Origin of the sequence: Aestuariivirga sp. (genome assembly GCF_046294715.1) — a bacterium.
GTDB lineage: Bacteria > Pseudomonadota > Alphaproteobacteria > Rhizobiales > Aestuariivirgaceae > Aestuariivirga.
The window spans coordinates 109,751-160,843 of the sequence record NZ_JBKBKI010000007.1 but is presented as its reverse complement, the minus strand read 5'-3'; the positions used below and the strand labels follow the sequence as shown (position 1 = coordinate 160,843).

At 63.8% G+C, this 51,093-nt stretch carries 54 protein-coding genes (1 of these 54 running past the window's edge); 17 read left to right on the top strand and 37 right to left on the bottom strand.

Annotation, left to right across the window (positions count from 1 at the left end; genetic code table 11):
* From ACK4HL_RS07575 to ldtR, 7 genes are all read right to left on the bottom strand, one after another.
* Positions 1-373 (bottom strand): 6,7-dimethyl-8-ribityllumazine synthase (locus tag ACK4HL_RS07575; RefSeq protein ID WP_409758074.1); only part of this gene is annotated, 373 nt, incomplete at its 3' end.
* Positions 370-963, bottom strand: a complete 594-nt coding sequence (locus ACK4HL_RS07570) for a riboflavin synthase (RefSeq protein ID WP_409758086.1) — start codon at positions 961-963, stop codon at positions 370-372. The genes ACK4HL_RS07575 and ACK4HL_RS07570, both read right to left, overlap by 4 nt.
* Before the next feature lie 97 nt (positions 964-1,060).
* Positions 1,061-2,059: a bifunctional diaminohydroxyphosphoribosylaminopyrimidine deaminase/5-amino-6-(5-phosphoribosylamino)uracil reductase RibD gene (ribD, locus tag ACK4HL_RS07565; RefSeq protein WP_409758071.1), complete on the bottom strand. Its 999-nt coding sequence runs from the start codon at positions 2,057-2,059 to the stop codon at positions 1,061-1,063.
* Positions 2,049-2,528: a transcriptional regulator NrdR gene (gene nrdR, locus ACK4HL_RS07560; protein WP_409758083.1), complete on the bottom strand. Its 480-nt coding sequence runs from the start codon at positions 2,526-2,528 to the stop codon at positions 2,049-2,051. Before nrdR ends, ribD begins: the two co-directional genes overlap by 11 nt.
* Positions 2,529-2,655: 127 nt before the next feature.
* Positions 2,656-4,068, bottom strand: coding sequence for a serine hydroxymethyltransferase (gene glyA, locus ACK4HL_RS07555; protein ID WP_409758068.1), 1,413 nt, complete (start codon positions 4,066-4,068; stop codon positions 2,656-2,658).
* A gap of 195 nt (positions 4,069-4,263) precedes the next feature.
* A complete protein-coding gene (locus ACK4HL_RS07550) occupies positions 4,264-6,183 on the bottom strand; it encodes a L,D-transpeptidase family protein (protein WP_409758065.1) in 1,920 nt (639 codons plus the stop codon).
* A gap of 239 nt (positions 6,184-6,422) precedes the next feature.
* On the bottom strand, positions 6,423-6,941 hold the full coding sequence (gene ldtR / locus ACK4HL_RS07545) for a transcriptional regulator LdtR (RefSeq protein ID WP_409758062.1): 519 nt from the start codon (positions 6,939-6,941) through the stop codon (positions 6,423-6,425).
* Between the two features lie 269 nt (positions 6,942-7,210).
* Here ldtR and ACK4HL_RS07540 point away from each other — a divergent pair, with 269 nt between their 5' ends.
* From ACK4HL_RS07540 to hemB, 3 genes are all read left to right on the top strand, one after another.
* The gene (locus tag ACK4HL_RS07540; RefSeq protein ID WP_409758059.1) at positions 7,211-8,080 is read left to right on the top strand and encodes an extensin family protein; all 870 of its coding nucleotides are present in this window, start codon (positions 7,211-7,213) and stop codon (positions 8,078-8,080) included.
* Positions 8,081-8,264: 184 nt separating this feature from the next.
* Positions 8,265-9,428, top strand: a complete 1,164-nt coding sequence (locus tag ACK4HL_RS07535) for a hypothetical protein (protein ID WP_409758056.1) — start codon at positions 8,265-8,267, stop codon at positions 9,426-9,428.
* Positions 9,429-9,549: 121 nt separating this feature from the next.
* On the top strand, positions 9,550-10,557 hold the full coding sequence (gene hemB, locus ACK4HL_RS07530) for a porphobilinogen synthase (protein WP_409758053.1): 1,008 nt from the start codon (positions 9,550-9,552) through the stop codon (positions 10,555-10,557).
* 25 nt (positions 10,558-10,582) lie between these two features.
* On the opposite strand, the gene ACK4HL_RS07525 is transcribed toward hemB, so the two are convergent.
* Positions 10,583-11,464: an NAD(P)-dependent oxidoreductase gene (locus tag ACK4HL_RS07525; protein ID WP_409758051.1), complete on the bottom strand. Its 882-nt coding sequence runs from the start codon at positions 11,462-11,464 to the stop codon at positions 10,583-10,585.
* An 85-nt stretch (positions 11,465-11,549) separates the two neighbouring features.
* Here ACK4HL_RS07525 and ACK4HL_RS07520 point away from each other — a divergent pair, with 85 nt between their 5' ends.
* The 3 genes from ACK4HL_RS07520 (at position 11,550) to ACK4HL_RS07510 (ending at position 14,274) form a co-directional block, all read left to right on the top strand.
* Positions 11,550-12,290, top strand: a complete 741-nt coding sequence (locus tag ACK4HL_RS07520) for an arginyltransferase (RefSeq protein WP_409758048.1) — start codon at positions 11,550-11,552, stop codon at positions 12,288-12,290.
* 131 nt (positions 12,291-12,421) lie between these two features.
* Positions 12,422-13,351 carry a DMT family transporter gene (locus tag ACK4HL_RS07515; RefSeq protein WP_409758045.1) on the top strand — a complete coding sequence of 310 codons (930 nt, stop codon included), beginning with the start codon at positions 12,422-12,424 and terminating at the stop codon, positions 13,349-13,351.
* A gap of 170 nt (positions 13,352-13,521) precedes the next feature.
* Positions 13,522-14,274: a hypothetical protein gene (locus ACK4HL_RS07510; RefSeq protein ID WP_409758042.1), complete on the top strand. Its 753-nt coding sequence runs from the start codon at positions 13,522-13,524 to the stop codon at positions 14,272-14,274.
* On the opposite strand, the gene ACK4HL_RS07505 is transcribed toward ACK4HL_RS07510, so the two are convergent.
* The 26 genes from ACK4HL_RS07505 to ACK4HL_RS07380 form a co-directional block, all read right to left on the bottom strand.
* A complete protein-coding gene (locus ACK4HL_RS07505) occupies positions 14,237-14,995 on the bottom strand; it encodes a hypothetical protein (protein WP_409758039.1) in 759 nt (252 codons plus the stop codon). The two genes, ACK4HL_RS07510 and ACK4HL_RS07505, sit on opposite strands and share 38 nt — an antisense overlap.
* A gap of 106 nt (positions 14,996-15,101) precedes the next feature.
* Positions 15,102-16,232 (bottom strand): ABC transporter permease, encoded by a 1,131-nt coding sequence (locus tag ACK4HL_RS07500; protein ID WP_409758036.1) that lies wholly within the window; start codon positions 16,230-16,232, stop codon positions 15,102-15,104.
* The gene (locus ACK4HL_RS07495; protein WP_409758033.1) at positions 16,229-17,158 is read right to left on the bottom strand and encodes an ABC transporter ATP-binding protein; all 930 of its coding nucleotides are present in this window, start codon (positions 17,156-17,158) and stop codon (positions 16,229-16,231) included. The genes ACK4HL_RS07500 and ACK4HL_RS07495 overlap by 4 nt, the downstream gene beginning before the upstream one ends.
* Positions 17,155-18,129, bottom strand: coding sequence for an HlyD family secretion protein (locus ACK4HL_RS07490; RefSeq protein WP_409758030.1), 975 nt, complete (start codon positions 18,127-18,129; stop codon positions 17,155-17,157). The genes ACK4HL_RS07495 and ACK4HL_RS07490 overlap by 4 nt, the downstream gene beginning before the upstream one ends.
* Positions 18,126-18,755, bottom strand: coding sequence for a TetR family transcriptional regulator (locus ACK4HL_RS07485; protein ID WP_409758027.1), 630 nt, complete (start codon positions 18,753-18,755; stop codon positions 18,126-18,128). Before ACK4HL_RS07485 ends, ACK4HL_RS07490 begins: the two co-directional genes overlap by 4 nt.
* A 43-nt stretch (positions 18,756-18,798) precedes the next feature.
* Positions 18,799-19,365 carry a histidine phosphatase family protein gene (locus tag ACK4HL_RS07480; protein ID WP_409758024.1) on the bottom strand — a complete coding sequence of 189 codons (567 nt, stop codon included), beginning with the start codon at positions 19,363-19,365 and terminating at the stop codon, positions 18,799-18,801.
* A gap of 48 nt (positions 19,366-19,413) precedes the next feature.
* Positions 19,414-21,657 (bottom strand): DNA topoisomerase IV subunit A, encoded by a 2,244-nt coding sequence (parC, locus tag ACK4HL_RS07475; protein WP_409758021.1) that lies wholly within the window; start codon positions 21,655-21,657, stop codon positions 19,414-19,416.
* A 120-nt stretch (positions 21,658-21,777) separates the two neighbouring features.
* Positions 21,778-22,044, bottom strand: coding sequence for a hypothetical protein (locus ACK4HL_RS07470; protein WP_409758018.1), 267 nt, complete (start codon positions 22,042-22,044; stop codon positions 21,778-21,780).
* 63 nt (positions 22,045-22,107) lie between these two features.
* On the bottom strand, positions 22,108-22,917 hold the full coding sequence (locus tag ACK4HL_RS07465) for a class I SAM-dependent methyltransferase (protein ID WP_409758015.1): 810 nt from the start codon (positions 22,915-22,917) through the stop codon (positions 22,108-22,110).
* Between the two features lie 78 nt (positions 22,918-22,995).
* Positions 22,996-24,663 carry a ribonuclease J gene (locus tag ACK4HL_RS07460; RefSeq protein WP_409758012.1) on the bottom strand — a complete coding sequence of 556 codons (1,668 nt, stop codon included), beginning with the start codon at positions 24,661-24,663 and terminating at the stop codon, positions 22,996-22,998.
* The gene (locus tag ACK4HL_RS07455; RefSeq protein WP_409758009.1) at positions 24,660-25,409 is read right to left on the bottom strand and encodes a biotin--[acetyl-CoA-carboxylase] ligase; all 750 of its coding nucleotides are present in this window, start codon (positions 25,407-25,409) and stop codon (positions 24,660-24,662) included. The genes ACK4HL_RS07460 and ACK4HL_RS07455 overlap by 4 nt, the downstream gene beginning before the upstream one ends.
* Complete coding sequence (gene nuoN, locus ACK4HL_RS07450; protein ID WP_409758006.1) at positions 25,406-26,851, bottom strand: NADH-quinone oxidoreductase subunit NuoN; 1,446 nt, start codon at positions 26,849-26,851, stop codon at positions 25,406-25,408. Before nuoN ends, ACK4HL_RS07455 begins: the two co-directional genes overlap by 4 nt.
* Positions 26,852-26,865: 14 nt before the next feature.
* Positions 26,866-28,380, bottom strand: a complete 1,515-nt coding sequence (locus ACK4HL_RS07445; RefSeq protein WP_409758003.1) for an NADH-quinone oxidoreductase subunit M — start codon at positions 28,378-28,380, stop codon at positions 26,866-26,868.
* Positions 28,380-30,419 carry an NADH-quinone oxidoreductase subunit L gene (gene nuoL / locus ACK4HL_RS07440; protein ID WP_409758000.1) on the bottom strand — a complete coding sequence of 680 codons (2,040 nt, stop codon included), beginning with the start codon at positions 30,417-30,419 and terminating at the stop codon, positions 28,380-28,382. Before nuoL ends, ACK4HL_RS07445 begins: the two co-directional genes overlap by 1 nt.
* Positions 30,420-30,427: 8 nt before the next feature.
* The gene (gene nuoK / locus ACK4HL_RS07435) at positions 30,428-30,736 is read right to left on the bottom strand and encodes an NADH-quinone oxidoreductase subunit NuoK (RefSeq protein ID WP_409757997.1); all 309 of its coding nucleotides are present in this window, start codon (positions 30,734-30,736) and stop codon (positions 30,428-30,430) included.
* 3 nt (positions 30,737-30,739) lie between these two features.
* On the bottom strand, positions 30,740-31,345 hold the full coding sequence (locus tag ACK4HL_RS07430) for an NADH-quinone oxidoreductase subunit J (RefSeq protein ID WP_409757994.1): 606 nt from the start codon (positions 31,343-31,345) through the stop codon (positions 30,740-30,742).
* 10 nt (positions 31,346-31,355) lie between these two features.
* Positions 31,356-31,844 (bottom strand): NADH-quinone oxidoreductase subunit NuoI, encoded by a 489-nt coding sequence (gene nuoI, locus ACK4HL_RS07425; RefSeq protein ID WP_409757991.1) that lies wholly within the window; start codon positions 31,842-31,844, stop codon positions 31,356-31,358.
* Between the two features lie 5 nt (positions 31,845-31,849).
* Positions 31,850-32,089: a hypothetical protein gene (locus tag ACK4HL_RS07420; protein WP_409757988.1), complete on the bottom strand. Its 240-nt coding sequence runs from the start codon at positions 32,087-32,089 to the stop codon at positions 31,850-31,852.
* On the bottom strand, positions 32,086-33,147 hold the full coding sequence (gene nuoH / locus ACK4HL_RS07415; protein WP_409757985.1) for an NADH-quinone oxidoreductase subunit NuoH: 1,062 nt from the start codon (positions 33,145-33,147) through the stop codon (positions 32,086-32,088). Before nuoH ends, ACK4HL_RS07420 begins: the two co-directional genes overlap by 4 nt.
* A 4-nt stretch (positions 33,148-33,151) precedes the next feature.
* Positions 33,152-35,233 (bottom strand): NADH-quinone oxidoreductase subunit NuoG, encoded by a 2,082-nt coding sequence (nuoG, locus tag ACK4HL_RS07410; RefSeq protein ID WP_409757982.1) that lies wholly within the window; start codon positions 35,231-35,233, stop codon positions 33,152-33,154.
* A 66-nt stretch (positions 35,234-35,299) separates the two neighbouring features.
* Positions 35,300-36,607 (bottom strand): NADH-quinone oxidoreductase subunit NuoF, encoded by a 1,308-nt coding sequence (gene nuoF / locus ACK4HL_RS07405; RefSeq protein WP_409757979.1) that lies wholly within the window; start codon positions 36,605-36,607, stop codon positions 35,300-35,302.
* Positions 36,608-36,616: 9 nt separating this feature from the next.
* On the bottom strand, positions 36,617-37,822 hold the full coding sequence (gene nuoE / locus ACK4HL_RS07400; RefSeq protein WP_409757976.1) for an NADH-quinone oxidoreductase subunit NuoE: 1,206 nt from the start codon (positions 37,820-37,822) through the stop codon (positions 36,617-36,619).
* Entirely contained in the window at positions 37,819-39,012 is a 1,194-nt protein-coding gene (locus tag ACK4HL_RS07395; protein WP_409757973.1) for an NADH-quinone oxidoreductase subunit D, read from the bottom strand. Before ACK4HL_RS07395 ends, nuoE begins: the two co-directional genes overlap by 4 nt.
* Positions 39,009-39,611, bottom strand: coding sequence for an NADH-quinone oxidoreductase subunit C (locus ACK4HL_RS07390; RefSeq protein ID WP_409757970.1), 603 nt, complete (start codon positions 39,609-39,611; stop codon positions 39,009-39,011). The genes ACK4HL_RS07395 and ACK4HL_RS07390 overlap by 4 nt, the downstream gene beginning before the upstream one ends.
* Before the next feature lies 1 nt (position 39,612).
* The gene (locus ACK4HL_RS07385) at positions 39,613-40,137 is read right to left on the bottom strand and encodes a NuoB/complex I 20 kDa subunit family protein (protein ID WP_409757967.1); all 525 of its coding nucleotides are present in this window, start codon (positions 40,135-40,137) and stop codon (positions 39,613-39,615) included.
* Positions 40,128-40,493 (bottom strand): NADH-quinone oxidoreductase subunit A, encoded by a 366-nt coding sequence (locus ACK4HL_RS07380; protein WP_409757964.1) that lies wholly within the window; start codon positions 40,491-40,493, stop codon positions 40,128-40,130. The genes ACK4HL_RS07385 and ACK4HL_RS07380 overlap by 10 nt, the downstream gene beginning before the upstream one ends.
* Before the next feature lie 552 nt (positions 40,494-41,045).
* Between ACK4HL_RS07380 and ACK4HL_RS07375 the strand changes: the two genes are divergently transcribed.
* Positions 41,046-41,651: a hypothetical protein gene (locus ACK4HL_RS07375; protein ID WP_409757961.1), complete on the top strand. Its 606-nt coding sequence runs from the start codon at positions 41,046-41,048 to the stop codon at positions 41,649-41,651.
* Positions 41,648-42,772 (top strand): AAA family ATPase, encoded by a 1,125-nt coding sequence (locus ACK4HL_RS07370; RefSeq protein WP_409757958.1) that lies wholly within the window; start codon positions 41,648-41,650, stop codon positions 42,770-42,772. The genes ACK4HL_RS07375 and ACK4HL_RS07370 overlap by 4 nt, the downstream gene beginning before the upstream one ends.
* A gap of 331 nt (positions 42,773-43,103) precedes the next feature.
* Here ACK4HL_RS07370 and ACK4HL_RS07365 read toward each other — a convergent pair whose 3' ends face one another.
* The 3 genes from ACK4HL_RS07365 to ACK4HL_RS07355 all read right to left on the bottom strand — a co-directional run bounded on the left by ACK4HL_RS07365 (position 43,104) and on the right by ACK4HL_RS07355 (position 44,162).
* Positions 43,104-43,568, bottom strand: a complete 465-nt coding sequence (locus ACK4HL_RS07365) for a hypothetical protein (RefSeq protein ID WP_409757956.1) — start codon at positions 43,566-43,568, stop codon at positions 43,104-43,106.
* Between the two features lie 2 nt (positions 43,569-43,570).
* Positions 43,571-43,873: a hypothetical protein gene (locus tag ACK4HL_RS07360; protein WP_409757954.1), complete on the bottom strand. Its 303-nt coding sequence runs from the start codon at positions 43,871-43,873 to the stop codon at positions 43,571-43,573.
* A gap of 64 nt (positions 43,874-43,937) precedes the next feature.
* Positions 43,938-44,162, bottom strand: a complete 225-nt coding sequence (locus ACK4HL_RS07355) for a helix-turn-helix domain-containing protein (RefSeq protein WP_409757951.1) — start codon at positions 44,160-44,162, stop codon at positions 43,938-43,940.
* Between the two features lie 68 nt (positions 44,163-44,230).
* Here ACK4HL_RS07355 and ACK4HL_RS07350 point away from each other — a divergent pair, with 68 nt between their 5' ends.
* The 9 genes from ACK4HL_RS07350 to ACK4HL_RS07310 all read left to right on the top strand — a co-directional run.
* Positions 44,231-44,689, top strand: a complete 459-nt coding sequence (locus tag ACK4HL_RS07350) for a hypothetical protein (RefSeq protein ID WP_409757948.1) — start codon at positions 44,231-44,233, stop codon at positions 44,687-44,689.
* Positions 44,682-45,035: a hypothetical protein gene (locus ACK4HL_RS07345; protein ID WP_409757945.1), complete on the top strand. Its 354-nt coding sequence runs from the start codon at positions 44,682-44,684 to the stop codon at positions 45,033-45,035. The genes ACK4HL_RS07350 and ACK4HL_RS07345 overlap by 8 nt, the downstream gene beginning before the upstream one ends.
* A gap of 670 nt (positions 45,036-45,705) precedes the next feature.
* On the top strand, positions 45,706-46,188 hold the full coding sequence (locus ACK4HL_RS07340; protein ID WP_409757943.1) for a hypothetical protein: 483 nt from the start codon (positions 45,706-45,708) through the stop codon (positions 46,186-46,188).
* 81 nt (positions 46,189-46,269) lie between these two features.
* Positions 46,270-46,818 carry a hypothetical protein gene (locus ACK4HL_RS07335; RefSeq protein ID WP_409757940.1) on the top strand — a complete coding sequence of 183 codons (549 nt, stop codon included), beginning with the start codon at positions 46,270-46,272 and terminating at the stop codon, positions 46,816-46,818.
* Positions 46,815-47,210: a hypothetical protein gene (locus ACK4HL_RS07330; protein WP_409757937.1), complete on the top strand. Its 396-nt coding sequence runs from the start codon at positions 46,815-46,817 to the stop codon at positions 47,208-47,210. Before ACK4HL_RS07335 ends, ACK4HL_RS07330 begins: the two co-directional genes overlap by 4 nt.
* 1 nt (position 47,211) lies before the next feature.
* Positions 47,212-49,068 carry a prohead protease/major capsid protein fusion protein gene (locus tag ACK4HL_RS07325; RefSeq protein WP_409757934.1) on the top strand — a complete coding sequence of 619 codons (1,857 nt, stop codon included), beginning with the start codon at positions 47,212-47,214 and terminating at the stop codon, positions 49,066-49,068.
* A gap of 121 nt (positions 49,069-49,189) precedes the next feature.
* Entirely contained in the window at positions 49,190-49,597 is a 408-nt protein-coding gene (locus ACK4HL_RS07320; RefSeq protein ID WP_409757932.1) for a hypothetical protein, read from the top strand.
* Between the two features lie 14 nt (positions 49,598-49,611).
* Complete coding sequence (locus ACK4HL_RS07315) at positions 49,612-49,950, top strand: DUF2190 family protein (RefSeq protein WP_409757929.1); 339 nt, start codon at positions 49,612-49,614, stop codon at positions 49,948-49,950.
* Positions 49,951-50,354: 404 nt separating this feature from the next.
* A protein-coding gene (locus ACK4HL_RS07310) for a hypothetical protein (protein WP_409757926.1) crosses the window boundary here: on the top strand, positions 50,355-51,093 show its 5' portion. Its footprint extends 383 nt past the window's final position; only the first 739 of its 1,122 coding nucleotides appear in the window; it begins with the start codon at positions 50,355-50,357; the stop codon falls past the right edge of the window.

The following is a 51,093-nucleotide window of genomic DNA, read 5'->3' as shown; positions in this document are numbered from 1 at the left end:
GGGCCCAGGCCTGGGCCTCGTTCTCGCAGGTGAGAATGCCGTTGCCGATGCACAGCCCCTCGGTGGTGAGGCCCATGATGCCGCGGGCGCTCTCATTGGCCACGATGTCGTAGTGGGTGGTCTCGCCGCGCAGCACGCAGCCCAGGGCCACGTAGCCGTGATAGAGGCCCGTCTCGTGGGCGATGGCGATGGCGCCGGGGATCTCGAGGGCGCCGGGAACGGCCAGGCGCTCCCACGTGGCCCCGGCCCTCTCGATTGCCGCGATGGCGCCGCGGCAGAGTTCGTCGCAAAGGTCGGCATAGAACCGCGCCTCGAGGATGAGGATGTGGGCGCGGACCTGCTCGACGGGCTCTGTGGTCTTGTCGGTCTTCATGTCGGTTTGTTCTCGGTGAGGCGGGCGACATAGCGCGCCAGCATGTCGATTTCAATGTTGACCCGCTGGCCCTCGCGCATGGCGCCCCAGGTGGTGACGGCCTGGGTGTGCGGGATGATGTTGACGCCGAAGACCTCGCCCTCGACCTCGTTGACGGTGAGCGAGGTGCCGTCGACCGCCACAGAGCCCTTGGGGGCGATGTAGCGGGCCAGACCCGCGGGCACGCGGATGCGGAAGCGCTTCGAATCCCCCTCCGGCGTGATCGAGACGATCTCGCCAACACCGTCGACATGGCCAGAGACGATGTGGCCGCCGAGCTCGTCGCCGATCTTCAGCGCGCGCTCGAGGTTTATGCGGGTGCCGTCCTTCCAGTCTTCAAGCGTGGTCTTCGAGAGCGTCTCGGCGGAAGCTTCGATGGCGAACCAGTCCCCTCCCTTCTCGACCACGGTCAGGCAGCAGCCGTTGCAGGCGATCGATGCGCCGATGTCCACCGTGGAAAGATCATAGGCGGTGGCGATCTCGAAACGCGTGTCGCCCGCCTTGCGGATGGCGCGTACGGCGCCGACGTCGGTGATGATGCCGGTGAACATGGGGTGGTCTTCAGTCTCTCCAACGGCCGCGAGGGCCCTCATCTGGCGCGTTCCGCGCCACCTTCTCCCCCCTTCGGCGGGAGAAGGGGTGGATCGCTCAATGCCGGGGTTCATAGACCGTCAGGAGGTCGCTCCCAAGCTTTTCCTCGCTCGCCGTGGCGAATGGCTGCAATGCCTGTTCGAGGGGCAGGCCGGCGAGCGCATCCACGCCTTCGGGGCCGAGCATGGCGTTCGAGCGGATGAGGTGGAATTCGTCCACCACGCCCGCCTCGAGAACGCTCCGCGCGACGCGGGCGCCGCCTTCGACGAGGAGGCGGTTGATGCCGCGGCGGGCCAGCTCCGCCAATGCCTCCGGCACCTCGCCGCGCAGCACCTCGGCCCCCCGGCGGGCGAGGTGCGAGGCGGGCGGTAGGCTGGCCTTCCGGCTCAGCACGAAGGGTGTGGGAGAGCGGTGCCCGAGCCCGGGCAGGCGGCAGGTGAGTTCCGGGTCATCCGCCAGAACGGTGCCGAGGCCGACGAGGATGGCATCGCACTGCGCACGCAGGAGATGAACGCGGGCCCTGGCCTGAGCCCCGGAAATGGCGGTGCGCTTTCCGACGCCGGCTGCGATCTTGCCATCGGCGGAAAGCGCAAGCTTCAGAATCACTTGCGGGCGTTTCCTGGTCATCCGAGTCAAGAATCCCGCCATGTCGCGCCGGGCCTCTTCCGCCAGGAGACCGGACTCGAAGGCGATGCCGGCGCGCTCCAGGATGGCGTGGCCGCCGCCCGAGACGCGCGGGTCCGGGTCCTCGATCGCGGTCACCACGCGGGCGATGCCGGCCTTCACCAGCGCCTCGGCGCAGGGGCCTGTCCTGCCGTGGTGGGCGCAGGGCTCGAGCGTCACGTAGGCGGTGGCGCCGCGCGCCGCTTCGCCGGCCATGGCGAGCGCTTCCGTTTCGGCGTGCGGGCGGCCGCCGGGTTGCGTCCAGCCGATGCCCGCCACCCTGCCCTCCCTGACGACGACGCAGCCGACATTGGGGTTCTCGGCGGTCGTTCCGAGGGCGCGCCGGCCGAGGCGCAGCGCGTAGTCCATCCAGCGGGCGTCGTCAGTTGTCACCGGTCTCGCCGTTGTCGTCCTCGCCCGAGAGCTCGCCCAGGAGCTCCTCGAAGTCCTTGGCTTCGCGGAAATTCTTGTAGACCGAGGCGAAGCGCACATAGGCGACGTCGTCCAGCATCTTCAAGGCCTCCATGACGAGCTTGCCGACGGTCTCTGACTTGATCTCGCTCTCGCCCAGGCTCTCGAGCCGGCGGACGATGCCGGAAACCATGCGTTCCACCCGCTCCGGGTCCACCGGGCGCTTCCTCAGCGCCACCTGGATCGAGCGCATCAGCTTGTCGCGGTCGAAGGGCACGCGGCGGCCGGACTTCTTGACCACCATCAGCTCGCGCAGCTGCACGCGCTCGAAGGTGGTGAAGCGGCCGGAGCAATCCGGGCAGTAGCGGCGGCGGCGGATGGCGGTGCCGTCCTCGGTGGGACGGCTGTCCTTCACCTGGGTTTCCTCGTTGGAACAGAAGGGGCAGCGCAAGGGATTGGGTCTCTTGGGATGGTTGTGCACCATCTCTTGAGGAAGATGCGGCGCGAGGTCAAGGGGGGCCTCACCCGCCCTCCGGGCACCCTCTCCCATGGCTCACGCCACGGGAGAGGGGGAAGGATCAGTAGATCGGGAAGCGGGCGGTGAGCTTCTTGACCTTGGACGCCACCGCCTTCTCGACCCTGGCGTTGCCCTGCTCACCGTTCGCAGCGAGGCCGTCCAGCACCTCGTTGATGAGGGCGCCGACTTCGCGGAACTCCGCCGCGCCGAAGCCGCGGGTGGTGCCTGCCGGGGTGCCGAGGCGGATGCCGGAGGTGATGGTGAAGGGTGCGGGGTCGAAGGGGATGCCGTTCTTGTTGCAGGTGATGAAGGCGCGGCCCAGCGCCTGTTCCGCCGCCTTGCCCGTCACGCCCTTGCGGCGGAGGTCGACCAGCATCAGGTGCGTGTCGGTGCCGCCGGAGACGAGGTCCGAGCCGCCGTCGATCATCGCCTGGGCGAGCACGCGGGCATTGTCCACCACGGCCTTCGCGTATTTCCTGAAGGCGGGCTTCAGCGCCTCGCCGAAGGCCACGGCCTTGGCGGCGATCACGTGCTCGAGCGGGCCGCCCTGAAGGCCCGGGAAGACGGCCGAGTTGATCTTCTTGCCGAGGTCCTCGTCGCGGCTGAGGATCAGGCCGCCGCGGGGGCCGCGCAGCGTCTTGTGGGTCGTCGTCGTCACCACGTCGGCATATTCGAGGGGGTTGGGGTGGACGCCGCCCGCCACGAGCCCGGCGATGTGGGCCATGTCGACCATCAGCTTCGCGCCGACGGAATCGGCGACCTCGCGGAAGCGCTTGAAATCGAGGATGCGCGGATAGGCCGAGCCGCCGGCGATGATGAGCTTCGGCTTCACCGCCTGGGCCTGGGCGGCGAGCTTGTCATAGTCGATGAGGTGGTCGTCCTCGCGCACCTTGTAGGGCGCGACCTGGAACCACTTGCCCGACTGGTTGACGGGCGAGCCGTGCGTGAGGTGGCCGCCGCAGGCGAGGTCGAGGCCCATGTAGGTGTCGCCCGGCTGCATGAGGGCGAAGAACACCGCCTGGTTCGCCTGGGCGCCCGAGTGCGGCTGCACGTTCGCATAGGCGCAATCGAAGAGCTGCCTGGCGCGGTCGATGGCGAGCTGCTCGGAGATGTCCACATACTGACAGCCGCCATAGTAGCGGCGGCCCGGATAGCCTTCCGCATACTTGTTGGTCATGATCGAGCCCTGGGCCTCCATCACCGCCCTCGAGACGATGTTCTCGGAGGCGATGAGCTCGATCTCGTGCTGCTGGCGGCCGAGCTCCTGGGCGATGGCCCTGGCCACCTTCGGGTCCGTCTTGGCGAGCGCGTCGCTGAAGAAGCCGGGGAAGAGCGGCCGGTTGGCGGGCTTCGCCGCCCGCGTCTTCCCGGCGGCCGGCTTCGCGGCCTTCTTCGCCGGGCGGGACTTGGCCTTGGCCTTGGCGGCGGCCTTTCTCGCCGGCTTCGCCGCCTTCTTCACGGATTTCTTCGCCATGTTCGAATCCTCTCGAGCGCGTTCAACTACGGTGCGGGGCAATTTGCAGATTGCGCCTTCGCGGTCCAGATACATCTTTGGCAACCCGCGAGAGGAGGACGCAAGCGGCAGGGCGCATTCCGTTTGCGCCGTCCGCAACGCATTCGGGCGGGGGATCGCCCCCGCCCGGCAGCGCGCGCATCAGGGCACGAGTGATCAGTTGGCGGCGCTGGCCGTCTTCCCGGCCTTCTCCTCGGCCTTGGCCACGGGCTTGGCGGCAGGCTTCTTCGCCGCCTCCGCCGGCTTGCAGCCCTTGGGCAGCTTGCCGTCCGCTCCGGGCTTGCATTGGGCCGCCGTCTTCTTGGCGGTGGCGGCCTTGGGGTCCGCCTTCTTGGCGGCGGCCTGGGCCTTTTCCTTCTTCACCACCTTCTTGGCCTGTTTCACGGGCTTCTTCTTCGCATCCACCTTCGCATCGCCCTCCTGGCGGGCGGCGGTTTCGGAAGCGCTCATCCTGTCGGGGCTGCGGCCGCGCCAGGTGTTGCGGGTGGTGGCCGGGGACTTGGCGGTCGCCGTCTTCTTCTTGGCCTTCTTGTCCTTACCGGAATCGAGGTCGATCAGGCTGTCGCTCCGGGCGGAGCGGCTGCGGGCGGTGACATCCTGCTTGTCCGGGTTGCGGTTGCGGAACAGCGAGGCGAAGCCGAGCCCGTCATCCGTGTCGATCTCCTCCTGGAGGCGCGGAATGGGCTTCAGCACGAAGCGCTGGCCATCCATCGTCTCGCCCACCGGGAGCGGCTGGCCCACGACGAAGCCCGATCCGTCCAGCTCATAGACGTCGGGGCGGAATGCGGCGACGCCGTCCTTCGCCGGCCAGGCCGTGAGATAGGCAACGCGCAGCTGCGGCGGCGTGGCGATGGTGGTGTCGAGCCGCTCGAGAGTCTCGCCGAGTTCGGCGATCCTGGCGCTGCCGATGCCGTCCTGGCCCTGGAGGATCCAGTCGATCAGGATGGCGACCTTGTCGACTCGCACGCAGCCCGATGAGTAGAACCGGCTCGCGGTGTGGAGGAGATGCGGCTCGGGCGTGTCGTGGAGGTAGATGCCGAAGGGGCTGTTGAACTCGATCTTGGCGGTGGCCATGGCGTTGGAGCCGCCCGGCTCCTGGCGGAAGTGATAGTCGTCCACCCGCACGCGGCGCCAGTTGATGCTGTCGGGATCGACCTCGGGGCCGCCCACGCCGTCGAACACCTTCATGTTCATCTCGCGCATGATCTTGGACGGGCCCTTGGAGAGCATGCGGGGCAGGATGTCCTTCTCGACGATCGAGGCCGGCGCGTTCCAGTAGGGATTGAAGCGCACGACGGTGAGAGGCGTCATCACCACCGGGGTGGGGCGCGAGGGGCGGCCGACGACGGCGTTGTGGATCGAATAGACCTTGCCGTCGCTCACCGTCTCGATCTGCTGGGCGGGAATGTTGACGACGATGTAGCGGCTGCCGAGATCCTTGGAATACTCCGCAAGGCGCGGGATGTTCGCCCTGATGGTGGCGAGACGTTTCTCGGCGGGCACGTTGAGCGTCACGAGGGTGGGCCCGTCGATCACGCCCGTCACGGCGAGGCCGTGGTTGCGCTGGAATCGCTTCAGCGCGTCTTCCGTGGCGCTGGTGAAGAGCTCGGCGAACTCGCCCTCGGTGGCCTCCTTGCGGAGATAGCCTTCGACGAAGAGGCGCTGGTTCAGGGCGGCAACCGCCCTGCCCTTCGAGCCCTTCTTCGACTTGCCGCCCGGCACCTTGGGCCAGCCGCCGGCGGAGACGATCGCGGAATATTTCTGCGCCATGGCTTCCATGGCGGCGGCGCTGTCGGCGGTGACGAAGGGCGCCATGCTGCCGTCATTGACGACGGCGGTCTCGGTCGTGGCCTTCTGGCCGGAACCCTGGGAATGCGCGGTGCTGTTGGCGTTGGACTTCTTCGTCGGCTCGCCGGAGGCGCCCTTCTTCTTTTTGAAGAGCTGCGAGAAATTCGGTTTCTGCGCCTCGGCGAATGCCTCTGCCGGCATAGCGAGCCCGGCCGCGACAGACAGGACGACGGCGAGCGACACGCCCCGGAGACACCGCCGCGATTGCAGCAACGCGCTGACCTTCATCAATGACTTCACTCCCTCGACCGTCCAGCCCTGCCCCGGCACAGCGGACCTCAATACCAGCCCTCTGCCGACTCGTCAAAACCGGGCCACAATGCCGCCATGGAAAGCCGGGGAAATGCGGCAAGAATGCGATGGGCAGGGCCCCGCCGGCCCGGGCCGAGACATTCAGGGCCGTGCTGCTGCATTTCGGCAACAGCACGGCCCGTCATTGCCGCTTGCAGCGAAATGGCAACGCCACCTCAGAGGCGATAGAGGATCTGGTCGGTCCAGTAGCGCTCGAGCCGGGTGAGTGCCTTGTTGATGCGCTCGAGCTCATCGGGGCCGAGGCCCACCACCTGCTCGACCGCCAGCATCTGGCGGTTATAGAGCGCGTCCACGCGGTTGCGGATCGACTGGCCCTTGGGCGTCAGCCTTACCCGCACCGAGCGCCGGTCGGTGGCCGAGCGCTCATGGTGCACGTAGCCGAGTTCGACCAGCTTCTTCAGATTGTAGGAGACGTTGGAGCCCTGGTAGTGGCCGCGCGTCTTGAGCTCGCCCGCCGTGAGCTCGGAATCGGCGATGTTGAAGAGCAACAGCGCCTGGACCGGGTTCACCTCGGGCTCTCCGTGGCGCTCGAAATCATCCTTGATGACGTCGAGCAGGCGCCGGTGAAGGCGCTCGATCAGGTTCAGCGCCTCGAGGTATCGGGGCTTGACCGGATTGCGGCCGGTTTCTCCGGCTGCGGAAGGGCGAACCGCCCCCATCATATCACTCTGCATCTTGTCCACCTTACCCTTGAACCGGGGCTGGCTTCTCAATGACCATGTCCCCTCTTCGCGTATGAAAGTACTGGCCAAGGACTTAAGGCGCGCTCAACAGCTTGAGTAAACATATCCTTAGAATTTCAGATATTTGGCGCAATTCCCTCTAGCGTTTACAGAGTCTTCCCAAAGCCGCTTAAGAGGCGATTGAGGCAGAGGGTGAATCGATTGCCAAGATCCGGAGGGCTGCCTTGCGACCGCCGCCTTCACATGGGAAGACTGATTCCGTGAAAGCCATTCCGCTCCTCTCGTGCCTCATCCTTGTGGCGCTGGCCCAGCCGGCCCCGGCGGAAGGGCCGGTGCCGAAGCCGAAGCTGCGGCCCGGACCCGATGCCGCGCGCGAGGCAGAGGCGCCTCCGGGCGAAATGCCGCCCATCCCCAGGCTTCGCCCGCGCCAAGGGGCAGAGGCGACCGGGCCGGGCAAGGCTCCGGAGGAGGAGACCCCTGCCGAGACGAAAAAACCTTCGGAAACGGAAGAGCCTCCGGAGGAAGAAAGGGCGGGCTGGCCCGCTGCCGCCGTCGCCGAGGCGCGGCAGGCCTGCGGCAAGCTGCTCGAGGGAAGAGAGATCGATTACCAGGCGCTCGGCCCGCTGGGCGGGGAAGGCTCCTGCGGGGCGCCGGCCCCCGTCTCGGTCAGCCGCGTCGCCGGGGTGGCTATCTCCCCGCCGGCGACCCTCACCTGCGACATGGCGGCGGCGCTCCATGACTGGATCGCCCAAACGGTGCAGCCCGCCGCCCGCCGACGCCTCGGGACCGAGGTGACGGAAGTCAGTGCCGGCACCTCCTATGCCTGCCGGCGCCGCAACAACTCATCCTCCGGCAAGCTCTCCGAACATGGCCGGGCCAACGCGCTGGACATGGCGGGCTTCTCCTTCGCCAAGCGGACGGACGTCGCCGTGGGGGGCAGCGGCAGCTGGGGCGAAGGCCTGCTCGGCGCCATCGGCATCTCGAAGAACGGCTCCTTCCTCGAAGACATCCGGAAAGGCGCCTGCGCCCATTTCACCACCGTGCTCGGGCCCGGCTCGGACCCGTACCACGGCGACCACTTCCACGTGGACGTCCTGCGTCGGAAGGGGGACTACCGGATCTGCCAATAAGGGCGCCGCCCAGCCGTCCATGCCGATAATGAACATTATTTCTCTTTTTGGTTGATATTGGTTGAGCCTTGGGTTTAGGACGCTTCTCTGCCTTAGAGGCCGTGTGCGGCACCAACGGCACTCATCCCGTTTGCCGTGGTCATGTTCCGGCCTGCCCGGGCAGTGTTAACCATGAGGAACCCAAATGATCGAGCCCCTATTCTCCATAAATGTTGGCGACGCCCCAGGGAGTAGGCGCAGGCGCAGGGTTTCGGTCCGCGAGGAGGAAACCAATGCGCTCTGGAGCATCGGTGCCGAAGCGGACATCGCCGCATCAGCCCTGGTCGAATTTCCGTCGCAGAAAGCTTCCGTCAACAGTACGAATTTCATCTACGGTACGGACAAGAACGACACGCTCAATGGAACGGACGGAAACGACGTCATCTTTGGTTACAAGGGAGATGACACGATCAGTTGCTTGGGAGGCAACGACACCGCCTATGGCGGGGACGGAAATGACATAATCAAGGGGAATAAAGGAAACGACCATCTCTATGGCGCTGATGGAAACGACCGCCTCTGGGCAGGCACCGGCGATGACCGCATGGAGGGCGGCTCAGGGGACGACAGGTTCATCGTCGAAGGCAGTTGTGGAAATGACATTTATCTGGGCGGTTCGGGCTCGGACGGGATCGACTTCTCGAGGGTGAACGGGACATCCGTCTGGATCTCGATTGATTTGCTGACGATGCAATGCAGTTTTCGAGAGGGCACATTCGCCTACTGGCTGGTCATCGAGGATCTGGAGAATGTCTGGGGGACGAGCGGATCTGACACCATTCTCGGGAATGACCAAGCAAATGAAATCTACGGAAGAGGTGGCGCCGACATTCTGGACGGAAGAGGCGGCGATGACCTCATCTACGGAGGGGCCGGGTTAGACTTAATCGCCGGCGGTGAGGGCGACGATACGGTGTATGGCGGTGAAGACGGCGACCGCGTGTGGGGAGGCTCCGGAAGCGACAAGCTCTATGGCGAGAAAGGTGACGATGAGCTCCGCGGCGAACTGGGCGTCGACCATCTCTTGGGACAGGTGGGGAATGACCAGCTCTGGGGCGGCAGGGGAGAAGATTACTATTACTGGACGTACGGCAATGGCCACGACACCATCTGGGAAGAGGAGGATGGATCAAACACTTTCATCGTGTTCTACGGCGGAGTGGCATCGGTCTCGAAAGAACTCACTGCCGACGGACACACGCGGTACTCGATCGCGGGAGACCAAGGCGGATCTTTGCTGGTGATGAACAGCATTCCGGTGATCATTGCGTATCAGGTCACAAGAAACCATTGGGCCGCCCTGGCCTAACCCAAGCAAAAGGGACAGCGCTCGCCGATGGGCCCATGATCAGCCGGCTCGAACGCAGGCTCAGCTTGGCCAACTGACCACGCCGTTGCGCGGAGAGGCAACATCTTGTTAAGAGCGGGGCATGACACAGAGACACGAGAGTGGGCCGGCGTTTCCCGCCACCCGCATGCGCCGAAACCGGCGCACGGCGTGGTCGCGCGCGCTGGTGCGCGAGAACACGCTCACGCCCCATGACCTGATCTGGCCGGTGTTCGTGATCGAGGGCACCGGGCGGACCGAGGCGGTTTCCTCCATGCCGAGTGTTACGCGCTATTCGGTGGACCTCGTCACGGACAAGGTGAAGGAGGCGGCGGACCTCGGAATTCCCGCCGTGGCGCTGTTTCCGAACACGCCGCGCTCGCTCCGCACGGCGGATGCCCGCGAGGCCTTCAATCCGGAGAATCTCGTCTGCCAGGCGGTGCGCGCCATCCGCAAGGCGGTGCCGGAGATCGGCATCATGTGCGACGTGGCGCTCGACCCCTATACGAGCCATGGGCATGACGGGCTGATGGAGGGCGACGAGATCCTCAACGATGCGACGCTCGAGGCGCTGGTGAAGCAGAGCCTCGTGCAGGCGGAGGCCGGCTGCGACATCATCGCGCCCTCCGACATGATGGACGGTCGCATTGGCAGGATCCGCGGCGCGCTGGAGGACAAGGGCCTCACGCACGTTCAGATCATGGCCTACAGCGCCAAGTATGCGAGCGGCTTCTACGGGCCCTTCCGCGACGCCGTGGGCTCCTCCGGCACGCTCAAGGGCGACAAGCGCAGCTACCAGATGGACCCCGCCAACAGCGACGAGGCGATGCGCGAGGTGGCGCTCGACCTTGCCGAGGGTGCGGACATGGTGATGGTGAAGCCCGGCATGCCCTATCTCGACATCGTGCGCCGGGTGAAGGCGGAGTTTGGCGTGCCCACCTTCGCCTATCAGGTCTCCGGCGAATACGCGATGCTGATGGCCGCCTGCAACAACGGCTGGCTCGACCCCGAGCGCGTGATCCCGGAAGCGCTGATGGCCTTCAAGCGCGCGGGCGCGGACGGCATCCTCACCTATTTCGCGGTGGACGTGGCGCGCAAGCTCAAGGGCTGAACGTTGCGATGAGACGGCCGTCCTCTCAATTTCTCTTGTCGAGGTTCTGGAACCTGGCGATGAGGCTCGAGGTGTCCCAGCGGCCGCCGCCGAGCTTCTGGACCTCGGCGTAGAACTGGTCGACGAGGGCCGTCACCGGCAGCGGCGCGCCGTTCCTGCGGGATTCCTCGAGGCAGATGCCGAGGTCCTTCCTCATCCAGTCTGCCGCGAAGCCGAAGTCGAACTTGCCCTGGATCATCGTCTTGTGGCGGTTCTCCATCTGCCATGAGCCGGCGGCACCCTTGGAGATGACCTCCACCACCGCCTCCATGTCGAGCCCGGCGCGCATGCCGAAATTGACCGCTTCGGCGAGGCCCTGCACAAGACCGGCAATGGCGATCTGGTTCACCATCTTGGCGAGCTGGCCGGAGCCCGCTGGCCCGAGGAGCTTCCGCATGCGGGAGAAATGGACGATGAGCGGCTCGGCCCTGGCATAATCCTCCGGGTCGCCCCCGCACATGACGGTGAGGACGCCGTTTTCCGCGCCCGCCTGCCCGCCGGAGACCGGTGCGTCGACGAATCCCAGGCCCTTCTGCTTCGCCAGCGCGTGGAGCTCACGCGCCACGACGGCCGAGGCCGTGGTGTGATCGACGAAGACGGCGCCCGGCTTCATCGTGCGGAAGGCACCTTCGCGGCCCGTCGTGACCTGGCGCAGATCGTCATCGTTGCCCACACAGGCGAAGACGAAATCCGCACCCTCGGCGGCTTGCGCCGGGGTTGGGGCGGCGGACCCCTTGAAAGCCTCGGACCACCGTTCGGCCTTGGCGGATGTGCGGTTGTAGACAGTGACGGCGAGCCCGCCCCGCGTGACGAGATGACCCGCCATCGGATAACCCATGACGCCGAGACCGATCCACGCAACCCGCATTCTTCACCCCTTCGATTGATGCTTCCCTCGTAGGCCATGGACGGGCTAGAATCAATTCCGCCACCAAGCATGAGGCAGGTCTACATTGAGTATCGAGCGGCGGAACTTCCCGCAGTTCTTCATCACCGCCCCCTCCCCCTGCCCCTACCTTCCGGGGCGGGTCGAGCGGAAGGTGTTCACCCATCTGGTGGGGCAGGACGCGCGCAGCCTCAACACGCAGCTGAGCCAGGGCGGCTTCCGGCGCAGCCAGAACATCGCCTACCGGCCGGCCTGCGACGGCTGCGCGGCCTGCGTCTCGGTGCGGGTGCCGGTCAACACCTTCACGCCCAACCGCAGCTTCCGGCGCACCCTCAAGGCCAATGGCGACGTTACGGGCAGCGTGGTGAAAAGCCAGGCCACCTCCGAGCATTATTCGCTGTTCCGCGCCTATATCGATTCCCGCCACGGCGATGGCGGCATGGCCGACATGACGGTGCTCGATTTCTCGGCCATGGTCGATGACAATTTCGTCGACAGCCGCCTCGTCGAATACCGCATTACCGGCGGGGACGAGGACGGGCGGCTCGTCGGCGCGGTGCTGATCGACGTTCTGGGCGACGGCATCTCCATGATCTACAGCTTCTATGACCCGGATCAGGCACAGCGCGGCCTCGGAACCTTCATGATCCTGGACAACATCGCGCGGGTGAAGCGCCTCGGGCTTCCGTACCTCTATCTCGGATATTGGGTTCGCGGTTCGCGCAAGATGGATTACAAGGCCCGTTTCCTGCCCCAGGAGCGGCTGACAGCGGATGGCTGGAGCCTCTACCGGGGAGAGGAGAGTTAGGAACGTGTTTACCCTTCGAAGTTGAATTCACGCTACGGCAACCTGTACGCGCAGAAACGGCTGCAACCCGGTTGACGCTGCGATAGAATCCCGCTTTTTTGTGTCAATCGCAACGCGAAGCCGTGGAACGCATGTCCCGATCTCCCGAGCCCTCGATCCAGCAGATCAGGGTGGCCTTTCTGATTACCGCCCTTGGCGGTCTTCTCTTCACATTCGACCTGCCGCTGCTCCGCCTCTCGATGGCGGAACAGTGGACCATGGTGTTCACGCGCGGGATATTCCTGTTCTATGCCATCACTCTCGGCTGGGCGTTTTCACGCGCGGCGCGGGGCGACCGCACGCCCTACCTCGCCGGGATGGCGGGACTCGCGGTGGCCTTCACCAGCACGATCGGCAACATGTCCTACATCGGGGCCGTGGTTCACACGGACGCGGCGAACGTGGTGTTCATCATCGCGCTCACGCCGGTGATCGCGGCGGCCATGTCCCGGATGATCCTGCGCGAAACCGTCCATGCCTATACCTGGATCGCGACGATCGCCGCCTTCATCGGCGCTGGCATCATCGCCTCCGAAGGGCTGCGTACCGGAAACTGGGTGGGCGACGGGCTGGCGCTGGTTTCGGCCTTCTGCTCGGCCACCATCTTCACGATCATCCGCGCGACGGGCAAGAAGGTGGCCACCAGCCTCGCCCTCGGGAGCCTCTCCTCTGCGCTGTTCGCCCTGCTCTTCTTCCAGGTCTCGCCGATGGCACTCATGGCGCCCGGCGCCTTCGGTGTGCAGGCCTGGCTGTGGCTGGCGCTCAACGGGCTCGTCACGATTCCGCTTGCCACGGTGCTGCTGGCGCGGGGACCACGGGTGCTGCCCTCCGCCGACGTCAGCATGTTCTTCATGCTGGAGACGGTTCTGACGCCGATCTGGATCTGGGTGCTGTTCGCCGAGGTGCCGAGTGCACGCGTGCTGCTGGGCGGTGCGATCGTGGTGCTCACGCTGTTGTGCCACAGCTGGTGGCGCCTCGCGCGGACGGTGCGCGCCGCCCACGCATTGCAGCCGGGGGCATGACGTCTCCTACCGTTAATTTCGGGTTGACGTAACGTCGACGTTAATTCAAAACTAAGACAATCATGATGAACTTATGATTGTCGTGCCCCGCAGAAGCATGGGTGGCCCGGGGCACGATGGCGCGGATGCTTTGCGCCGGCTTGGTTCATGGGGTGGTCGGTATGTTTGCGTTGAACGTCGGTTTACAGGGAGTTCAGCCGCTCGGCTCGGAAACCGGCCTGGCGGACCCGCTGCGAACCGTCAACGCGGTGTCGGCCCTGCTCGACAGCGGAGCGCAGCAGGGGCTCACCTTCAACATCTCCTCGGATTTTCCCGAACTCGCCCGGCAGCGCCAGATGCTGCGCAAGAGCGACGTCTCTCCCATGTTCGATCCCTCCGCCTCGCGCAGCCTCGCCGAGCGCGGCTTCTGGATGTCGGTCGCCGACAGGGACGGCAAGACCGTGGGGCTGCAGGCCTTCCGTCTCGACGACGCGGACCCGAACCTGGCCGAGTGGGTGCTGGGGTGGATGATGGGCCTCTACGCACGGCGGCGCGAAATGATCGTGCCGCGCGGGGTGATGCCGCCGGAGCATTCGCTTTCGCACTTGCTCCGCGGACGGATCGTCTATCATGGCGAATTGTGGATCGACAAGCACGCCAAGGGCTGCTTTCCGCTGTTTCCCAAGATCGGCATGATGCTGGCCATGGTGAAGTGGCAGCCCGAGGCGATCTGGGCGCTGACCGGCCAATCCATGGCGACCCGCGGCCACATGGTGCGCATGGGCTATGGCCATCTCGAGCAGAGCTTCCTGACCTGGGAATGGGAGCCCGACGGTGCCGAGCAGGCCGAATGGATCGGCATCGCGCTGCGCCGGCATCTCGAATTCTCGATTGCGGAGATGGCCTCTACAGAGGCGAGATATCAACCTTCGCCAATTCCGTGACGACGCGGACGGCCTTCTTGTTGCGGCCCACCTTGAGGGGCAGCACCACCCGCTGATAAGGCACCCACACGACATCGCCATTGGCCGAGGCCATGGCGGCGTAGATGTGATCGTAGTGGGGCTCGCCGGTGCGGCTCACCTCCGGATAGACCCGGCTCACCGCCTGGTCATAGGAGTGGCCGGTGAGGCAAGGGTATGACACCGGGTTCATGCCCCACAGCTTGGCGATGGTCGACTGCGGCCCCACCCGCGTGACGCGGAACTTCTGAGATGAGGGGTCGTACATGCAATCGATTGAGTAATCCTCATCGATGGCGTTGTCGTGAAGCGCCTTCTGGAGGAGCATCGGCACGTCCTCCCGGTTCTCCGGCGCATCCTGGATGTAGACCGTCTGCGAGAGGTGGACATCGCTCTTGTAGATCAGGTGGTGGATGCGGTCGGCCGCCTCCCAGGAATGCTCATAGCGCTCGTTGAACCAGCCGGCCGAATAATACTGCAGCTGGAAGGGTCCGCGGGCGCCGTGGATCCACTCCGTCACGAAGAACAGAGAGGCCCAGTTGGCGGAGAACATGCTCCAGCGCACCGTCGTCCCGGTGTCGCTCTCGACGATCTTCACATAACCCTGGCGCTGAAGCAGGGCGCGCTCGTCGGCCGCCGCGCCCGGTTTTTCGAGCTCCGGCTGAAACCTGCCATCATTGACCCAGTGCACTTCGCTGGCCATTCCGTGCCGTATCCGTTTCCCGCCGCCCCAACCAAAGATTGAACCAAGGATAATTGGCCGACTGATAACAATCACTTAACGGCCTGCACCCTCCTGCAGAGGCCGGTCAGTCGAGGGTGACGCGGTAGCGGCTCACCGCCAGCGCGGTGACGGCGACGAGGGTGAAGGCCAGGACCGCGAGCTCGTTCGCAAGGTCTGCGGTGGAGGCTCCCTTCAGCATCAGGCCGCGGACGATCCGCAGAAAATGGGTGGCCGGGATGACTTCGCCAAGGGCTTGCGCCCAGCCCGGCATGCCCCTGAATGGAAAGGCGAATCCGGACAGCAGGATCGACGGCAGGAGGAAGAAGATCGACATCTGCATGGCTTGCAGCTGGTTCCGGGCCAGGGTGGAGAAGGCAAAGCCGATGGCCAGGTTGATGGTGATGAACAGGACGGTGGCGGCGGCGAAGACCGCGAAGCTGCCGACGAAGGGGACGCCGAACAGGAGCCGCGCCACCACCACCACGACAGGGACCTGCACCGCGCCGATGACGATGTAGGGCGCGATCTTGCCGGCCATTACCTCGAAAGGCCTGACCGGCATGGCGAGCAGGTTCTCCATGGTGCCGCGCTCGCGCTCGCGGGTGACCGACAGCGCCGTCATCATCACCATGGTCATGGTGAGGATGATGCCGAGCAGGCCTGGCACGATGTTGTAGCGGGTGATGCCTTCGGGATTGTAGCGGCGGTGAAGGACCACTTCCATCGGCTGGGGCGGGGGGCGGAGGCCGGCGAGCGGGCCATCGAGCGCCCGGGCCAGGGCCTGGTTCACGGCCTGTGTCACAGCGTTGATGGCGGGGCCTGTCGTCGCCGGGTCGGTGGCGTCGGCCTCGATGCCGAGTTGGGCCTTCTCGCCGCGTACAAGCTTGCGCATCATCCCGCCCGGTATGGTGATGACGAACTGCACCTCACCCCGCTGGAGGAGCGCATCGGCCTCGGCCTCGGTCGCGGCTTCCGCGGTGATGGCGAAGTAGCCGGTGTTGGCGATGGCGGAGAGAAGGCTGCGAGACATTTCATTATGCTCGGACACGAGCACGGCGGTGGGCAGGCCCTTCGGATCGGCGTTGATGGCAAAGCCGAACAGGATGAGCTGCACGATCGGCACGATGAACATCATGGCGAAGGTGAGCCGGTCACGGCGGAGCTGCAGCGCCTCCTTGAGGATCATCGCCCACAGCCTGGCGGCAGCGCCCGTCACGCCGGTTCCAGGGCATTGTCATGCGCCTGCCCCATGAGGTGGATGAAGACGTCTTCGAGGGTGGGCTCCGCCTCCTGCCATCGGAGCCCGCCGTTTCGCCACGGCGCCACCGCCTGCCACAGCGCGGCCAGGTCCGGCCCGCAGGCATGGAGCGTGGTGCCGAATGCGGCAGCGGCCGTGATACCCGGAACGTCGCGGAGTTGGGGCGCCAGCCGGTCCGCCCCCGGTCCGGTGGCCAGGAGGGCCGAGAGGCCGGAGCCCGCGATGATCTCTTCCGCCGTGCCGCGCGCCATGAGGCGGCCATAGGCGATGTAAGCGATCTCGTGGCAGCGTTCGGCTTCGTCCATGTAATGGGTGGAGACGAGCACGGTGATGCCCTGGGCCGCCAGCGCATGGATCTCGTCCCAGAAGGCGCGGCGGGCCTTCGGGTCGACACCGGCCGTCGGCTCGTCGAGGAGCAGGAGCTTCGGCTGGTGCAGCACGCAGGCCGCCAGCGCGAGGCGCTGCTTCCAGCCACCCGAGAGCGCGCCGGTGAGCTGGTGCTGGCGGGTGGCCAGCCCCAGACGCGCCAGCGCCTCGTCGACAATGCGGCGAAGGTTGCGCAGCCGGTAGAGCCGGCCCACGAATTCGAGGTTCTCGCGGATCGTCAGGTCCTCGTAGAGGCCGAAGCGCTGCGTCATGTAGCCAGCCTGGGCCTTCACCGCGGCGCTCTCGCGGATGATGTCGTGGCCGAGGCATGTGCCCTCGCCGCCATCCGGCGTCAGCAGGCCGCAGATCATGCGCAGCGTCGTGGTCTTGCCGGAGCCGTTCGGCCCCAGAAAGCCGCAGACGCGGCCCGGCATGATGGTGAGATCGACATGATCGACGACCGTGCGGTTGCCATAGACCTTGACCAGGCCCCGGACATCGATGGCGGGCGCGGTCACCGGAGGGGCTCCACCTCGATCGGGAGGCCGGGCCGCAGCCGAGCGTCGGGAGCATCCGGGCGCGCCTCGGCGCGAAACACGAGCTTGCTCCGGGCGCTCTCGGAATAGATCACCGGCGGCGTGTATTCGGGCTCGCTCGCAACGCTGGTGATGGTGGCGCTCTTCACGCCGTCGCAGCCATCGCAACGAAAGCGCAGCGTGGCGCCCGGCACGGCCTTCGCAAGAGTGGCCTCCGGCACGAAGAAGCGAAGCGTCACATCTCCCGGTGCAAGCAGCGAGAGCACCGGCTGGCCGGCCCCCACCCATTCCCCGGGCTCGAAGAACACGTCGTCCACCGTGGCATCGATGGGGGACACCGGCGAGAGATCCGCCAGGCGCGCCTTCGCCTCGACGAGCTGCGCTTGGGCTTCGGCAAGGCGGGAGGCGGCGGCCTCGATTTCCGGCGCCCGGGCGGGAAGCGCCGCCACCTTCTCGGCGGCCTCGAGTTCGGCGATGCGCTGTTCGTAGAGGTTCACCTGCTGCTGTGCCTGATCGAGGCGGGATTGCGCGGCGGTGCCGCTGCGGGCAAGGGCGGCGGCGCGCTGCAGCTCCTTCCGAGCCAGACCGAGGTTGGCCTCCGCCTGAGCGACCTGGGCGCGGATCACGGCGATCTCCTCTTCCCGCTTGCCGGTGAGGAGATTGTCCCTTGCGGCTCCGGCTGCCGCCACCGCCGCAGCGGCGCGCTCCACTTCGGCGTTGGCCTGAGCCGCATCGAGCGAAAAGAGCACCGCGCCCTTGCCCACCTTGGCGCCTTTGGCGGCTGAGACGCTGACGAGGCGGCCCGCCTGCGGAACGCCGATGAGCCGCGTTTCCCCCTCCACGTAGCCCAGGTAGCCGAGCCGACCTTGCGGTGCGGGCAGCCACCGATCCCGGAGAAGGAAGGCGGTGCCGGCGAGCGCTACCACCAGCGCGGGGATCAGGACCCGCCTCACGGGGCGAGACCCCGGAGAAAGGTTTCGGCGTGCTGCGCGGCGAGTGCCTCGATGTCGAGCGGCTCGGCGCCGAGGGGCTCCATGACCGTTTTCCAGATGGCGGAGAGGAGCATGGGAGCGATCATGGCCTTCACCGCAAGACCCGCATCCACCTCGCGAAACTCTCCCGATGCGACGCCGCGGCAGATGAGGCCCTCGAAGAGCGGAAGCCCCTGTGAAATGACGCCCTCGAGATAGATTCGGCCCACATCCGGGTAGGCCCGGCTCTCGGAGATCACCACCTTGATCAGTTCGGGGAAGCGCGTATCCCGCAGTTGCCGCGCCAGGAATACGAGGAGGGTGGAGATGAGCGGACCGACCGCTCCCTGGTGCTGCTCAACCAGACCCCGGGCGACCGCCACGTTGGCGCCCGCCATCTCGTTCACCAGCGCCTTCAGAAGCGCTGTCTTGTCAGGAAAATAGAGGTACACCCCTGCCTTGCTCAGCCCGGCGCGCCGCGCCACGTCCTCCATGCGGGTGGCGGCAAAGCCTCTCTCGGCGAAGAGATCGAGGGCGGCGGAGAGGATTTCCCCCGGGCGGGCGTCCGGGCGTCGGCTGCCCGTTTTTATTACTGACCGGTTAGTCATAACACGGAACTAACCCGAGGGTCAGACGGAGTCAAGCCTTCGTCTAGTTCTGCACGGGGGGCGAAGGAATCCGGCCGAGAAGGCTGAGGGCGTTGTCATGTGGCCGCAGGACGATCCCCTCGCCGGGGCGCGGCACGAGTTCGGTGAGCGCGGTGATGTTCACCTGGTGCGTCACCACCACCAGGGTACCAGGCCCTTTCCAGCGCAGGAGAAGCTCCCGGGCACGAGCGGTGGCCTCCGTTGCGGCATGCCGCCGCCCGAAGAAGGAATTGAACGCGGCCTCTTCCCGCACCTGCCCCGGAAAGGCAAGCTCCGCCGTTTCCAGCGCCCGGCACCACTGCGAGGAGAGCACGCTGCCCACCTCCACCCCACGGCGGCGGAAGGCCTCACCGATGGCGCGGGCTTCCTCCCTGCCTCGCTCATCCAGGTTTCTCTGCGTCGCGCAATCGCCGAGGACGAAGCCTGGCGGGTCGCCGGTGCCGGGCGCATTGGCATGGCGGAAAAGGACAATGGCGCCCTCCTCCATCAACGGTGCCCAGGCATCTGCCGCGCGCGCGGGCGGGGCGGACAGAAGAAGCGGCAGCAGCAAGAACGAACGGCGCGCGATCATGCAGTTGATACGCCGGACGCGGGCGCCGGTTCAGCGGTGAGCGCGCGATCAGCCGAACCTGTTGCGCTTGGGGAAGCCGGTGGGAGGCGCACGGCCGGCCTGGGCGCGTTCGCCGATCCACTCCTTGAGGTCCGTCACCACGAAGTTGCGGCCGGAGGAATCCGTCCAGGTGAGGCCGTCCTTCAGCCTGAAGGCTCGGGCGTCGCTCAGGCCCCCATCCTTGAAACGCTGGAGCCTGACGCCCTTTCCGCGCGCCATTTCCGGCACCTGGTCGCGCTTGAAGACGAGCATCTTGCGGTTCTCGCCGATGGTGGCGATGTGGGTCGCCTCCTCCGCCACCGGCACGCAGACGGCAGCCTCGACCGGCGCCTTGACGTTCAGCACCTGCTTGCCCTTGCGCGTGTTGGCGAGGCATTCCTCTTCCGCGACGATGAAACCGTCGCCCTCGGTGGAGGCGAGGAGCCGCCGTGTTCCCGGAACATGCACGAAGAGCGATACGATCGAGTCCGCCGCGTCGAGGTCGCACATCAGGCGCACCGGCTCGCCATGGCCGCGGCCGCCCGGCAGCTTCGCCACATCAAGCGTGAAGAACTTGCCGGAGGAGGAGAACAGCATGACCCTGTCCGTCGACATGGCGTGGAAGACGAACTGGCCCCTGTCGCCATCCTTGTAGGAGAGCCCCGAGAACTCCTCGAGATGCCCCTTCATGGTGCGGATCCAGCCCTTCTCCGAACAGACCACGGTGACGGGCTCCTTCTCGATCATCGACTGCTCGAGATCGACGTCGATCTCCGGGGCTTCCGAGAAATCGGTGCGGCGGCGGCCCAAGGGCGTCTTCTTCGCGTATTTCTCCTTAACGGACTTGATCTCCTCAGAGATCTTCGTCCACTGCTCCTCGTCCGACCTGAGCAGCGCCTTCAGCCCCTTCTGCTCCTTGACGAGCTTCTGGTGCTCGCCGCGGATCTCCATCTCCTCGAGCTTCCGCAGCGCGCGAAGACGCATATTGAGGATGGCCTCTGCCTGGTTGTCGGTGAGCGAGAAGCGCGCCATCAGGGCGGGCTTCGGCTCATCCTCCTCGCGGATGATGCGGATCACCTCGTCGAGGTTCAGGTAGGCGACGAGATAGCCCTCGAGAATCTCGAGGCGGCGCGCGATCTCGGCCAGGCGGAAGTTGGAGCGACGGACCAGCACCTCCTTGCGGTGGTCGAGCCACTCGCGCAGCACTTGCCTGAGGCTCATCACCTTCGGCACCTTGCCGTGACTCAGCACGTTCATGTTGAGCGGGATGCGGGCCTCGAGCTCGGTGTTGCGGAAGAGCTGCTCCATCATCAGCGTCGGGTCCACCGTGCGGCTCTTCGGCTCCAGCACGATGCGGACGTCCTCTGCGGATTCATCGCGCACGTCCGCCAGCAGGGGCAGCTTCTTGGCGGTCAGGAGTTCGGCGATCTTCTCGATGAGGCGGCTCTTCTGCACGAGATAGGGAATCTCGGTGACGACGATCTGCCATTGGCCGCGCGCCAGCTCCTCCTGCATCCAGCGGGCGCGCACGCGGAAGGCGCCGCGGCCCGTCTTGTAGGCCTCGGTGATCGAGGCGCGATCGTCGATGACGATGCCGCCCGTCGGGAAATCCGGCCCCTGCACGAGCTGGGCGATCTTCTCGTCGGTGGCGTTGGGCGTCTTGATGAGATGCAGCGCCGCGTCGCAGAGCTCGGAGGCGTTGTGCGGCGGGATGGACGTCGCCATGCCGACGGCGATGCCGGAGGAACCATTTGCCAGAAGGTTGGGGAAGGCGCCGGGAAGCACCACGGGCTCCTGCAGCGAGCCATCGTAGTTCGGGCGGAAATCCACCGTGTCCTCGTCGAGGCCCTCGAGGAGGAGCTTGGCCACCTCGGTCATGCGCGCCTCGGTGTAACGGTAGGCGGCGGCCGAGTCGCCGTCGATGTTGCCGAAATTGCCCTGGCCGTCCACCAGCGGATAACGCGAGGAGAAATCCTGCGCGAGGCGAACGAGCGCATCGTAGATCGACTGGTCGCCATGAGGATGGTAGCCGCCCATCACGTCGCCAACGATCTTGGCGGATTTCTTGAAGGCGGCGTTGGGATCGAGCCTGAGAAGCTGCATCACGTGGAGCAGCCGACGGTGCACGGGCTTCAGGCCGTCGCGCACGTCCGGCAGCGCGCGATGCATGATGGTGGAGAGCGCGTAAGCGAGGTAGCGCTCCTCGAGCGCTTCCTTGAGGTCGATCTTCTCGATGTCTTTCGGGCCTTGCGGCGGGGGAACGTGCTTGCTCATGATTCGGGCCTTATAGCACCGTCAGGTGCCGGGAATGGATGGCCCGTTCTTAGCCCACAGGAAGGGGCAAGGCGAACAGAAAGCGAACGGCCTCTGCTGGCATGCGCGTGGGCGGCTGGCTCAGACCTCCGGCATGCCCAGCATGCTGCGGGCGAGATTGTAGAGCCTGCGAGGGTCGGCGTGGAGGCAGAGATTAAAGGCAACGATCGCCTCCGGATCATGGGAGGAGGCCTTCTCGAACCCGATGCGCAACTGCTCGGAGTAACCATGCCAGTCCGCCCTGGTGAGGGCATCCACCATGATCTGCTTGCCCTCGGGATCGGGTTGACCGTGAACGAGAACCCACCTCAGATTTTGCGTCGTTGCATCCCAAGCCGGATCTGACATTTGCGCCTCCCGAATACTTCGGGTTGCATCTACCTCCAATTATGACCGAATGTAAAGTACCCCTCACGCATGCGCTTCGAAAACAATGGCACGCATGTTGGAATCGACGGGCCCTTCGCCGAACTCCCGCGCCAGCGCGCGGGCGGCAAGCGCCGTGATCTCGGCGAGGCGGCCGGGCGCCCGCCTCTCGATCTCGGCGCGCATGGGCGTTCCCTGGCAGAGGGCGATGGCGGCGAATTCCGCCGAGGGGGCGCGGCTCGTCTTGGTCACGGCGTCCGCGGAAACGCCGCTGAAGCCGGCCTCCCTCAACGTGGAGGAAATGGCGGGAACATCATGATAGCCGAAGGGCGCGCGGCGGAAGAACGCGGGCGGGTCCGTTGGGAAGGCCCTCGCGAGCGCCTCGTTCACAACGTTGGTGAGGGGATTGCTCGCGAGATCGCCCCAGACGCTCAGGAGAAAGCGCCCGCCCCCGCGCAGCACGCGGCGTGCCTCACGGTAGGCCGTCAGCTTGTCAGGAAAGAACATGGCGCCGAACTGGCAAACGACAGCGTCGAAGCTCTGTGGCGGAAAGGGAAGCTGCATCGCATCGCAGGCGCGGAAGTGGACCTTGCCGCTGGGAAGCTTCGCCATGGCCACGTCCAGCATGGCCTGGTTGAGGTCGGTCGCGGTGATGGTGCTGTCGCGGGGGAGCTGCTTCACCAATTCCGCCGCAACGGCTCCCGTGCCGGCGGCAATCTCCAGCACGTCGACAGGCCTCGCCGCTGCCACCCGCCGCGCCATGTCCGCCGCGTAGCCGAGAAATGTGATCGGCACCATGTGGCTTTCGTAGATGGCGGGAATCGAGCCGGCGAAGACCTTGTCGGCAACGGTCATGACGCACCCCTCACGCGTGGAGCGCAGAGGCTAGGCCCCTCGGCGCATGGCTTCCACCAACCGGCGGTACTGGCCGGGCTAGACCTGCACCACCGTAACTTTCACGATGGGCTTCTTGCCCCAGATCATGTCGGCCGCCCGGCGCACCGAGGTGCGGATGGTTTCGGCCAGCGCGTTCTTGTCCTTCCGCCGCGGCTTGGGGGTGGAGCCGAAGGCCAGCTCGGCGGCTTCCAGCAATTCGCCCTCCAGGCCGATAGGCAAGCCGTCGGCCTGGAGGTTGATCTCGGCCGCAAGCTCGCTCTTGCCATTCATCACGATGCTGACGAAGACGATGCCGACGAAGGACAGCTTGCGGCGCTGCCTGGCGGGCCCGTCCTCTCCCGGCACGATGAGGCGACCGTCCACGTGGAGCCTGCCGAAGGGCGCTTCGTCGATGTTTTCCAACGGACCGGGAGCGAGGCGGAGGATGTGGCCGTCACGCGGGATCAGCACGTCGCGGATGCCCTGCGCCTTCGCGAAATCGCGATGCGTGCGCAGGTGCCGGGGCTCGCCGTGCATGGGGATAAGCGCCCTCGGCTTCAGCCACTCGTAGACCATCGCGAGCTCGCCCTGGCGGGGGTGGCCAGAGGAATGGACGAGATCGTCCTCACCGGTGATGGTGTCGATGTCCAGCCGCGCCAGATTGTTCAGCACACGGCCCACTTCCTTCTCGTTCCCGGGAATCGTCTTCGACGAAAAGATCACGAGATCGCCGGGTTCGAGAGAAATGTGCGGGTGCATGTCCTCGGCGATGCGGGCGATGGCGGCGCGCGGCTCGCCCTGGCTCCCGGTGCAGAGCAGCATCACCTTGTCCGGCGGAAGATAGCCGAACTCCTCCTCGTCGAGCAGGCGGCCCGAATCGTTCAGCATGCCGCAGGCGCGGGCGGCCTCGATGGTGTTGCGCATGGCGCGGCCGGCGATGACCACCTCCCTGCCGGTGGCGCGTGCGGCGCGGATCGCCGTGGCGATGCGGTCGAGATGCGAGGCGAAGGTGGTGATGGCGACGCGGCCCCCGGCACGCTTGACCAACTCCATGATGCGCTCGGCAACCTCGGCTTCCGAGGGCGAGAAGCCCTCGCGCAGCACGTTGGTGGAATCGCAGACGAGCACGTCGACGCCCTTCCCGCCGATCTCGCGCAGGCGCCTTTCGTCCATCCCCTGGCCCAGCACCGGCTTCCGATCGATCTTCCAGTCACCCGAATGCAGCACCCTGCCCTCCGGGGTCTCGATGAGCAGTGCGGTCGGCTCAGGGATGGAATGGGTGACGGAGACATACTCGCAGGCGAAAGGCCCCAGGGTGAAGCGCGAGCCGACGGGCATCACCTTCACCGGCACCTGCTCGTCCAGCCCCGCCTCCTTGAGCTTCAAGGCCAGGATCTGGGCCGCAAAGGGCGTGCAGTAGACAGGGCATTCGAGCTGCGGCCAGAGCCAGGCCACTGCGCCGAGGTGATCCTCGTGCGCATGGGTGAGCACGATGGCGTGAAGTCGCGGCTTTTCGGCGGAGAGGAAGCCAACGTCCGGCAGGATCACGTCGATGCCGGGATCGGAGTCCTCGCCGAACTTCACGCCCAGATCGACCATGAGCCAGTGCCGGTCATCCGCAGGGCCGGAGCCGTAGCAATAGCAATTCATGCCGATCTCGCCCGTGCCGCCCAGCGGCAGAAACACGAGTTCATGCGGGAGTGCGGCTCTGCGCCTGGCGTTCATCGCGTCCGTCTCAGCCTTTCGAGTTCGGCGAAGCTCACTTCGCCCGCGTGGATCGGGATCAAGTTACCATCGGCGGTTTCGAGCAGCAGCGCGCCGTCGGCCGCCAGTCCCCTGAAAGTTCCGGTGAGTTGCTTTGTTCCTGCCGTTGCGGCGACTCCCTCCCCGAGCCCCAGGGCGCGCTCGGCCCACGCCGCGCGAATGGCGGCAAATCCATGCCCCTCGTCCCACTGCTTCAGGCGGTGCGCCAGGCCGCGATCAAGCTCGCGCAGCACGTCTTCCACCGCGAGATCACTGCCCAACGCCGCCACCGGATAGGGCGTGCCTTGCGGCGCATGCGCGACATTGACGCCGCAGCCAATGGCGATGCGGGTCGGATTGCTTCCCACCACCTCCGGCAGGACGCCACAGAACTTCGCCCCGCCGAGCAGCACGTCATTGGGCCACTTGATGCGGGGGCCGAGGCCGGGGCGCAGCGCTTCGACCATGTCATGCACCGCGAGCGCGGCGACGAAACTCACCTGCGCCGCCGCTTGCGGCTCTTGGGCAATCGAGAAGAGAAAGGTTGCATATAGATTTCCGGGCTCGCTCACCCAGCTTCTCCCCAGCCTGCCGCGGCCCAGCGTCTGCTCGCCTGCCCAGAGCCAGAGAGGCCCGCACTCGCCTGCGTCGGCGAGCCTGCGGGCCTCGAGATTGGTGGAGTCGATCCGGTCGAAATGGCGGACCGGATGTCCGGTACCGAGGATCAATAGAGCGACTTGGCGGCTGCCGCCGCGACATCGATGACGGGGCTCGCGATCCACGGGACGACGAAGAGAAGCGTGAAGGCGCCGGAAGCGTAGGCCACGAGCTTCACCTCGCCATCCATCTCGTCGAAGGCTTCCTTCGGCTCGTCGAAATACATGATCTTCACGATGCGGAGATAGTAGTAGGCGCCCACCACCGAAGTGACGACGCCGATCACCGCCAGCGCATAGAGCCCCGCCTTCACCGCCGCGAGGAAGACGAAATACTTCGCGAAGAAGCCGGCGAGCGGCGGAATGCCGGCGAGCGAGAACATCAGCATGGCGAAGACGAAGGCCAGCCCCTTGTTGGTGCGGGCAATGCCGGAGAGATCGCTGATCTCCTCCACCATGTGGCCGCGGCGGCGCATGGCGAGGACGCAGGCAAAGCTGCCGAGTGTCATGATCATGTAGATGATCATGTAGACGACGACCCCCTGCACGCCCTCGGCGGTTCCCGCCGCGAGGCCTACCAGCGCATAACCCATGTTGCCGATCGATGAATAGGCGAGCAGGCGCTTGATGTTGTTCTGTCCGATGGCCGCGAAGGCGCCGAGCGCCATGGAGGCAATAGAGATGAACACGATGATCTGCTGCCAGTCCGGCAGGATGGCGCCGAAGGGCTCGACCATGGTGCGGGTGATGAGCGCCACGGCAGCCACCTTGGGCGCCGCCGCGAAGAAGGCCGTGACGGGGGTCGGTGCCCCTTCATAGACGTCGGGCGTCCACATGTGGAATGGCACGGCCGAGATCTTGAAGGCGAGACCCGCGATGATGAAGACGAGGCCGAAGATCATGCCGATGCCCGCGCCATGGGCCGAGAGGTGCTGCGCGATGAGCGGGAATGAGGTGGTGCCGGTGAAACCATAGACCAGCGAGGCGCCGTAGAGCAGCATGCCGGAGGACAGCGCGCCGAGCACGAAATACTTGAGGCCTGCTTCCGAGGCACGCGCCGAGTCCCGGTTGATGGCGGCCAGCACATAGAGCGAGAGCGACTGCAGTTCGAGGCCCATGTAGAGTGCAATCAGGCTGTTGGCCGAGATCATCAGCATCATGCCCGAGGTGGCGAGCAGGATGAGCACGGGATATTCGAAGCGCTGCGATCCGTCGCGCTTCATGAAGCTGTCGGAGAGCACGAGCGCCACGGCCGATCCGAACAGCGCCAGCACCTTCATCACGCGCGCGAAGGTGTCGGACACGAAGGCGCCGGCGAAGGCTTCCGCCCTGCCCTCGCCACCCCAGATCACCAGCGCGCCGGCGATTGCCAGTGCCACGACCGAGATCAGTGTCACCGTACCCGAGGCATCCTCCTTTCGGAAGACGCCGAGCATCAGCAGCGCCATCGCGAAGAGTGCGAGCACCACCTCGGGAAGTGCGGCCACGGCATCGGCCTGTTCGAGAAGCCACATGAGCGTCCTGTCCCTTACTGCAGCGAGGCTGTCGCGAGCGCCTGGGCGGCGGCGGCGGCCTCGTTCAACGGCTTGATGATGGATTCGACCGAGGGGCCGAAGATATCGAGGATCGGTGCCGGATAAGCGCCGAAGAAGATGGTGAGCACGATCAGCGGCAGGAGTGTTGCCAGTTCGCGCGGCGTCATGTCCGGCAGGTTCATCAGCGCCGGCTTCTCCAGCTTGCCGAAGACCACGCGGCGGTAGAGCCAGAGCGCATAGGCCGCGGACAGGATGATGCCCAGAGTGGCGAAGAAGGCAACCCAGGTGTTGGCCTTGAAGGCGCCCATCAGAGACAGGAACTCGCCCACGAAACCGGACGTGCCCGGTAGCCCCACATTGGCCATGGTGAAGACCATGAAGGTGAAGGCATAGAGCGGCATGCGGCCGACGAGACCGCCGTAGGCCGCGATCTCGCGCGTGTGCATGCGGTCATAGACGACGCCGACACAGAGGAACAGCGCGCCCGAAACAAGGCCATGGCTGATCATCTGGAACATGGCGCCGTCGATGCCCTGCCGGTTGAGCGAGAAGATGCCCATGGTCACGAAGCCCATGTGCGCCACGGAGGAATAGGCGATGAGCTTCTTCATGTCTTCCTGCATCAGCGCCACCAGGGAGGTGTAGACGATGGCGATGATGGAGAGCACGAAGACGAAATCCTGGAAGTAGACGCTTGCATCCGGGAACATCGGCAGCGAGAAGCGCAGGAAGCCGTATCCCCCCATCTTCAGGAGGATCGCCGCAAGAATCACGGAGCCTGCCGTCGGCGCCTCGACGTGGGCGTCGGGGAGCCAGGTGTGAACCGGCCACATGGGCATCTTCACCGCGAAGGAGGCAAAGAAGGCGAGCCACAGCCACTTCTGCGCCTCGGGCGTGAAGTTCGGGTTCTGCAGCAGCGCCGCAATGTCCGTCGTGCCGCTCGTCCAGTACATGTAGATGATGGCAAGCAACATCAGCACTGAACCGAGCAGCGTGTAGAGAAAGAACTTGAAGCTGGCATAGACGCGGCGCGGCCCGCCCCAGACGCCGATGATGAGGAACATCGGGATCAGGCCGGCCTCGAAGAACAGGTAGAACAGCACCATGTCCAGCGCGCAGAACACGCCGATCATCAGCGTTTCGAGCACGAGGAAGGCAATCATGTATTCCCGCACCCGTTTCGTCACATACCACGAGGCGAGGATGCAGATCGGCATCAGGAACGTCGTGAGGATCACGAAGGGCATGGAGATGCCGTCCACACCGAGCTTGTAGGTGGCCGCGCCGCCAAGCCAGGAGCGCTGCTCGACGAACTGGAAGCCTGCAGCGTTTGGGTCGAAGCCTGCCCAGATGAAGAGCGACACGAGGAAGGTGACGGCGGTCGTCCAGAAGGCGCCCCAGCGGATATTGCGCAGCGCCGTCTCATCCTCGCCCTTCACGAGGAGGATGAAGAGAACGCCGAGGAGGGGCAGGAAAGTGACGACGGAGAGGATGGGCCAGCTCGACATCAGTGTGCGCCCCCGAACAGGAACCAGGAAATCAACGCCGCCACGCCGATCAACATGGCGAAGGCGTAATGGTAGAGATAGCCCGTCTGCAGCCGCACCACGCCGCGCGTGACATCGGTGACGGCCGTGGCGATGCCGTCGGGACCGAAGCCGTCGATGAGAAGACCATCGCCCTTCTTCCAGAAGACACGGCCGAGCCACATGGCGGGCCGGACGAAGAGCACGTCATAGATCTCGTCGAAGTACCACTTGTTGAGCAGGAACCTGTAGAGCGGCTCGTGCTGGGCAGCCAGGGCCCCGGGCAGCGAGGTGTCGCGGATGTAGAAGAGCCAGGAGAGCGCGAAGCCCAGCACCATCGCGACGAAGGGCGACCAGACAACCCACGCCGGCACATCGTGGAAGAGATGCATGATCTCGTTGTCGGCCACCGCACCGTGCCAGAACTCCTTGTATTCGTGGCCGATGAAGTAATCCTTGAACACGAAGCCGGCGACGATGGCGCCGATCGCCAGCACGTAGAGAGGGATCAGCATCACGCTGGGGCTCTCGTGCACGTGCTCCATGGTTTCGCGGTCGGCACGGGGCGTGCCATGGAACGTCATGAAGGCGAGACGCCAGGAATAGAACGAGGTGCAGAACGCGGCCACGACGAGGAGCCAGAAAGCGAAGCCCCAATTGGCGGCATAGGCGCTTTCAATGATCGCGTCCTTCGAGAAGTAGCCCGCGGTGAAAGGGAAGCCCGTCAGCGCGAGGTTGCCGATGATCATCATCGCCCAGGTGATGCGAATCATCGGCGCCAAGCCGCCCATCTTTCGCATGTCCTGCTCGCCGGACATGGCGTGGATCACCGAGCCCGAACCGAGGAACAGCAGAGCCTTGAAGAAGGCATGGGTGAAGAGATGGAATATGCCGACGCCATAAGCGCCGACACCCAGGGCCACGAACATGTAGCCGAGCTGCGAGCAGGTCGAATAGGCAATCACGCGTTTGATGTCGTTCTGCACGAGGCCGACGGTGGCCGCGAAGAAGGCCGTGATGGCGCCGATGACGACCACAACGTTCTTGGCATCCGGCGCCAGCTCGAACATGGGTGACAGGCGCGCCACCATGAAGACGCCGGCCGTCACCATAGTCGCCGCGTGGATCAATGCCGAGACGGGCGTGGGGCCCTCCATGGCGTCCGGAAGCCAGGTGTGGAGCAGGAACTGTGCCGACTTGCCCATGGCCCCCATGAACAGCAGGAGGCAGAGCACCGTGAGCGTATCGAACTCCCAGGACAGGAACTGCATGGACTTTCCGGCCACACCCGGGGCGGCGGCGAAGATCGTGTCGAAGTCGACGGACTGGAACACCATGAAGCAGCCGAAGATGCCGAGCGAGAAGCCGAAATCTCCCACACGATTGACGACGAAGGCCTTGATGGCGGCGGCATTGGCGCTCTCCCGCGTGTACCAGAAGCCGATCAGCAGGTAGGAAGCGAGGCCAACGCCCTCCCAGCCGAAGAACATCTGGACGAGGTTGTCAGCCGTCACCAGCATCAGCATGGCGAAGGTGAACAGCGAGAGATAGGCGAAGAAGCGCGGCTGGTGCTCGTCATGGCTCATGTAGCCAAGCGAGTAGACATGGACCAGCGCCGAGACGGTATTCACCACCACGAGCATGACCGCTGTGAGCGTGTCGACCCGGATCGTCCAGTTTGCGGAAAGCGCGCCCGAGTTGATCCAGCGCAGGAGTTCGACCTTTTCCGTGTGCGGCTCATGGAGGAAACCGACGAAGACGTACCAGGACAGAACCGCCGCGACGCCGAGCAGCAGCGTCGTCAGGTACATGGGCCATGCCGGACCTTCGTAATGACCGTGATGGCCGTGATCGTCATGATGATGACCCCCCTCACCGTGGGAGGCGTGCGCGTGGGCGTGGTGGTCGCCGTAGACCTCGGCGTCGGAACCGAGCCCCTTGAACAGCTTGGTGCCGGCAAGCCCGGCGACGAGCGCGCCGAGGAGCGGCAGGAAGACGATGGCGGTGAGGACGGCGTGCATGGTTCCCGTCAGCCCTTCATGAGATTGATGTCTTCAACCGCAATGGAGCCGCGGTTGCGGAAATAGGTGACGAGGATGGCAAGCCCGATCGCCGCCTCACCCGCTGCCACGGTGAGGACGAGAAGCGCGAAGACCTGTCCCACCAGATCGTTGAGCGCGGTCGAGAACGCCACCAGGTTGATATTGACGGCGAGCAGGATGAGTTCCACCGACATGAGGATGACGATCACGTTCTTTCGATTCAGGAAGATGCCGAAGATGCCGACCGTAAACAAAATGGCGGCGACCGTGAGATAGTGGGAAAGGCCGATTTCCATGGTTCAGATCCCCTGCCCCGGCTTGACCTTGACGACCTCGATGGCGGTGGCAGGCGTGCGGGCCACCTGGGCCGAAATGTCCTGGCGCTTGACGCCCTGCTTGTGGCGCAACGTCAGCACGATGGCGCCGATCATGGCGACGAGCAGAACGAGACCCGCCACCTGGAAATAGAAGATGAAGTCCGTATAGAGGATGCGCCCGAGCGCCTCCGTGTTGGTGATGCCTTCGGGCATCGGCGATCCACGCGCCGCAACGCTCGCTGGGTCGATCGCCCAGCTGCCCACCACGAGGGCAAGTTCGACCAGCACGATGAGACCGATGGTGGCACCGACGGGAAGATAGTTCAGCATTCCTTCACGCAGCTGCACGAAATCGACGTCGAGCATCATCACGACGAAGAGGAAGAGCACCGCCACCGCGCCGACATAGACGACAACGAGGATCATGGCGAGGAACTCCGCCCCCATCAGCACGAAGAGGCCCGCTGCGTTGAAGAAGCAGAGGATGAGGAAGAGAACGGAATGAACCGGATTCCTGGCCGAGATCACCATTACGGCTGATGCGACCGCGATCGCCGCGAAGAGATAGAAGAAGAAGGCGAAGACCATGTTGGCTCCTTTAGCGGTAGGGCGCGTCCATCGCGATGTTCCTCGCGATTTCACGCTCCCAGCGGTCGCCGTTTGCCAGCAGCCTCTCCTTGTTGAAGAGAAGCTCCTCGCGAGTCTCGGTGGCGAATTCGAAGTTGGGCCCGAGCACGATTGCATCCACCGGGCAGGCCTCCTGGCAGAAGCCGCAATAGATGCACTTCACCATGTCGATGTCATATCGGGTGGTGCGCCGCGTGCCATCGTTGCGGCGGGGGCCTGCCTCGATGGTGATGCAGACGGCCGGGCACACCGCCTCGCACAACTTGCATGCGATGCAGCGTTCCTCGCCGTTGGGATAGCGGCGCAGCGCATGCTCGCCGCGGAAGCGGGGCGACAGAGGACCCTTCTCGTTCGGGTAATTGATCGTCGCCTTGGGCGCGAAGAAGTAACGCATCGCCAGGATCGTGGCGTCCACGAACTCCTTCAGGAACAGCGAGCGGGCGGCTTGTGCAACTCTCATGTGGTTTACCCGAGGATGGATTTCATGCGCTCGCCGAGGACAAAGCCCAGGACCGGCATGACGATGAGGCTCTGAAACTTGATCAGGGCCATGATGGTGGATGGGCGGACGCCCTGGCTTTGCGTGGTCTTGGCCTTCTCGTAGCGCCAGCGGAGCGAGGGATAGACGGAACGGTTCACCAGCGCCAGTTCGGCAATGCCGATGGCGAGAAAGACCAGCGCCCCGACCAGCCCCGCGAAGCTCATGGCGCCCACCCGAAGGTGACGAGCACGCCGGCGGTCAAGGCAACCCAGAACAGCGAAATCGGCAGGAACACCTTCCAGCCCAGGCGCATCAGCTGGTCGTAGCGGTAGCGCGGCACGATGGCCTTCACCATGGCGAACATGAAGAAGACGAAGACGAGCTTGAGCAGGAACCAGATGATGCCCGGTATCCAGTTCAGCGGCGGGATGTCGATGATGGGCAGCCAGCCGCCAAGGAAGAGGATGGTCGTCATCGCGCACATCAGCACGATCGCCACGTATTCACCGAGCATGAAAAGGAGATAGGGGGTGGAGGAGTACTCCACCATGAAGCCGGCAACCAGCTCCGATTCCGCTTCGACGAGATCGAAGGGCGGGCGGTTCGTCTCCGCCAATGCCGAGACGAAGAAGATCACGAACATCGGCAGCAGCGGCAGGAAGTACCAATCGAGGAAGGAGCCGGGCAGGCCCAGCATGGTGCCAAGCCCCGTCGATTGCGAACGCACGATCTCGGTGAGGTTCATGGAACCGGCGCAGAGAAGCACGGTGACGATGACGAAGCCGATCGACACCTCGTAGGACACCATTTGCGCGGCCGAACGGAGCGCAGAGAGGAATGGGTACTTCGAGTTCGAGGCCCAGCCGCCCATGATCACGCCATAGACGCCGAGCGAGGAGAGGGCGAAGAGATAGAGGATGCCGACGTTGATGTCCGCCACCACCCACTTGCCCTCGGTGAGCCCGAAGAAGGAACCTTCGGACACCGGCACCACCGCCCAGGCCGCAAGCGAGAGCGTGGCGGTGACGAGCGGCGCGATGATGAACACGCCCTTGTTGGCGCCGTCCGGGATCACAACCTCCTTGAGCGCAAACTTGATGAGGTCGGCGAAGGACTGGAAAAGCCCCCAGGGGCCCACCACGTTGGGGCCGCGGCGCATCTGGACGGCGGCCCAGATCTTGCGGTCGGCCCACAGGAGATAGGCGACGATCATCAGAAGCGCGGCCATGAAGCCGAAGCTCACGACCACGAAGAACAGGAGAGTGAGAAATGCCTCGGTCATCGCCTTACTCCGCGGCCTCGAGCTGCCGCACGTTCTTGAGGGCCGAACATTCGGCCATGGTCTTCGAGGCGCGGGCAATCGGATTGGTCATGTAAAAATCGGTGATGGGCGAACGGAAGGGCTCGGGCGACATCGGGCCCGCCGCCTTCGCCAGGTCGGCAAGTTCGGCGGTGGATGCTGGCGTCCTCTGGTCGATCCGCATCAGCTGAGGCGCCACCCGGTACATGGCGCTCCGCAGCTCATCCATGCTGTTCCAGGGCAGCGTCGCATCGAGCGCATCCGAAAGGGCACGGAAAATCGCCCAGTCCTCGCGGGCGTCGCCTGGCGGGAAGGACGCGCGCTGCGTGACTTGAGGGCGGCCCTCAGTGTTCACGTAAGTGACCTGCTTCTCGACATACGCTGCCCCGGCGAGGATCACGTCGGCGCGATGCGCTCCCGCGTCTCCGTGGGTTCCCACGTAGACGACGAAGGTCGAGCCCAGTGCCTGCGTATCGATCTCGTCGGCGCCAACAAGGAAGAGCACGTCGAGCTCGCCGGCCTTCGCGGCCTCCAGCATCTCGCGCGTGGTCTTGCCTGCCTCCTTGCCGGGGAGCGCGCAGACGTCGAGCGCCCCGACGCGGCCTGCCGCCGCGTGCAGCACGTTAAAGCCGTTCCAGCCTTCCTTCACAGCGCCGAGCTTCTCCGCCGCGGCCCAGGCGGCGGCAAGAACCTGCGGGCCATCGGGCCGGGCCAGAGCGCCCTGCCCCACGATCACCATCGGCTTCGCGACGGCAGTCTGCTCGGAACCGAGGAACTGGCTCAGCGTTTCCGGGCCTGCCCCCAGATAGGCATAGGGATAAGTGAGATCGGCCCTTTCACCGATCACGCTGATCGGACAGCCTCCCCTGAGAAGCCGCTTCCGGATCCGGGCATTGAGCACCGGCGCTTCGAGACGCGGGTTGGTGCCGACGAGAAGGATCGAATCCGCCTCTTCGATGCCCGAGATGCCAGAATTGAAGAGATAACCGGCGCGCCCGCCAAGTTCGCCGAGCGGCGTTCCGTCCTGCCGGCAGTCAATGTTCGCGATGCCAAGCTGGTCCGCCAGCTGACGCATCGAGAAGGCTTCCTCCGCTGCCACGAGATCGCCGAGAATGATGCCGATGCGTTCCGGTGCCGTGCCCTTCACGCGCTGTGCGATGCGCTGGAAAGCCTCGGCCCAGGAGGCCGCGCGCAACTTGCCGAACTCGCGCACATAGGAACGGTCGAGCCGCTGCGAGCGCAAACCATCCCACACGAAGCGCGTCTTGTCGGAAATCCACTCCTCGTTTACCTCTTCATGGGTGCGCGGCAGAATGCGCATGACCTCGCGCCCGCGCGCATCGACGCGGATGCTCGATCCCACTGCATCCATCGCGTCGATGGTTTCGGTCTTGCGCAGTTCCCAGGGCCTCGCCTTGAACTCATAGGGAGCCGAGACGAGTGCTCCCACCGGACAGAGGTCAATGATGTTTCCCTGGAGTTCCGAGGAAATCGCACGGTTGAGGTAGGTGGTGATCTCCATGTCCTCGCCCCGGCCAGTGGCGCCCATCTCCTCAATGCCGGCGACCTCGGTGGTGAAGCGAACACACCGCGTGCACTGGATGCAGCGGTTCATGTGGGTATTGACGAGCGGACCCAGATACTTGTCCTCGACGGCCCGCTTGTTCTCGTGGAAGCGGTTCTTGTCGATGCCATAGGCCATCGCCTGGTCCTGCAGGTCGCACTCGCCGCCCTGGTCGCAGATGGGGCAATCGAGCGGATGGTTGATGAGCAGGAACTCCATTACGCCTTCACGCGCCTTCTTCACCATCGGTGTCTTGGTGAAGACCTCTGGCGGCTCCCCGTTAGGTCCGGGGCGCAGGTCGTTCACCGACATGGCGCAGGAGGCCTGGGGCTTTGGCGGGCCGCCCTTCACCTCGACGAGGCACATGCGGCAGTTTCCGGCGATCGAGAGGCGTTCATGATAACAGAAGCGCGGCACCTCGGCGCCGGCGAGCTCGCAGGCCTGCAGAAGGGTGAGACCATTCTCGACTTCGATCTCGGTGCCGTCGATCTTTATTTTAGGCATCAGCTTGCTCGCCTTCCCGTTCCTTCGCGGCGACCCGCCCAAGGCGGCCGCCCTGCAATTCCCGCCTCACTCTGCCGCAATCTTGCGAACCGCGCCGTCATGATCGGGGTTCGCCGCATACTGGTCGATCCGCGCCTCGATGACATGGCGGAAGTGCGTAATGAGGCCCTGGATAGGCCAGGCCGCCGCATCGCCCAGTGCGCAGATGGTGTGACCCTCGATCTGCTTCGTCACGTCGAGCAGCATGTCGATCTCGCGCTTTTCGGCGCGCCCCTCGGCCATGCGAGTCATCACGCGCCACATCCAGCCCGTGCCTTCGCGGCAGGGCGTGCACTGGCCGCAGGACTCGTGCTTGTAGAAATAGGCAAGTCGCGCGATGGCCTTGATCAGGTCCGTCGACTTGTCCATCACGATCACCGCGGCGGTGCCCAGGCCTGAGCGCAGCTTCGAGAGCGAGTCGAAATCCATCGGCGTATCGATGATCTGTTCCGCAGGCACCATGCGCACCGAGGAGCCGCCGGGGATGACGGCGAGAAGATTGTCCCAGCCGCCGCGCACGCCGCCGGCATGGCGCTCGATCAGTTCTCGGAATGGAATTCCGAGTTCTTCCTCGACCACGCAGGGCCGGTTCACGTGGCCCGAGATGCAGAACAGCTTCGTGCCCGCATTATTGGGCCGACCGATGGAATTGAACCAGGTGGCGCCGCGCCGCATGATGGTGCCGGCCACCGCGATCGACTCCACGTTGTTCACCGTAGTCGGCGCGCCGTAGAGCCCGACATTCGCCGGGAAAGGCGGCTTCATGCGCGGCTGGCCCTTCTTGCCTTCGAGGCTCTCGAGCATGGCGGTCTCTTCGCCGCAGATGTAGGCGCCCGCGCCATGATGCACGACGATGTCGAAGTCCCAGCCATGCACGTTGTTCCTGCCGATGAGTCGCGCCTCATAGGCCTGGTCCACCGCGGCCTGCAGGTGCTCGCGCTCGCGGATGAATTCGCCGCGCACATAGACGAACGCGGTGTGGCAGCCCATTGCAGCACCGGCCAGCAGGCATCCCTCGACGAGAAGATGCGGCTCATGACGAAGGATCTCGCGGTCCTTGCAGGTGCCGGGCTCAGATTCGTCCGCGTTCACCACGAGGTAGTGCGGGCGCTCGCCGATCGCCTTCGGCATGAAGGACCATTTGAGACCGGTCGGGAAGCCCGCACCGCCACGGCCGCGGAGGCCGGAGGCCTTGACCTCGTTCACCATCCAGTCGCGGCCGCGGGCGATGAAGTCCTTCGTACCGCTCCAGCAGCCGCGCTTCTTGGCACCTTCAAGGCCCCAGTCGTGCAAGCCGTAGATGTTGGTGAAGATCCGGTCCTTGTCAGCGAGCATTGCTTGCCCTCACTTCTTCGGCTTCTCGGCGTCGCCCTCCGGGCGCCAGCCGGTGGCCAGTTTCTTCGCCTGCTTCACCCATTCATCGCGCAGGACGCGGCCCTTGAAGCCCTCGAGCCGCTCATCCACCCAGGCGATCTCCTTCTCGGTCCAGGCAGCGATCTGGTCGAAATGCCAGACGCCAAGCGCATTCAGCATCTGCTCAAGCCTCGGACCCACACCCCTTATGAGCTTCAGGTCATCCCCGCTTCTGCCCTTAGGAGCGGTGTGCAGTTCGGGGCGGCCATCCGCCACCGAGGCAACGGGCGCAGTCTCCTTGACGCCTTCGGGCGTGGCACGGGTGACATTGGTCTCGACCTGGGCCTTGCCCTCCATCACGGCGCCGGCAGCCTGCTCCTTGCGTTCCGCCTCGGCCTTCTGGGCAGCGGTGAGGACGGCAGCGGGTGTCGGAGGCCGGACTTCTTCCGGTTTCGGCGCCGCCGGGGCGGGCGCAGGCGTTCCAGGAGGAACGGTGACGCCGGATGGCGAAGCGGCAGCAGGTGCCGGGGCAGCAGCCGGCGGCGGAGGCGGCGGCGCCTCGATGCGGGTGAAGCTGCGCTGGCCCTCGTAGAGCGAGGGCTCGATCAGGGTCGTCGGGCCGCCCACGGGGGCGGCAAGATGGCGATCGATCTGCGGGCCCACCCTCACCTTCCGGCCGGCGGCGAGGTCCTCGATCAGCTTCTCGAAGGACTCGGGCGTGAGGTCCTCGTAGGTGTCCTTGAAGATCTGCACCATGGGTGCGTTGACGCAGGCGCCGAGGCACTCGACCTCCTCCCAGGAGAAGTTCCCGTCGGCTGAGAGATGGTGCGGCTCGGGGTGGATCCGGTTCTGGCAGACCTTCTTCAGCTCCTCGGCACCCCGCAGCATGCAGGGCGTGGTGCCGCAGACCTGAATGTGAGCGACCCTGCCCACAGGCTGCAGCTGAAACATGGTATAGAAGGTGGCGACCTCGAGCACGCGGATATAGGACATGCCCAGCATGTCCGCCACGTACTCGATGACGGGCTTCGAAACCCAGTTGTCATTCTGCTCCTGGGCGCGCCACAGGAGCGGGATCACCGCCGAGGCCTGCTTGCCCGATGGGTACTTTGCGATTGTCTGTCTGGCCCAGGCCAGGTTCTCCGCATTGAACGCGAAGCTTTCGGGCTGAACGTGATGAAGACGACGGACGCTCACCGGTCCACCTCACCAAAAACGATGTCGAGAGAACCCAGGACGGCGGAGACGTCGGCCAGCATATGGCCGCGGCAGATGTGGTCCATGGCCTGCAGATGTGCGAAGCCTGGGGCACGCAGCTTGCAGCGATAGGCCTTGTTGGTGCCGTCCGACACCAGATAGACGCCGAATTCGCCCTTGGGCGCTTCGACCGCCGCATAGACCTCGCCCGGTGGCGTATGGAAACCCTCGGTATAGAGCTTGAAGTGATGGATCAGCGCTTCCATCGAGCGCTTCATCTCGCCGCGCCTGGGGGGAACCACCTTGCCGTCCTGCGTCGAGACGGGGCCGGTGCGCTCCGATCCCATGAGCCGCTCCACGCACTGCTTCATGATCTTCACCGACTCGCGCATTTCCTGCATGCGGATCAGGTATCGATCATAGCAGTCGCCGTTCTTGCCGATCGGTATGTCGAATTCCATCTCGTCGTAGCACTCGTAGGGCTGCGCCTTCCGCAGGTCCCAGGCGGCGCCGGAGCCGCGTACCATGACGCCCGAGAAGCCCCACTCGAAACATTCCTTCAGAGAAACCACGCCGATGTCGACGTTTCTCTGCTTGAAGATTCGGTTGTCGGTGAGCAGGCCCTCGATGTCGTCGAGCACCTTGTTGTGACCCTCGCAGAACCGGCCGATATCCTCGACGAGTTCCGGGGGAATGTCCTGGTGAACGCCGCCGGGGCGGAAGTAGGCCGCGTGCATGCGCGAGCCGGATGCGCGTTCATAGAACACCATCAGCTTCTCGCGCTCTTCGAAGCCCCAGAGCGGCGGCGTGAGAGCGCCTACGTCCATGGCCTGCGTGGTGACGTTCAGGAGATGCGAGAGAAGACGTCCAATCTCGGAATAGAGCACGCGGATCAGCTGGCCTCGTTTCGGCACGCTGATGCCGAGCAGCCGCTCGATGGCGAGACACCAGGCATGTTCCTGGTTCATCGGCGCCACGTAGTCGAGACGGTCGAAATAGGGAACGGCCTGAAGATATGTCTTGTATTCGATCAGCTTCTCGGTGCCGCGGTGGAGGAGCCCGATGTGCGGGTCGACACGGGTGCAGACCTCGCCGTCGAGCTCGAGAACGAGGCGCAGAACGCCGTGAGCCGCAGGATGCTGCGGGCCGAAATTGATCGAGAAGTTGCGGACGGTGGACGATTCGGTCACGGCTTCGCCTTTTCATCGCCGGGGAGCGCGTAGTCGGGGCCCTCCCACGGGCTCAGGTAATCGAACGCGCGGAATTCCTGGGTGAGCTTCACCGGTTCGTAGACCACGCGCTTGAGTTCGTCGTCCCAGCGCACCTCGACATAGCCGGTGAGAGGGAAATCCTTCCGCAGCGGGTGGCCGGAGAACCCGTAGTCCGTGAGTATCCGTCGCAGATCCGGATGGCCGGAAAACAACACGCCGTAGAGATCGTAGGTCTCGCGCTCATACCAGTTGGCGGCGGGGAAGACGGAGATCGCGCTCGGCACGGGCGTGTCCTCGTCGGTCTCAACCTTCACCCGAATGCGGCGGTTCTTGTAGGGCGCGAGCAGGTGATAGACGACGTCGAAGCGCCGTTCGCGCTCGGGATAGTCCACTCCGCAGATGTCGATGAAGCAAACGAAGCCGCAGGCGGCATCGTCGCGCAGGAAAGTGAGAACCTTCACGATCTCCGCGGCCTCTGACGCTACGGTGAGTTCGCCGAACTCCACCTTGATGCCCGTCACCGCGCGGCCCAGCCTCGCGGCGATGTGTTCGCCCAGCTCTTGCAAGGTCTCAGTCATGTCAGCGCTCGATCGTTCCGGTGCGGCGGATCTTCTTCTGCAGCTGCAGGATGCCGTAGATCAGGGCCTCGGCCGTGGGGGGACAGCCCGGCACATAGATGTCGACCGGCACAATGCGGTCGCAGCCGCGCACCACCGAATAGGAGTAGTGATAGTAGCCGCCGCCATTTGCGCAGGAGCCCATCGAGATGACGTAGCGCGGCTCCGGCATCTGGTCATAGACCTTGCGCAGCGCCGGAGCCATCTTGTTGGTCAGAGTGCCGGCCACGATCATGACATCGGACTGGCGCGGCGAGGCACGCGGCGCAAATCCGAAACGCTCCAGGTCCCAGCGGGGCATCGAGGCCTGCATCATCTCGACGGCGCAGCAGGCGAGCCCGAAGGTCATCCACATGAGCGAGCCGGTGCGGGCCCAGTTGATGAGGTCGTCCGAGGCGGTGACGAGGAATCCCTTGTCGGCGAGTTCGGCATTGATGCTGGTGAAGAACTCGCGCTGCTCGGGGGTTGCCTTTTCGATCAATCCCATTCGAGAGCTCCTTTTCTCCACTCATAGATAAAGCCTATCGTGAGGACTCCTAGGAAAATCATCATGGACCAGAAGCCGTAGACCCCGATATCACCCAAGGTAATGGCCCAGGGGAAGAGGAAGGCCACTTCGAGGTCGAAGATGATGAACAGGATCGAGACCAAATAGAACCGCACGTCGAACTTCATGCGGGCATCGTCAAAGGCGTTGAAGCCGCACTCGTAGGCGGACAGCTTTTCCGGGTCCGGGTTGCGGATCGCGATCAGGATCGGCGCGATCATCAGAACCAGCGCGAAGCCCAGAGCCACGCCCAAAAAGATGACGACTGGCAGATATTCTCTCAAAAGATCAGGCATGTGCTTTCGCCCCCTGCGTCCGCCCGGGCGGCAGACGAGAATCCGCCGCTTGGTAGCGCACCGCCCGGTGTCCCGCAAGTTTTTCGGCACAGTTGTCGAACCAGGATAACAAGTGTCGCATGCAGCTGCGCCAAGAGGCCTGGCCCCTGACGTGCCGGGACCCCGAGGGAGGCAGAAATACGAAGGGCCGCCCGGGGGCGGCCCTGATCGATTTCGGCTGAATGGCGCGAGTGACGGGGCTCGAACCCGCGACCTTCGGCGTGACAGGCTGTCAGGTATCCCAGTCGGATCAATGCCCTGTCCAACACTGGACCCCTCAAAAACGGGTCCGAGGGGCCGAAAGTTGGAAAGTCCGCTGACTGAGAGTGCACGAATCCACACCGGGCCTCCTGACCCCAAAATAGATGCCCCTGCCGAGGCTGGCACCAAGGCAGGGGCTGATAGCGATGGAAACGAAGCTGCTTCCAACAAGAAAGATAGCACACTCCCCTGCCCTCCAACAAGCCGCACGTGGCGCATTTCTTCCGACCTTCTCGTGTTGGAGGTTTGGTGATGCAGCCGATCGTAAAGAACCTCTCCCGCCTCGTTTTCATGCGCCAGGAAGCCTATCGGGTGGCGGGACCCTCTCCGGAACTCTTCGGCTATATCCGCCGGCACGGCCTGGACACGGAAACTTGCCTCGCCCATGCCGACATCATCAACGTGGCGCTGGTGCGGTTCCTCTCCGGCGCTCCGGGTGACGAGACTTTCGTCTTCGATGTGGACGGCGAACCCGCCGCCGTGATCGAGGCGCTGCTGTTCGATGACTACAGGCAGCAGGTCTGTGCCGACTTGGTGGCATGGCCCCTCGACGCCCCCGAGCTTTTCGCAACAGCAATGGGCCGCAACGATGGGGCGGACGTTCTCGGGCCTCAGAACATGATCCAGCGGCACGGAGCACCCCTCCAGGTCTACAGGACGCCCTTGGCGTGGCTGCAGGCTGGTTGCGAAGGCTGCGTGCCCCTGAAGCCCGGCGCTCGCAACTGGCTTGCCCACGCGGCGGGACCCTTCCTGGTGGAGGACATCGAGCACGGCCACGAAATCCGCGTTCTTCTCGGCCCTGCCGCCAGATCGCACCGAATCCTCATAAAAAACCTTCCTGCGAGGAAAGCAGCATGAACGCCGCCGAATTCATTGACCTGGAGACCGCTGAACGCATGGCCCAGAACGGAGATTTGCGGCATGGAGAGTTCGCCGGTGACACGACTGCCGCCAAGCCTCAAAGCGATCATCGGAAGATGTTCGAGGGCGAATTCTCAATGGAGGACCTTGCCAGCGTGACATTCCCGCCGGTGAAATGGATCGTTGATGGCCTGGTGCCCGAGGGGTGCACTGTCCTCGCCGGTCCGCCGAAGTCCTGCAAAAGCTGGTTCTGCCTTGATGTCGGGGTAGCGGTGGCAAGCGGAAACTACTGCTTCGGCGATTACAAGTGCGTCCAGGGCGACGTGCTCTATCTTGCGCTCGAAGACAATCCGCGCCGCCTCAAGGATCGCCTTGAGAAGATCACCACCACCACGGCAGACAAGGGCTGGCGGAAAAGACTGCGCTTCAGGACGAAGGTTGAGAGGTGCGACGAAGGCGGATTGGAGCATATCCGGGGCTGGCTGAACTCGGTTCAAAACCCGAGGCTGGTGATTGTGGACGTCCTGCAAAAGTTCCGCAGCAACCGAGGCCGGAGCGATACGCTCTACGAGGGCGACTATGGCGCTATCACCGCGTTGCAGGAACTCGCTGCAGAGTACAGCGTCGGCGTCCTCATTGTGCACCACACCAGGAAGGGCAACGGCGACGGAGACCCCTTCGAGGAAATCTCGGGCACGAACGGCATCACTGGCGCAGCGGATACCTCGCTCGTATTGAAACGGGGAAGCAACGGCAGCACGCTCTACTGCCGGGGTCGCGACGTCGAGGAATACGAGAAGGCGATTCTTTGGGACCGTGAGGCTTGCCGCTGGATCATCCAGGGCGATGCGACGGAGGTTCGCCGCACGAGCGAACGCGGTGCCATTCTGGCAGTGCTGGAGGACGCTGAAGAACCCCTGAAGCCCGTAGACATCGCCAACCTGGCCGACATGAGGCGCAACAACGTCGACCGGCTGCTCGGCAAAATGATGAAGGCGGGCGAAATCCTCAAAGCGGGGCGCGGCCAGTATGTGCACCCATCGAAGGCGCACCTCGTACCCTCTACCCCCGGTAAGAACGGTAAGAAGGTAAGAAACAGAGAGGATGGCGACAAATGACATTGCAATGTCAAGGACTTACCCTTCGTCCGCAGAGTCAACTCATTCGCTGCGGTACGAAACCGGTAAGAAAGGGGGGTACGAACTGCGGTAAGAAACGGTACGAAATCGAGAAGGCGAGGACGCCGAATCAAAACAAAGGGATAGGCAACCTTCGTACCGTTCTTACCGATCTTACCGGGGTTTGCCCCATTGTGAGAGTAAACGGTAGACGTTCGACGCCTGGCTGGGGTGGGCGCTGGCCTATGACGGGGCCGTGCACTGGATGGACTAGAGCAGGAATGCGGTGACCGATAGAGACGCTGGCGCTAGGAGTTAGCGCCATCGCTTGTTATCTCTTTTTGATCACCAATTGGACGCCAAACGCCGCCCTGTCGAGAGGTGGAGCAGCTCTCAGCTTCTTAATGGCGCTCTCTGACTTGTCGATTAGTGCAATTACTTCGGCTCGGCTAAGCCGATAGCTCGGATCGTAATCAGCATCGTGCCGCGCCTTTTGCAATTCCACAAACGCATCGGCACACTCCTTTATGGGGTTTGGAAAGCCGATATTGCGAGCCGCCTCGCAGGCGCTTTTGGCAGTACCGTGATCTAATCCTCGGTACAGTTGCACCCATGCTCTATCCGGTCTGTTTTTCTTCGCGCTACCCAACATGACGTCTGCAGTAGCTCTAGCCATCGCGTGGAACAGCGCATAGTAGGCGGTACTCACGGCCCGCTTAAGGTAAGCTTGTTTGGGTTTTCCGTTGGGATTTGCGTTGGCAAGATGCCTGGCGATCTCCAAGAGATCGTCAACCATGTTTAGCCAGCCACCTTCTGCTTCTCATCGAAGAGGTGCCTAACGTGGATGAACCGTTGCTCGCCTTGCTCCCAAGCGAGGTCGCGCACCTTGCCATCAAGCGAGGTGATTGATTTGAGACGAACGGGTTTCTTAGTGCGGTTGTGATGCACACACACGAAAATCACGGGATCGCCAAAATGATCTTCTCCCGTGTCGACGTCCACTTTCTTTACAGAGACGTCACCCCGTTCTGCCAGCTTCCAAAGATCCTTAAGCTTCTTCAGGAGAGCAGCATCGAGTTTGTGGTTCACTGTCTTAGTCATCTTCTTATTCTCCCGTCAGCCAATATAGGGACTCCGAGCTTCGCCGTCGAGTTCCATCAGGATGTCACCCGCGAAGCCTGACTCCTGGACCGCCACCATTCCCCGGCACGAATACAACGCCTGCAGATTCCAGCGCCCGGACAATCTGCCTCAATGCGTGACCCGACTCCGAGCCGGTCGTCTCAAGTCGGGTGACGGTATTCCTATGCACCCCCGCCTGTTCGGCGAGGTCTCGGACGGTCCAACCAAGCAACCCCCGGGCTGCTCGAATTTGTGCGCTTGTCACCATGCCTGATTCGTCCTATTGTGCATTTGTCACTATACGGTGACAATAGCACAAATGAGGGAGATTGCATTATGCCGCGCTTATCTCGCCGTGAATTGCTCGGGACAGGGGCAACAGCCTTAGCCGGTTCTTCCGTCATCGCCGCTCCCGATGTTCCTCCGTTCGATCCGGTTTACGAGGCCAAATGGTCTGCTTTCCGCGAGGCGGTCGCTTCATACCAGGCAATACATGCAAGCGCGCAGGAACAGATAAAGGCACTTGGGCCACGCCCTTCCAATGGTGCCGCAGCAAGAGACGCCTGGTCGGAACGGCTCACCGCTATTGAAGACACGACATCGAAGCCTGTGGACCTCATGTTTTCGCGGGCCTCCGACGTGATCGAGCATCCCGTCGCAAGCATTCCCCGGCTTAAGGAGAAGATGGCTCTGGCCTGGCAAATGGAGTTCGTCAACAAAAACAGTGACATTGTTCTGCGTTGGCTACTGCGCGATGCCCTGACGATTGCAGAGAAGGCGGTGTCCCATGCGTGATCGCGTCACCCTGCCGCCCGCGCCGGACCTTAAGGCCATGACGATTTACGACCTGATGTGCCTGTCCGAGACCTTCAATCACCTTTCCGATGCAGCGCTGGGCTTCCTGGATCAGCAACGGATGCAGGAGTCGCTTGCCGGAGAGTTCCTCGATGCGCTCTGGGATCGGTACTTCAATGGCCTGATCACGGACATCGCCGAAGAGATGAAGACCCGCACGCCGGCCAGCAGCAATGAGGCGGAATGGAAGGCAAACGTCATTATCCAGAATTCCGGCGACGACTTCCGCACCAAACTCAGTGCCGCCGTTGATTACCTCCAGTTCCGTGACACGAAGGCCGCGTAAGACCCCGCGAAACGAAAAGCCCCTCGCAGGAGAAACAATGCGAGGGGCGAAGGTTTCAGGCACGGCAGCGGAAGTGACAAGGCTGCCGCACCTCTACGAATGCGCCGCGTCCAGATTCTTTCAACCCACCAGAAGTCGAAGGCACAGGAATTTGCGGAGCCATTCGAAGGATGCCTCGGAACTGCAGGCGTCCTATCCAGTTACAGTCGCACGAGTAGCCAGCTCTGACGATCAAGGCACGTTAGGGCGTTTGATTCGCACACCTGCGTATCGGGTGCGAATACCGGGCTGCAGCGAGCAGGCTGCCGCTTCAGTCCAAATCAAGGACCCTGCAGCGCTCAGCTGTGGGGTCTTTCTCGTTGGTTCAAGATCGCCCAGACAAAAAGCCCCTGCAGTTGCCACAACCGCAGAGGCTTTTAGGCGCTCCTGTCGCGGAGTTGGCAGGAGTAACCGGAGATGGCCCATCAACAGAACTGGGCTTGTGACGGTTCCAAACCCGCTAGCGTTGCCAGGCACACATTGCAGCGGCGATCCAAGAAACACCAACCTAGAGTACCCCCACCCCTCCCAAAACGATCTTTTGGCACTTTGCGTAATGCGGGCGGCTAAGGCGCTTTTGATCGCTAGCGACAGGGAAACAATCTTCATTGACAGGAAACATCATGGAACGATGACGGCCTCTCAGCTTGCACGCGCCTGGGGCGTATCCCGGCAGAATATCCACGCGCTCGCCAAGAAGGGGCTGCTCCCTCGGGGTCCCGATGGCCTATTCGATGAAGACGAGGCACGCCGTGCCTATTACCGGAACACGGACCCCGCATTCCGTCGCGCTCTGCCGCCAAAGCCGGTCAACTCGTACGGGGTCGTTGACGATGCCTGTTGCAGCCATTCCAGGGCCCGCAGAGCGGCTGCCGAGGCGGGGCTTGCTCAACTGGCTTACGAGACCAAGGCAGGCGTCCTGGTGGACGGGAAGGCCGTGGAGCGGGAATGGTTCGAGACGCTGAGAACCCTCCGCGACCGCCTGCTCTCAGTCCCGGACCGACTTGCGCCCGTCCTCGCTGCCGAAACCGACCCCGTCGAGGTTTCCAACCTGATCTTCGATGAACTGGCGGAAATCCTCCACGAGGCCGCTCCGGGTCTATCAGAACTGTAACTGCGCATGTGGCGGATTGTCACACATTCCGTAATTCGTTTCCCACTTGCAGTTTTTTAAAAACCGTTTATATCTCCTGCAATGCTGACGATCTCGCAATTAGCTGAAGTCTTAGGTCGCGAATACGAAGCGGTCTCCAATTGGCGCAAGCGTGGCTTGATGCCTTACGCGAAGAAGATCGGACGAGACTACGTCCTCGACGCGGACGGCGTGTTCAGGGTGCGCGTTGCGCTGGAACTGGTCGGCTTCGCCGATTTGGCCCTCGCATTCAAAATTGCTCAGCTGAGCCCCGTGACCGTAGCAATCGAGCTTTTGAAAGATCCCGAAGTGGTGGCGAGCTTCTTTCTTGTCGTTCACCCGGTCACTCTGACGTTCAAGGACAACTCCGAGCCGACGTCCGACATTGCCGTCGGACTCTTGCATCGGCGCAACTTCGCCCCGGACGAACCGGGAGGTCTCCGGTTCGACGGCAGCATGGATCTGTCGCAGGTGAAGTCAGTCTTTGTGATGACACATGGGCAGGCCGTCTCATCGGTTCGCCCCGGAGTAAGATTTACGATTCTCGATCTGAGCACTCTTTGGACAGAGACCTTCATGTCGATTGAAAAAATCAGCCGGGATGACGCATGACTGTCACCACTCTTACCAAGTTTGATGCCGCCATTGCCGCCCTGAACCAGGCGATGCACGGCGACCTCGAATACGAAGAAGCCCTGCGTTGGGATGCTCGCTTCCGCCAGCTTTACGACGAGCATGTGCGGGAAGTCATCGCAAGTTCGCCGCAGTTCGCCCCTCTCGCCCTAAACCTGGAAGGGCGGCTCGGGGCCTTGCTCCGCCACGCCAACCAGAATGGCAGCGTCACACTGGAAGACGTCGAGCGCATCATCGGCGTCTCTCCGCTCGTCTTCAGGGCGTTCTTGAAACGGCTGCGCATCAGCGACACGGAGGCGCTTCTGCACTTGGGAAACGGGCATCTAGTCTCATTTGATTTCAGCAACATCATGCGAAAGGAGGTTCATTGAAATGAACGCTCCAAACAAGAATTTCGATGCCATCCTGACGCGCGAAGCCGTGATCGTCTCGCCCCGCGTGGAGACCGGCAAGGCTCCGGTGGCGATCATCCGGGCTTCGACCGGCGCAGACGTTGAGCGCCGCGATTACCTCTCCGGCGAACCGTACACTGAACGCCTGGAAATCTCCGAGGGGGCGGTCGATCTGAGTTACCTCAACTCAGGGCAGGCACACCTCCTCGCAGATCACGAAATCGGCAGCACCGCTGCTGTGCTCGGCACCATCACGAAAGCTTGGATCAAAGACCGTGAACTCTATGCCGAGGTTATTGGCCCCATTCCCGGCACCGCCCCGCGCCTGGATGAGTCGTGGAGCCTGATCAAGCAGGGCATCTTGAAGAATGTTTCCATCGGCTACCGCATCTCCACTTTCAAGGAGAGCCGGGAATCCGGGAAGCTGGTGCGGACCGCCACAAAGTGGACGCCCCATGAAATCTCAATGGTAGCACTTGGCGCGGACTTGTCCGCAATGGTCGTCTCGGCCCGGAGCGCTCCCTTCATCAAGCACAAGGACAAGACCATGACCGAGACTGACACCATTTCCACCGCCCTCCACGAGGACGACCAGGCGCTCGCCCGCAACATGTCGCGACTTGCGGGACTGAACCGCGAGCAGGAAGACGATGTCGTGAACCGCGCAATCAATCTTGAACACGCGCGCGGCATCATCCTTTCGAAGGCTGCTGCCAACTCTGACGCGATCCAGATTACGACCGCCCGCTCCGATGGCTACGAAAGCCTCGATGCACCTGGCGTCTTCGCCAGTGTCGCTGGTGAGGCTGTCTTTTCGCGGCTCAATCCGAAGCACCGCCCCTCCGACGCGGCTCGGCCCTACATTAACATGTCAATGGCCGATCTTGCCCGGATCACTCTCGAACGGGCTGGCCGCAGCCTGCCGCTCAATCGCACGCCCGGCGCCCTCATCGAGCGCGCCTTGCATACCACGAGCGATTTCCCGCAGCTGCTGGTCAGTGCTGCGAGCCGCTCTCTGCGCGACGGCTACATTCAGGCTGCGAACGGTATCAGGACGGTTGCTAAAGAACGCAATCACCGCGACTTCCGAGGCCTCTCCCGCGTCATCCTCGATCACTCCGGCTTCGAACTCAAGAAGGTGAACGAGGCAGGCGAATTCACGCGCGGAACGATGGAAGAGGCCAGGTCCTCCTATCGGCTTGAGACCTTCGGGCGGGTATTCGGCATCAGTCGCCAGGCGCTCGTCAATGACGATCTCGGAGCCTTTGATGACATGGCGCGCAAGCTCGGCATGGCTGCGGCCAATTTCGAGGCGCAGCAGATGGTGGACCTTCTCACCGACAATTCGAGCCTGGGACCGACGATGGATGACAGCGTCGTGCTGTTCCATTCCTCGCACGGCAACGTGTCCGCTTCGGGTGCCGGGCCGGATGTGACGACGCTCTCCGTCGCTCGCAAAGCCATGCGCGAGCAGACGGGACCGGGTGGTGGCATTATCGGCGTTGCCCCGGCCTATCTAGTCGTGTCGCCCGAGAACGAGACCGCAGGCGAACAGGTGCTTGCGCAGCTCACCGCCACGCAGCTGAGCAACGTTAACCCGTTCTCCGGCAGTCTCCGCCTTGTGGTGGAGCCGCGCCTTACTGGCAAGCGCTGGTACATAGTGGCCGATCCCAACATGGTGGACGGTCTGTCTTATGCCTACCTCGAAGGCGAGGCGGGTCCGCAGGTATTCATCCGCGAAGGCTTCGACGTTGACGGCACCGAGTTCAAGGTCCGCCTTGATTTCGGGTGCGGCTTCGAAGACTGGCGCGGGTGGTACAGCAACGCGGGTCAGTAAACGTGAATTGGCGCGGTGCTCCTCTCATTGCGCTGATGGCGGGGTTGCCCGGTTGACCCCCAACGTCGCCGGAGTCGCTGCTCACGGCTCCGGCGACAATTCAACATCGAAAGGTTTGGGAATGTCTGACAACACCACGCGCGAAGAAATCCAGCCCGACGAGGTCGTCTTCACCGTCCGCCCTCAGGGAGAGTGGCAGCCGGAAAACCGCGTTTGGGTGACGCCGGACAAGGCGGAGGAAGCGCTTCGCACCATGATCCAGAACAGCATTGCAGAAGCTTGCTCGCAAACCTGGTTCGATGAGTCGCGCAAGGCGCTGTTCGCTACCCGCACCGCTGCCGAGGTTGACGCCTTTCTAACGCCCTTCCTGGCGCGGCAGTTTGCAACGGTGATGAACCGCTTTGTCAACGAGGTCATCAAGAACCATCCGGTGCGGGTCGTGATCGAGCCTAACGAGCGCAAACGGACGAAGGTGCTGCGCCATGATCCGCAGGGCCGCGTCCTGGAAACCGAGAGTTACTACGTCTAACAAGGAACTGATCCATGAAGAACTATGTGCAGCCCGGTGACACGCTCACCTTGACCGTTGCCGATGTAACGGATGCGACAGACCTCTCTGCAGGTGATGGCTATCTCGTCGGTAACATCTTCGACGTCGCGGCGACCGACGTTGCGGTCGGCGATTCTGGCGAATTTGCTGTTGTCGGCGTGTTCGACCTCGCAAAGGTCAGCGCGCAGGCGTGGACCGTCGGCGCTGCGATCTATTGGGATACCACGACTGGCCTTTGCACCACGACATCGGGCGGCAACACGCTGATCGGCAAGGCAGTGCTTGCCGCCTCCAACCCTTCTGCGACTGGCCGCGTTCGCCTGAACGGTTAACCGAATGCCCCGTCCTTTTTCCGAGGTGGCGGGGCAGACCGCCTGCGGGCGTGGCGATCAACCTCACAGCCATGAGCCGTAGCGTCCGCAGGCGGCATCACCTAGAGCAAGGATGGTGAACTAACCTACAATGGCCCCCAACCGGTTTCACATCGAGCCCCGAGACGTTCCAGCTAAAGGCGCGGCGCTTCGGCTGGGTATGGCGGAAGCCAAGTTTATGCAGGAGCTTCCCCTGTTGATCGCTCGCGGATTTCCGAAGCCGGACGAGACGACGGGTAACTTCGATCTCCATGCCATTGACGCCTGGTGCGACCGCAGACACCCGCAACTCTTCTTGACTGTGGGCCAAGTGGCCATCGATGCTCGATCCGGCGTGGTCGCAGACCGATTAAGGAGGGCTCGCAATGGCACGAGTTAAAATTCCTTACTACGTCGTAAAGCGTGGCCGTGGATATTTCCAGCCGACCAAAGCGATGCGGCAGCAGGGCTTCCAGGCGCGCTGTCTTGGCAAGGATGGCCCCGAAGCATGGACCGAGGCTCAGCGGCTCTATGAAGATTGGCTCCGCCTCCAAAGAGGCGAAAGACCCGTTGCGGAGATAGGCAAAGCCTATCCTCCCGGCTCTGTTGGACACGCTTTTGACCGTTTCCGCCGCATGGATGCTTGGAAGGCCAAGGCCCCCGCAACTCGCAAGAAGGATTGGGAGTGGTCGTGGCAGTTCATCGAACCGATCTTCGGCGACATCGATCCCAATACCATTGAGCCGGAGCAAATCGAGGCATTGCGCCTGCAGGTTCTCGAAACGCGCGGCCATCACACCGCACACCGCATGATGAAGACCTGGCGGGCTCTCTGGAAGGTTATGGCTTCCATGAGGTACTGCGTTAAGGAGGAAGACCCCTCGAAGATCATCCGCAACACCGCGCCCCGTGGACGCTCAGAGACGTTCAAGCCAGGTGAGGTCGCACGCATTGGTAAATTCGCCTGGCGCAAGGGCTATCGCGGCTTGGCCGTTATCGTCTCGGTGATCTGGGACACCCAGTTCTCGCCCGGCGATGCAAGGAAACTGAAGGCAAGCGAACTGCGGAGAGATGCTCGCGGTCTGTTCTTTGAGACGAGTCGAGCGAAGACCGGGCAACCGGTTA

Bases quoted from the DNA above. Each gene is read 5' to 3' on its own strand.
- ACK4HL_RS07430 (WP_409757994.1), bottom strand. From the start codon at position 31,345: ATGGTCTTCGCCTTCTTCTTCTATCTCTTCGCGGCGATCGCGGTCGCA.
- nuoG (WP_409757982.1), bottom strand. From the start codon at position 35,233: ATGCCTAAAATAAAGATCGACGGCACCGAGATCGAAGTCGAGAATGGT.
- ACK4HL_RS07345 (WP_409757945.1), top strand. From the start codon at position 44,682: ATGCGTGATCGCGTCACCCTGCCGCCCGCGCCGGACCTTAAGGCCATG.
- nuoL (WP_409758000.1), bottom strand. From the start codon at position 30,419: ATGCACGCCGTCCTCACCGCCATCGTCTTCCTGCCGCTCCTCGGCGCG.
- ACK4HL_RS07375 (WP_409757961.1), top strand. From the start codon at position 41,046: ATGCAGCCGATCGTAAAGAACCTCTCCCGCCTCGTTTTCATGCGCCAG.
- glyA (WP_409758068.1), bottom strand. From the start codon at position 4,068: ATGGCGAAGAAATCCGTGAAGAAGGCGGCGAAGCCGGCGAGAAAGGCC.
- nuoK (WP_409757997.1), bottom strand. From the start codon at position 30,736: ATGGAAATCGGCCTTTCCCACTATCTCACGGTCGCCGCCATTTTGTTT.
- ACK4HL_RS07515 (WP_409758045.1), top strand. From the start codon at position 12,422: ATGTCCCGATCTCCCGAGCCCTCGATCCAGCAGATCAGGGTGGCCTTT.
- ACK4HL_RS07480 (WP_409758024.1), bottom strand. From the start codon at position 19,365: ATGATCGCGCGCCGTTCGTTCTTGCTGCTGCCGCTTCTTCTGTCCGCC.
- ACK4HL_RS07525 (WP_409758051.1), bottom strand. From the start codon at position 11,464: ATGCGGGTTGCGTGGATCGGTCTCGGCGTCATGGGTTATCCGATGGCG.
- ACK4HL_RS07460 (WP_409758012.1), bottom strand. From the start codon at position 24,663: ATGAACGCCAGGCGCAGAGCCGCACTCCCGCATGAACTCGTGTTTCTG.
- ACK4HL_RS07390 (WP_409757970.1), bottom strand. From the start codon at position 39,611: ATGACTGAGACCTTGCAAGAGCTGGGCGAACACATCGCCGCGAGGCTG.
- ACK4HL_RS07320 (WP_409757932.1), top strand. From the start codon at position 49,190: ATGTCTGACAACACCACGCGCGAAGAAATCCAGCCCGACGAGGTCGTC.
- ACK4HL_RS07470 (WP_409758018.1), bottom strand. From the start codon at position 22,044: ATGTCAGATCCGGCTTGGGATGCAACGACGCAAAATCTGAGGTGGGTT.
- nuoH (WP_409757985.1), bottom strand. From the start codon at position 33,147: ATGACCGAGGCATTTCTCACTCTCCTGTTCTTCGTGGTCGTGAGCTTC.
- ACK4HL_RS07550 (WP_409758065.1), bottom strand. From the start codon at position 6,183: ATGAAGGTCAGCGCGTTGCTGCAATCGCGGCGGTGTCTCCGGGGCGTG.
- ldtR (WP_409758062.1), bottom strand. From the start codon at position 6,941: ATGCAGAGTGATATGATGGGGGCGGTTCGCCCTTCCGCAGCCGGAGAA.
- ACK4HL_RS07370 (WP_409757958.1), top strand. From the start codon at position 41,648: ATGAACGCCGCCGAATTCATTGACCTGGAGACCGCTGAACGCATGGCC.
- ACK4HL_RS07365 (WP_409757956.1), bottom strand. From the start codon at position 43,568: ATGGTTGACGATCTCTTGGAGATCGCCAGGCATCTTGCCAACGCAAAT.
- ACK4HL_RS07350 (WP_409757948.1), top strand. From the start codon at position 44,231: ATGCCGCGCTTATCTCGCCGTGAATTGCTCGGGACAGGGGCAACAGCC.
- ACK4HL_RS07420 (WP_409757988.1), bottom strand. From the start codon at position 32,089: ATGAGCTTCGCGGGGCTGGTCGGGGCGCTGGTCTTTCTCGCCATCGGC.
- ACK4HL_RS07445 (WP_409758003.1), bottom strand. From the start codon at position 28,380: ATGTCGAGCTGGCCCATCCTCTCCGTCGTCACTTTCCTGCCCCTCCTC.
- nuoI (WP_409757991.1), bottom strand. From the start codon at position 31,844: ATGAGAGTTGCACAAGCCGCCCGCTCGCTGTTCCTGAAGGAGTTCGTG.
- ACK4HL_RS07335 (WP_409757940.1), top strand. From the start codon at position 46,270: ATGCTGACGATCTCGCAATTAGCTGAAGTCTTAGGTCGCGAATACGAA.
- ACK4HL_RS07325 (WP_409757934.1), top strand. From the start codon at position 47,212: ATGAACGCTCCAAACAAGAATTTCGATGCCATCCTGACGCGCGAAGCC.
- ACK4HL_RS07380 (WP_409757964.1), bottom strand. From the start codon at position 40,493: ATGCCTGATCTTTTGAGAGAATATCTGCCAGTCGTCATCTTTTTGGGC.
- ACK4HL_RS07330 (WP_409757937.1), top strand. From the start codon at position 46,815: ATGACTGTCACCACTCTTACCAAGTTTGATGCCGCCATTGCCGCCCTG.
- ACK4HL_RS07505 (WP_409758039.1), bottom strand. From the start codon at position 14,995: ATGGCCAGCGAAGTGCACTGGGTCAATGATGGCAGGTTTCAGCCGGAG.
- ACK4HL_RS07535 (WP_409758056.1), top strand. From the start codon at position 8,265: ATGATCGAGCCCCTATTCTCCATAAATGTTGGCGACGCCCCAGGGAGT.
- ACK4HL_RS07570 (WP_409758086.1), bottom strand. From the start codon at position 963: ATGTTCACCGGCATCATCACCGACGTCGGCGCCGTACGCGCCATCCGC.
- ACK4HL_RS07485 (WP_409758027.1), bottom strand. From the start codon at position 18,755: ATGACTAACCGGTCAGTAATAAAAACGGGCAGCCGACGCCCGGACGCC.
- nuoF (WP_409757979.1), bottom strand. From the start codon at position 36,607: ATGCTCGCTGACAAGGACCGGATCTTCACCAACATCTACGGCTTGCAC.
- parC (WP_409758021.1), bottom strand. From the start codon at position 21,657: ATGAGCAAGCACGTTCCCCCGCCGCAAGGCCCGAAAGACATCGAGAAG.
- ACK4HL_RS07465 (WP_409758015.1), bottom strand. From the start codon at position 22,917: ATGACCGTTGCCGACAAGGTCTTCGCCGGCTCGATTCCCGCCATCTAC.
- ACK4HL_RS07355 (WP_409757951.1), bottom strand. From the start codon at position 44,162: ATGGTGACAAGCGCACAAATTCGAGCAGCCCGGGGGTTGCTTGGTTGG.
- ACK4HL_RS07385 (WP_409757967.1), bottom strand. From the start codon at position 40,137: ATGGGATTGATCGAAAAGGCAACCCCCGAGCAGCGCGAGTTCTTCACC.
- ACK4HL_RS07315 (WP_409757929.1), top strand. From the start codon at position 49,612: ATGAAGAACTATGTGCAGCCCGGTGACACGCTCACCTTGACCGTTGCC.
- ACK4HL_RS07340 (WP_409757943.1), top strand. From the start codon at position 45,706: ATGACGGCCTCTCAGCTTGCACGCGCCTGGGGCGTATCCCGGCAGAAT.
- hemB (WP_409758053.1), top strand. From the start codon at position 9,550: ATGACACAGAGACACGAGAGTGGGCCGGCGTTTCCCGCCACCCGCATG.
- nuoN (WP_409758006.1), bottom strand. From the start codon at position 26,851: ATGTGGCTTCTCGAACAGGCCGATGCCGTGGCCGCACTTCCCGAGGTG.
- ACK4HL_RS07360 (WP_409757954.1), bottom strand. From the start codon at position 43,873: ATGACTAAGACAGTGAACCACAAACTCGATGCTGCTCTCCTGAAGAAG.